Here is a 57,671-nt window from a genome sequence, read left to right as displayed (position 1 = left end):
GCCGGCCTATCGGGCTAGGCTAAAGAATATCTCTCCTTAATTATTATATAGAAGTAAACTTCATTATAATACCGGAATACTGCTTGTTGCTGACGTTTTTATGAGACTCAATGAACAAGGCGAAGATTATCCCTTTTAAGTCTTGTTGGCAGCTCAAAGACTGTGCCGGTAAGAAATTTAGTGTAGGGATGCTGCGGCTCTCGAAAAATCTGTTCCTTACTCCCCATTTCCACTAATTTACCGCCCTGCATTACCGCTACTCGGTCGCTTATCCCCCGGATCACTTCTAAATCGTGAGAAATAAATAACATGCCTATCTTATGCTCCTGCTGGAGCTTTTTGATCAGACTCAAGATCTGGGCCTGCACAGCCACGTCCAACATCGAGGTAGGCTCATCGGCAACAATGAATTTTGGTTTAAGAGCAAGCACCCTGGCTAAGGCAACACGCTGAGCCTGCCCCCCGCTGAGTTCATGGGGGTAACGTTCCAGGTGTTCCTCTGACAGCCCTACCTCATGCAGCAAATGTCTTACTCTTTCCTTTTCTGCTGCCTTACTTTTTACAAGCTTATAGAGGCGCAGAGGCTCGGCCAGAGATTCCGCTAGTTTCATCCGGGGATGCAAGGACTGCTGCGGCTGTTGGAAGACAATCTGCATCTCTCTTCTAAGCTTTAATAGCTCTGCCTGAGACAGGTCCGTTAAATCTTGGCCTTCAAAGCACACTCTTCCGAAGGTCGGTTTAATAAGCATCAGTATCAGCCTGGCTAAGGTGGATTTTCCGCACCCGCTTTCTCCTACAAGTCCCAAGGTTTCTCCCACCTGCAAGGAAAAGCTGACGCAGTCAACTGCCCTGACACAGCGGTTCTTCAAGATTCCCACCCGATAGTCTTTAACTAAGTCCTTAACTTCAATCAGCATGAAAGCACCTCACATAATGATTTGGATCCGCTTCTCTGAGGTCAGGATGAAGGGCGGCACCCTTGGAGCAGGCCACTCTGCACCTGGGTTGAAACCTGCAGCCCGGGGGAATCCTGGAAAGACTGGGACTGAACCCCGGAATCGGTTTAAAGCCTCTCCCCGGCAAAGAATCGAGGAGAGATTGAGTGTAAGGATGTCGGGGAATTTTCAATACCCCGGCAGACGAACCCATTTCCACAATTTCTCCGGCATACATGACAGCAATCCGGTCTGCCAGCAGGGCAGCAACTGATAAATCATGAGTGATCAGCAGCATCGACCTGTTGTTTTCAGCAGCCTGCCTGCCAAGGAGCTTCACAACTTCCATCCTGAGCACTGCATCCAGGCCTTTGGTAGGCTCATCCACTAAAATCAAATTTGGGTTGCATGCTACTCCCATAGACACCAATACTCTCTGCCGCATTCCACCACTCAATTGGTGGGGATAATAATCCATCCTCTTCTCCGGCTCGGGAAGCTGTAGCCGAGAAAACAACTCTACCACCTTTTTATGGGCATCTGGTTTTCTAACCTTAGTGTGCAGCCGCAACACTTCCATGACTTGCCAGCCCACTTTAAGCAGAGGGTTAAGGGAGGAAGCCTGACTTTGGGGAATCATCCCAATTTCCCTTCCTCGTAAAGCTCTCAGCTCTTCATTACTCCCTTCCAGGATCTCAAAACCCTTATAAAGGATACTTCCTTCGCTTAATGAATTTTCCGGCAGCAAGCGCAGGATGGAAAGGGCCAGGACAGATTTTCCACAGCCTGTTTCTCCGACGAGAGCCAAAACCTCGTCAGGATAAATATCCAGAGAGACATTGTCTACGGCTTTGACGACAGTTTCCTGTATTTGAAAACAAGTGCTCAGGGCACGAATAGAAAGCAACGGTGACATCACCTGTTTGTTCAGCATGGGAATTCCTCCCTTCTCGGTAATCTATTCAATGACTTTGTCACGCAGGCGAGGGTCAAAATAATCTCTCAAGCTGTCCCCCAGTAAACTGAAGGCTAAAATGCTGAACATCAGAGCTAAGCCCGGGAACAGGGTAACATAGGGGGCAGTTCGGATAAACTCCCTGCCTTGGTTAATCATTGCTCCCCATTCTGCCTCCGGAGGTTGAGCGCCTAAACCGAGAAAACTCAGACTGGCCATAGACAAGATGATATGGGCAATGTCCAGGGAAGCCATGACCAGCACAGGGGCCAGAACATTTGGCAAGATATATTTGAAAAGTATTCTGGAGGAACTATTTCCCAGGGCCCTCGCCCCTTCCACAAACTCTGCTTGCTTTAGGGTCAATACCTCCGCCCGAACAAGTCTGGCATAGCCGGTCCAGTGTACTAAAGTCAGAGCAACTATGACGCTTTCTAAGCCCGGACCCATAGATACAATCAGAGCCATAGCTAAAATAATGCTGGGAAAGGCCAGCAGGACGTCAACTAAACGCATAATCAAGCTATCTACTCCTCCGCCCTTATAGCCGGCTAGGAGTCCGAGGAGTACTCCCCCTATCCCGCTGATAGAGACAATCACCACTGCCGCGGTTAAAGAAGTTCTGGTTCCCTGAATCACTCTGCTTAAGATACACCTGCCCAAGGGATCTGTACCAAAGGGGTATTGGAATGAGGGAGTCTGGACTTTTTCAGTCAAGCTGACCGAGATAGGGTCGTGAGGCATAATCAGCGGCCCCAGCAGCGCGACCATGATCACTAGAAGAACAGCCGCCCCACTGACAGCCAACATACTTTCTTGCTTTAAAAACCTAAGGACAACCTTTTTCGGAGTTTTTGCTGAGAGAAGTATAACATCCATCTAACTCTCCCTCCCGTAGCGTATCCTCGGATCCATTAAGGCGTAGGATAAGTCTACCAACAAATTAACTAAGGCATAAGTCCCGGCAATCAACAAAATGCATCCTTGAACCACTGGAATATCTTTAGCAAAGATGGAGTCAATCAACAGCTTTCCTATCCCCGGCCAGGAAAAAACAGTTTCTACGATCACCGACCCTCCCAGCATGTGCCCAAATTGCAGTCCCACAACTGTGACCACCGGCAAAAAGGCATTTTTTAAGGCATGCTTGGCGATCACACTCCTTTCATACAACCCTTTGCTTCTAGCGGTCAAAATATAATCCTGTCCCATTACTTCCAGCATACTGGAGCGCATAATCCGCAAGGTCACAGCCCCCATCCCAGCAGCAAGAGTCACACAGGGCAGCACCAGAGAGGATAAACTCCTAAAGCCGGCCACTGGAAACAGGTTAAAGCCCAACGAAAAAACAATAATCAGCAAATAGGCCAGCCAGAAGCTGGGCATAGCCACGGCAAAAAGAGCGAGGAGTCGGTTGAAATGATCAAAAAAGGTGTTTCTTTTAACGGCACAGAGAATTCCCAGGGGTATGGAAATTAACAGGGATAGAGTGACACTCAGAACTGCCAGCAAGGCTGTGGCCGGGAACCTCAAGCCAATGAGTTCCGCTACCGGAAGTCTGTAGACATAGGAATCTCCCAAATCCCCTCGGAGGGCCTGTTTGATCCAGCGATAATACTGTTGATACAAAGGATCACTGAGCTTAAAGCGCGTTGTGATCTCAGTAATCTCAGCATCCGTGGGGATCTCTTCCAGGCCAATGAAAGCGTACTTCAAAATAGTTGCCGGCGTCGACCCGGGGGTCAGATGCAAGATGCCAAAGGTAAGCATTGAGGCAGCAACAATCACCAGGATTGTCGCCGCCAGACGTTTGCAGATAAATCTCCCCATTAAATTCTACTCCTTGATATTAACTTCGTTTGTCAGCATATAATCGTGAGCTGTAGGGTTGAAAACAAAATTGTTAACTCTGCTCTTCATAGCCACAGCAACACCATAATAAGCAATGGGTAGCACAGGCTCTTCATCTTCTAAAATTTGCTGAACTTGTTTGGATAAAGCATACTTTTTCTGTTGATCTTCCTCTACCATACATTGGTCAATCAGCCTATCCACGTCCGGGTTGTTATAGCCAATAACTTTATTATTCTTGGAGTAATATAGGATGTTTAGATGATAGGAAGGGGAAGGAATCATGGCTGTGGCAAAAGCACTCATTTTCATATCCCATTTTCCTTTGGCAGCGATATTCGACATGGCCGAACTATCCATAATCTCAGTTTTCAGATCAATTCCCAGGTTTTTAAACTGGGCCTGCACAGCTTCAGCCATAGGCGGTAGCCCCGGTCTTTGCGGATAAGTCATCAGGGTAATCCTCATGGGCTTGCCATTATGATCGACAATGCCATCCCCATCAGAATCCTGCCACCCGGCTTCAGCAAGCAGTTGTTTCGCCTTGGCAGGATTATAAGGATATCCCTTCAAATTCTCATTGGTCCAGGCCATTCCCGGCATATAAGGTCCCTTAGCTGCTTCGCCGCATCCGAATAAGACATTTTTCACGATACTCTCTCTATCGATACCATAACTCATAGCCTTCCTGACTCTCACATCATTAAATGGTGCTTCATTTAAATTCATTTCAATGATATAAGTTCTGGCTGTTTTATTAAGCTCCACCTTAAGTCCCTCCACTTTTTCCAGCCTTGCCAACTCATTGTAGGGAGGATCACAGGTGAAATCGATCTCCCCCTTCTCCAAAGCCAGGGCTCGAGTATTGGGGTCGGGTAAGGCACGAATTTCCAGGTTGTCCAACTTGGAAACCGTCCCCCAATAGTCTGGGTTCTTGGACATCTTCAGGTCTCCCGTAGAGGGGTCATATTGCTCCAACTTGAAGGCCCCGGTGCCAATGGGTCTTATCATTTTTCCGTCTTTATCGACGGAGCTTTTGGCAATGATGGAGGTGTTTGAATAATGCAGGGAAGCAGGCAAATCACTGTTAGGGGTGGAGGTAGTGATGATAACAATCCCATCATTTTCGGCTTCCACTGTTTTAATCTTGGTAAAACTTACTATCTGGGGATTAATTTGAATGGCTCTCAGGAGTGACCATTTTACTGCTTCTGCATTAAAAGTGGTGCCGTCATGAAATTTGACATCTTTACGCAAGCTAAACTTCCAAGTATTTGGGTCTATTCTTTGCCATTCGGAAGCCAGATTTGGCTGAAGTTCGAAATTAGGCTTTGTTCCTACCAAAGTCTCGGTAATCAGGGCTTTTTCCATGGTTAATGTACCGTTAGTAGCAGGATCAATATTGTCAATCTTCCATATTTCACCCACAACCAAAGACTGATTGCCGGAACTTGCCGGCTTAACTCCACAGCCTGCTGTACTAAACAGCAAAGATATGACCAAGAGACAAAGTACAATCGACAGACTTTTGATTCTCATCGTTCTCTTACCTCCTAATTTTAATTTCATTCACTCTTAGCTCCACCCTAGGTTGCTAAAGCATCCGTCAGGAGTTCGGCCTTCGGCCTAAGTCTCCACTGGAAAGTCACGTCACCGAAAGACCAGGTTAAACTTTAGTGGGAGGAGTTCACTTACTGGCTGTTACAACAAACCTCTGATAATAGCCGTATTTCAGATTATTCACTAAACCACGAGCCCGAGGGTCTTTGAAGCCGGCCGCTTGGGGATTTTTCAAGCCTAGTGCTCTGAGAATTCTTACATCCGCCTCCGGACGTTTTTGTTTGCGCAGGGGAAGATCCTTCTCAAAATCCCGCAGATCGTGGGATTTGCTTGAAGAGTCAGTACCTTCAGTTATCCGAAGGGTAATTGTCGACGCCAGCTTCCAGAGCTTTTTGACCCAACTGAAATGGTTCCAGTCTCCATCAATAATTACTAACTTTCCACCGGGTTTGAGTACCCTCGCCCATTCAGAAACGGCCTTTTCCGGATCCGCCATGGTCCAAAGCACATGGCGGTTAATCACCACATCAAAGACCTTATCTTGAAAAGGCAGTTCATCAGCATCCCCAGACTGAAAGGTTACTTCCAGCCTTTGACGTTTGGCTTTCATTCTGGCCTGGGCAAGCATCTCCTCAGCCACATCCACTCCGGTAACACTGTGCCCGTATTCAGCCAGCAAAAGAGCAATAAACCCCGTTCCGGTGCCTACATCTAAAACTTTAAGTTGGTTGCCCTCCACTGCCTTGGCCAAAATCCTCTGCCATGCTTTCTTTTCTTCTTCGGAATGAATCCCATGACCTGGGCATTGATCAAACTCCCCGGCCGATTCGTTCCACCTCTGGCGAATTTTCTCTTTGACTTCCCTCACCTGAGTACTCATGTTTATCTCCCCCTTGCTATTTGTCTTGTGAAATCCATTCACAAACGTGTCCTAATGCTTAATCAATTTTTTAATATCACCCCTCTGTCAGAATCCCAGTTAGGCTTTCTGTTAAACAAAAAAACCACAGAGTCGACTTTCTCAAGTCAAACCTCCATGGTTTTCTAGACCTTCATGGCCCTGTAAAGATATAGAAGCATACCCAAATGAAAAAACCCACAAAAATTAACTCGTAGTTAACCTCCATGGATTTGGCAGGATCTTCATGATCCGTAATATTATTTATATTCTGTATGGTTTTGTATATAATTTATAATTAATAGAGGTGATTGTCAATATAATTTTTATCCTTAGAATTTGCTTATTATAAAATTCAAAAATTTCTTTTCTTTCTAGAAGGAATAATCCTATTTATGTAGAATGTAACAACTATAGTTATAAATCCTAAATGTGATGACCATGGAGGTCTTGACTAGACGCTAAGTCTGGTTATATCTTCCAGGGTTTTTTTCATTTACAAGGAGGTGTTTAATAGATACTAACTAATTTAAGATGACCTTACTAAGTCTACCTTCCATAATTTTTCTGCCTGCATCTTACGTGCATATATATAGACCAGTAATTCCTAAGAAGTTCTTCTTCATCGGGAATATCGCTATTTATTCAGACTTAAGAATATTTTGATCTGACCGTCACAATGTTATTGAGTCTGACAGAACTGAAACCCTCCTTCTTAATATAAAAGTTGACTCCTTATTTTTGAGGAGTCAACCTTTTTTATCTTTGCAGCTCGAAATTTTTCTCTATAACTTCAGAAGACGATCTGATAAAGACCTCCTTTTCCCCTTCGTCCTTAGCGTTTGGTCGAAATCAGTTAGCTGCTTTAACATATCGTAAATTTCTGCACCTTAAGTTGGAATCACGACCATCTGATTCTGTACCCGCTCCACACTTACCGGAACTCCATAAGCCTGAGAAATATTTGCTGCCGTCATCACTTCCGGGCCTCCGGCGGCAAAGACCTTGGTGTTCTGCAATAACAGAAACTTATCTGAGAAGCGTAAAGCCAGATTTAAATCGTGCATTACAGCAACTACCGCAATATTCTTCTCCTTAGCGGCAGTTTGAATGGTTCTCAGCACTTCGATTTGATTTCTTAAATCCAAGTTGCTGGTAGGCTCATCTAACAACAGAACCTCAGGTTCTTGAGCCAAGGCCCTGGCAATGATGACCTTCTGCAGTTCCCCTCCACTCAGTTCATCTAAGTAGCGGAGAGCATACTCTTCCAGACCGGTTTTGGCCAATACCCCTTGTACCAAAGCCAAATCTGAGGCTGCGGCCTCCCACTTTATATGAGGTTTGCGGCCTAATAAGACTGCATCAAAGACAGTTTGCCGATTGCTCTCGTAGTGCTGGGAGACGTAGGCCATCTTTAGCGCTATAGCCAAGCGACTCAGCTTAGACACCTCTTGGTTGTCCAATAAGATACTGCCTTTTTTGGGCAGTAAAATTCTGTTCAAAGTCTTGAGCAGGGTGGATTTCCCGGCACCATTGTTCCCTAAAATGGAGAGGAACTCTCCTTTCTGCACAGCAAAGCCCACCTTATCCAGGATTATTCGGGATCTGTAGTTAAATTCTACTCCGTTAACGGATAAGATCATCGCAGTTTAGCCCCTCTCACCAGCAGATAAAGGAAAAGGGGTGCGCCGAGAAAAGAAGTTACTGCCCCTACCGGCAAAACCACAGGGGCGATAATCCTTCTGGCCAAAGTATCTGCTGCCAGCAGCAATAAGGCCCCCATAATTCCAGAAGCCGGTATAAGGAAGCGATTGTCTCCGCCAATTAAACGCTTCACCAGATGAGGGGCCACGAGACCTATGAAGGCCATAATTCCTAAAAAGGAAACGACTGTAGCCGTAATCAAAGAGGCAAAGAACATCCCCCACTGTCTCGTTTTCTCTACGTTGACGCCTAGACCCTTGGCAGTCTCTGCCCCACTGTCCAGGGCATTATAATTCCAGCGGTTAAACAAGAAAAAGAGTAAGGAGCCAAAGACAACACAGGTCATAATCCCCAACTCCCCCCAAGATGCTCTACCAATGTCGCCGAAGGTCCAAAAAACAATAGCAGCCACATTAACATCATTGGTAAAATACTGTAATAGCATGGTGCCTGCCGAAAAGAAAAATCCTAAAGCAAACCCAGCTAACACCATAGACTCTGGTGACACACCCTTATATTGGGCCAGAAAAATAATGATCATGGTCGAAAGCATAGCCCCCCCGAAGGCGGATATAGTGACAATATAGGGGTTATTAATCAGAATCGCTCCTCCACCTGTGCTTGAAGAACTACCTGCTCCCCAGCCAATGATGGCCAGCGCAGCCCCAAAGGCTGCGCCTTGGGCAATGCCGATGGTAGTCGGGGACGCTAAGGGATTTCTGAGGATATTTTGCATGACCGCACCGGCAATCGCCAAACCTATCCCTGCCACCATTGCTGCCAACACTCGGGGTAAGCGGATTGACCAAATAATAATCTGAGACTGTCCCTCAGTTTGGCCAAATAAGGTCAGTAAGACCTGCCAAGGTGAAAGCTCAGCTGAACCGGCACTAATGGCGTAAAGGGCCAGCACTGCAGTCATCCCCAACAGACCCAACAAGATTATTTTCTTCTTCCATGTATATCTTAGATAATAGTTTACTCGGCCATCAGGCACGGTCTCATTACCAACCAACTCTAATCACCTCATATCATTTTCCTAGCTCCAACTTCTTGAAACCGCCAAAATCCCTATCCATATCTGCATACAGAGGCTTACCCAGCAGGAACTGATAAATTTCATCACTTTTCTTAATCGGATCGATGTCTTTAAACCGTTCCGGAAAGATTATTTTTCCTGCGTAATAGGCGTCGGCAAAGGCCGTGTCAATATTAGGGTTATAGTTGTTAAAGGGAATCAAATTATATACTCGATCATTTTTCATGGCCTGCAAAGACTGGTAGAAAGCAGGGTTTTTCTGATAGTCTGCTGTAACCAGGGCATACCCCCCGGCATCAAGAAAAAGAAAATCCGGATTCCAGCTGATGAGCTTTTCTTTATCGATCATAACGGTTCCGTTTTTGCCTGTTTCATCAACGACATTTTTGGTCCCAATGTACTTAAATGGCGGATATTGGGCTTGAGTGCTTTCGATCCCATGGGCTCCTTTCATGCTCACGGCACCTACATAAACTTTTGCTTTCTCCCCATCGGCAAGGTTTTTCGTCCGTTCTCCCAAATCCTTTTCATTTTGTTTAAGATAAGTAACAACCTCTTCTGCCCGCTTCTCCCGGCCTATGATCGTGCCGATTATATTAAGAGAACGATATAGATTCTCACCAAAGGTTGCTAAATCCCCATAGCTTAAAGCAACTACGGGAATACCTGTTTTAGCTTGCAATTGATCAGCCTTTTCTTTATCGACAAGGGTACAGACAAAAATCACGTCCGGCTTGACGCTAACCAAGCTTTCCTCATTGGGTGCAGTATCCGGTCCTCCCTGACCAATACTGGGCAGCTTCTTTAAGTCAGGATAAGCCATCATGTAGGATCTTCCCGGGTTTGATTTCTTCTCAGTCTCTTCAATCCCAACTACCATGGCTGCTCCTTCGATATAAGTCACTAACCGCAATGCACCCGGCCCGATGGCCACGACCCTTTGCACCGGAACCGAAAGCTCAACTTCCCTGCCGACTAGATCCGTAATCTTTTGTTTTTGAACCTGAGCAGTCGTGGGAACTGTGCCCTCTTCCTGCTTACTTTCAGTTCCTCCACATCCCGTTAAAAGTAATAAGGACATCATTAGCATCAAAAGTAGGGATGTCAGTTTTCTCATTAAACTCATCCTTTCCTTATAGTTTTATAAAAAATAAGACCACGAAGCTGACTTCCTAGGGAAGCCAGACCTCCATGGTCTTATTTTTTAAAATATTTTGTTATTCTTTCTACATTAAGCCAAAAATTCCTTTTTTATTTTTTGACAAATAATCATATTCTTATGATTCTGTCTAAGAATCAACTCGGGGAAGTGCTTTGCTTTGTCTGGATAATTCTTCGAGCTCGTCATCAATATCTATAAGCTTAATAAGCCACTGAGAGCGCTGTTCCCTTTCTGATATAAGTTTCCCTAAGATTTCCTCTCGAGCATTCTGTAATACTTTCCTCCGCTTTTCTATCTCCAGCAGCTTATCTTTGGAACTCATTAATCACCCTCCTAAATAATACTTTTACTGAAAAAAATATGACCATAAGGGTGACTTCCTTTGAAGTCAGACCTCCATGGTCATATATTCACAATATTATTAGTTCTATAGAAATCAAGAAATTCCTGCCTTCTCAACAAAGTTTACAAGGATTCCTTAACCTGTTTAGAGAATATTGAAATCTATAACCTATGAAGCACAAGTGTCAATTATTTTCGATGCGGGGTCTGGTGACTTGAGTAGTAGAGAGTTACTTCTTTAAAGGGGGGCACTTAGATGACAATTCCCTATCCTCTCGGTATTTTTTCCTGGTTCGGTTATGTACTTCCTTTTCCGGAACGACTTAGCTTGATTAAGGAAGCCGGATTTGAGGCTACCTCTATCTGGTGGGAGGATGAGGACATTCCCTGGCCGATGAAGAAGGAGAGCATGCCTAAGTTGGTCAAAGAAGGGGGGCTTATCTTAGAAAACCTACATGTACCTTATAATGACTCCAGCGAAATGTGGTCAGAGAATAAATCCCTGCGCTCGGGATTTATCCAAAGACATATCCGCTGGCTGCAGGATTGCGCAGACTACGAAATTCCCATGATGGTAATGCATTTGACGGAGGGCTACACCACGCCGGAGCCCAATGATTTTGGTGCCGAAAGCATGTTTGAACTCGTAAGGGTTGCTGAGAACCTGGGGGTAACCATCGCTATCGAAAACACCCGCCGCAATGATAATGTCCCTTATTTGCTTTCTAAAATTCCATCCGGCTCTTTGGGCTTTTGTTTCGATAGCTCTCATTACTTTCTAACGGATAAACTGGACTTCCATCTTCTTAAGAATTTTGGCCGGCGACTTGTCACAACTCATCTGTCGGATAATGACGGTCTGGAGGATCGGCATTGGCTGCCTGAAGAGGGTATCATTGATTGGGCCCAAGTAGCCGGACACTTTCCAACCGCTTATCGGGGATGTTTAACTTTGGAGGCCTATCCGACGGCGGAGGAGCGGGAAGGCCCACCTCAGTTATTTCTTAAAAAAGCTCTGCAAAGCTTAAAAACTCTCCACAGTTTATTAGAGCGGGAAAGCTTGCCTGAATAGAGTTGCAGTTACTAATGATTTGAGGAAGTAATTGCTTGGCTCCTAAGGTCTCAGCTTTTTCCGGAAATGAACCTTTTCGTGCTTTTGTCTGAGTTGTCTGACCCAATTCCCTTTGTCTTCGTACATTTCTCCCCCCAAGGTCTTAATCATGCGTGTCCCATTCACCGTCTGGGCTTCCGGCACACCGTAAAAAGAATTGGTTAACTGAGTAAGTATCGTAACCACTCGATTCTTCCTCACGATAAGCACGACTTGGTAACCTTCTCTGGTAGGGTCTGGAGCCAGATAATATTTAATGGATCTTTTCATTCTATTTAATATACAAGCTACCTCATTAGCTTCCTCAAAGGAGACCTCTCGCGCAGTTTGTAGCCACTCCTCCATAAAGCGATTCACCATGAGGGGGTCTAATCCCAGTCTAGAGACAGCTCCTTCTAAGCTATGCACTGTGGCCGTAATCATGATAATCCTCCTCCCATCGATATGAATGTCCCCTACTAGAGGTCTAGAAATTCGCGCTTAGAGTAACTTGAAAACCATAAAAAAGCAAAATCCCTCTACAGTTACATGTAAAGGGATATGGTTACTCCACTAGCCGGACCTGATTTTCCGGCATAAACGGCACCTCCCCTATCTTCCGTAGGTTCCTGTGTAATCTGTAACGAGCAGGTCTCCTGGCTTAAGTTCATTGCAGCCCTATGTCTTCCCGGTTGCCCAGTGACATTGTATAAGGCCGCTCACTACTACAGTGGCGGGACCGCGTCAGCTTAACTGACTTCCCTGTCAATACTTTCTTTATAAAAGTACACTCGTTACATATTTAGTTTTTAGTTTTTCGAGAGTATTTGACGAATAGACAAATTTAAGTTTCTAATCCAGAAGTCATCATAGTGTTCTGGGAATGTTTTTGGAAATACTGTCCGAAGCATGGATTTAAGTTTTTTCAATATTCCTACATTTCTACGTAGATTTTAAAATTCCTGCTTCCGACAAAAATATTTCAAAATTTTGTCAGCGGATTGAGTAAGTTCATTGTTGATTATTGATTATTGATTAGTCATTATTCATCAAGCCAAACTTGATCTTAATTCGTTCCAGCTTTTTGATCCAAGGCTTCGCCAAGATCACCAGAAAGATCAACGTCGAGAGAGCGTGGGTAAAGTCAAACCAAAAGCTGGAGATATAAGCTGCTATGATAGCCTGATAGGTAATGGGCTTGATAAAGCCTACGATATACCATATATTCATGACCCAGCCAAAGCCAAAGCCGGTGGCAAAACCAAAGACTGCTAAACTCAACCTGTTTTTCAGCCAGCCGACATTTCTCAGCATACCGGCCACTAAGCCGATCATGCCCCAGCAAAACATCTGCCAGGGTGTCCAGGGCCCTTGCCCGAAAAACAAATTGGAGGTAATAGCGGCTACGGCACCGGTTAAAAACCCGGCTTCCGGGCCAAAGGTCAGGGCGGTAATGATCACAACAGCTGAGGTAGGTTTAAAATGAGGAATGGGCGCGAAAGCTACCCGACCCAAAGCCGCAATCCCTGCCATCACAGCAATAACCACCAACTCCCTGGCTTCGGGTCTGCGTCTCTCAAAGCTTAGAAAAAAGGGACCCATAGCCAGGATGATCAGGATCACGCTTAATAAGCCATAATTCTTATCTCCCTGCAACGTCGAAAGAATTAAGGCGCAGGGTATTGTAAAGATTATGGCCCAGCGGAGTATGTGGATGATTCGACTGCGCTTGTTCTTAGGCTCGACCTGGTTTAACATTGTTTCACATCCTGTCTTTTGCCATCACCAGACTCTTCCTTCTCCAAGGGAGAGTCTGGTTCCGTTGCTCTGTTTTACTCTCCCAGCCAAGTTTGGCCTAAGTCTTTGCCTAAATCACAGGTATAGTTCCACTCAATTATATCCCCCGGTTTGAGCTTATATTCTCCGCAGCCATAATTAGGATATACTTTGTTGACACAATACATCCAGCCGCTCAGAGGGCCTCCGTCAAACTCATACAAATTATTAATTCCTTGGATATAGGGAGTTCCTTTCGACCCTTCATACTCCATGTGAATCTTATGTTGGCGTACTACCTGCTTCAAAACATCAAATACTACTTCCCCTTCTTTGAACTCCACCACTGTGGGTGCCAGGATAATCCCATCAACAGGCACAACCTCCTGATATTTTTTATCCTGATGCAGTCCCTTATCGACGGCAGTTTGGCAAGTAATTGAGAAGGTTACTATGTTTTTGGGATTGGGATTAGGATCGGGACTAGGGGGGTAGGATTCGAGTTTAAATCAGAGGCCGAAGGGGCCGCCGGAGGAAGAGCCGCCAATTAAAATCTTGACAAACAAAAAAAGCTCTCTACCACAGCGAAGGGTAAAAAGCTTAACCGGCATCAGGTACTATAAGTATCCCGAAAACAAAGTCCGCCCCCCTAACACCCCGTAGGTAGTTTTACTTTGGATTAAGCAGGTCTCCTGGCTCAAGATCATCGTCTGCTCACGTCTTCCCGGAATTATATCCAGTGACACCTGTGAGAAAACTCCCTCATACAGTGGCGGGCACCGCGTCAGCTTCAACTGACTTCCCTTTTCAATTCCTTCCTTCAGGAAAGAATCACTTATTCCAATATTTATTATTTTTGTCCATCTTACCATGAAACAGAAGATTCTGTATAGACTGAATCCTATTTCTTCCCTTTATCTATTTGTACTCATTCGTTCCTCCACTTCGTTCACCAAAGCTTCAATCTGGTGAGGGAGAGGGCTGCGGGGTATGCCTACCAGCTGAATGTTTCCGCGTTGGATCGGCAGAAGTAACTTTTCCGCTTTGCTGGCAGAAAGAGCCGCAGCTATGTCGGAGGTTATTTCTCCCAACATTCCATAGACCAACATGATTCCTATAGATCCAACAATAATGTCTACCCGATCTGCATTGTAACAAATAGCCGACTCCCCGGAAGCCCCTTCCGTAGCTCCTGCCCGCACCATTGCTCCCGTAGCAAGAGCATTTGTTCCCAAGGCCAGGATATTAAGTTCAGGGAATCGCTTGCGCAGCTGCTCTACGATATGTTTGCCAATACCTCCACCCTGTCCGTCAATAACTGCTATTCGCATCATACTCTCCTCATTTTTTGCTCCAAATTATCGGCAAGGTGTTCGCCTTCAGGCATCTGCCCTTAGGGTCTTGCTGCCCTCTAACACAATTAAAAGACCATGAAGCAGACTCTACTGAGCCAAACCTCCATGGTCTTGCATCCCCTTCATGAGTTTGCATAACGGTATTAATCCTTTCCGCGTCAGCTTCCAGTAATTTCATCTTACCATGAAATAGCAAAAAATGTATAGCCTAAAATATCTTCTCAGAAAAACATTTTTATGTAATACTGCCTTTCTTCTATTGATTGTTTTAATTATTTTGAAAATTTTTCGGCAGGAATTCAAATGATTTTGTAGAATACTAATTTTAATCATAAGTACACCCATTCATGAAGGTGTTGGTGAAGACCATGGAGGTCTGACTTGGATAGGTCAGTTTCCCTTGGTCTTTTTTATTATGTAAAAGGGGGATTAAATTTATGTGCAGAGTACAAACATTGTGGGAAAAAGCGGTAGAATTTCACGGGCATGAATGCCCAGGGCTGGCAATGGGCTACAAAGCTTGTGAAGCCGCCATTAAGAAGCTGGGTATTCGGTTTTCTGAGGATGAAGAAATTGTCTGTGTCACTGAAAACGACGCTTGCGGAGTTGATGCTGTACAGGTAATTACGGGCTGTACTTTTGGTAAGGGAAATCTTTTGTACAAAGGCACAGGCAAAATGGCCTTCAGCTTTTTTAACCGCTCCAATGGCGAAAGCCTGAGAATGATCGTAAAGCCGTTAAATGAAGAAATGGATCGCCAGCAACGTCAAGAATACCTTCTGAACTCACCTGCCGAAGAACTTTTTAACTTCTCCAAGCCGTCCTTTGAGTTGCCCGAAAAGGCCAGACTCTTTACTACCGTAATTTGTGAGAATTGCGGAGAAGGGGCTCCCGAGCACAAGCTGCGCGTCAATGACGGCAAAAAAGTGTGCTTGGACTGCTTCAAGGACTATTCGAGAGGGTGGTAAAGAGATGGATATACAATATTACACCCGTCTGTGGAGCGAAGGAAAGGTTGCCAGGGCCTCTGCGACGGCCTTTTGGGACAATCGAGCCGATGAGTTCAATAAATTAGTTTCCCCAAAAGCTTCTGACCAAAGAATTGGAAAAATTATTAAATTCATGTCTGATCATAATCTTTTTGCTAAAAACAGCAGTGTTCTGGACATCGGTTGCGGTCCGGGAGGATTTGCTGTTGAATTTGCCAAGACATCCCGTGACGTTACCGGCCTGGACATATCCTTTAAAATGCTGGATCATGCCCATAGAAATGCTGCCGCAGCCAACCTGACCAATATCTCCTTTGAAAACTTAAATTGGGACGAGGTAAATCTTGAGGAATACGGTTGGGAAAAGCGATTTGACTTGGTTACAGCCATCAACAGCCCAGGAATTCATGATCAAGTCACCCTGGAGAAGATGATCGCTGCCAGCAAAGGATATTGCTTTTTGTCTAATTTTGTAAGTCGTTCTGACTCTGTTCAGGACGTAATTCGTAAGGAAATCCTGCAACTTAAAGATCCAAAGTTTTATATTAACACAGTCTACTGTATTTTTAATATTCTTTGGCTAATGGGCTATTATCCCCACATTACCTATGTGGATACTGATCGAGAGCATGTCCGCTCAATCGAAGAAGCTAGTATGTATTATGGCACACTTTTTGAACTTAAAAATGACCCCGCTGATGATCAAAACAAGCTAATTATGAATTATCTCGAACATATCTCTTCTGATGGGTTTGTGAGAGAGAGGGTTCAGACAAAAACTGCCTGGATCTATTGGACGGTCTGATTTGTGACTGCCTCCTCCAAACTCAGAGGGACGCTAGAACAGTAACCGAATAGATTTATTTAAACACTGCTAAATCTCCAACCTTAATCCTTTTCTCTTTTTGCTGTCCATCTTCTGTTAACCAAGAAATTATTACTTCATTGGAGTTTAATATTTTCCTTAGAAAGTCTTCGTCTAACCCTCTCGTATAAAGTGTAATCTCATACAAATATTCGGCAGTATTTTCATTTCCATTGTCCCGAATATAAGAGTTTCCAAACCAATACAAATCATCTTTGGTATCTTCAAAGATTTTCTTAAAATCAGGAACAATAATTCTTCGGTTCTTGATGTTCTTTGAATTTTCTTCATCTAACTTAAAGGTGAAGATTTTAAAATCCTCCCTAGCTGGATCCTTAATTCCTGAAGTCCCGATACCCTGAAATTGCTGACCAGTGACACTTATTATTTCAGCTGTTATAGCTACAGTCAGTTCATTATTCTTTTTGCCGCATGCCGACAATGATAAGAAAATCATGGTAGTTAAGAATATTATCAGTGTTTTATTTAATAATCCCTTCAATTAGCTCCCTCCAACATATATCCTTCTTAGGACTTTATCTCTTGGGCTTTACTCTGATTGCGATTAGGCTCTGCATATCATTAATCACAGACTTGTCTTTTACTTCGATCATTAGCCAACGTCCTCCACAGGAAAAAGATGTTTTACGATATAATTCTTGCACATAGGAAGTAAATGTTCCCAACTCCATTTCTACTTGTTCTACCTCTTTTGCCCCCACCACAACTAAGCCGATAAAAAATCCTTCCATCGGATAAAGGGTACATAGTGACTTACCACTCTTTTGATATTTCAGATTCCAACCTGGCTGGGCTGAACATTTACTGTAAGTCATTTTTGGTTTAACCTGATACGCTTTTTCAATATTTGAAAGAAGTTCCGACCAGAGCGGTTCTCCTTCCCCAATATATTGTTTAATGTCTTCATAAGACGGCACCCGATTAATGTTGAATTGCTCATTCCATTTCATGTACAATCTCCCTTTCAAGCTTTAGAGCTGTCCCCAGGGGAATTGCAGCCTATATTTGCTTCCCTTTCTCAAACAGATGCGAAGGAATACCACAATTTCCTTTCCTCAGTGCCAAGGATGGTGCGGCCTTTGCACCATATTAATCTATTCAGATTTTCTCTTATTCTTTCTGTATATAAATTCCCAAGTTACACTACTAATTCCCACCAGTAAGAATAGAAATCTTAAAGTACCTAGACTATAACTATTTATCTCTTTATATATCCAAACCAATAATATTATTGAGAGTAAAGCTATATTAATCCACCACCATATATTCAGACCCTTTGGCATATCTTTCACTAAAAATCCCCTAACCCTTTCTAAAAAACTATCAGCTTTCGTATATTAAGTATTCTTAACTTCTCAATCAACCCAATTAAACAACAAACATTTAAAATCCTGCCTGCCAACGCCATGGAGATCGTCCGGTAACTGAAGGAAGCCATGGATCTGCATCAGCATGGGGAATGGGGCACCTGAAATACAGATTATGCTCATTCGGCACAGGGAATCAGCCCAAGTCTTTCGATGGTCTCTGCGCCATCTTTTCCCTGAAGCCAGGTGATAACCGCCCGGGCGATGTGATCCTTCGACAGGTCGGAGCGAAAGACCGCGTAATAGCCGTCGGCCAGGGGATAATAGCCCTGCGCAATATTCTCTGCTGTGGGCGGTACTCCATTAAATGAGAGGATTTTCAGACGCTCGCCGATGCCAGTTACTTCATTCATCTGCTGCAGGTAAGTATAGAGGGTGTAGCCCAATGCAAAGCTGTTGGTCGGGCTCCCTGACAAACCGCCTTTATGGTAAAACGCCACCTGCTCCAGCATTCCCTCCATAGTAAGCTCTACATAATTATGCTGAATCTTGGGGTGCATTTCCTGATTGTTTAGGATCAGATTGTCCATTTGAGACTGGCTTCCGCTGTCGGAATTACGGCAAATAGGAATAAGTTTTCTATCCGGCCCTCCCAGCTTACTCCAGTTGGTAATCCCATAGTTCAGATATATTTCTCTGATTTGCTCCAATGTTATGGATTCCACCGGATTCTCAGCGGAGGTGATAAATATCAAAGCCTCGGCGGCAACCTTGTGGAATTCCAGTTCCACGCCTGCATTCTCCGCCTCCTCCAGTACATCGGCAGAGGCATAGGGTACGAAGATCACATCCACCTTCCCTTCAATCAAAAGACGATAGGAGGGTACGGTTTTCGATGCCTTTGTGGGATATCCGTCTGTATTGGCCCCCTCCTCGCCATACATAGCCCGGTATACAGCCTGCACGATGGAGAGTGTGGAAGTTGATCCGTCAATTATCGGATAATTCTTAGCAGTAATACCCAGGGCCGCGGCCCTGGTCGTCATTGTGCTGTCAGTATTGCCAGTAGGAGCAGGCTGCGTCGTGTTAGAGGGCAGTGTTGGCTGTTGCACTTCCGTGGTGCTGTCGATGGAACAGGCACAAAGGGTCAGCAGCATTAAGCTGGCCACTATCAGACTAATGATTCTCTGCATATGCATCCTCGACTTTCTTAGGTAGAAAATACCTATTTTTATCCGCACCATTCCTTAAGCTTTTCCCTTTCGGAATAAATTCTGTTACAGAATGCCATAAGCAAAAAGAGTGACCCTACTAAGACACCACTTGGCAACTTATAAACTATATCGAAGGACTAAGACCGCGTCCAAAATATTGACCAATTATTACAGTTAAATATCATTAATGCAAATCCTAACCTTCGAGAGCTAGGTTGATTTTGAATCCTTGTTACCTAGCCTTATGCCATATGTTATAAGAGACAATACATTAATCTCCCCGATTGCTGCAACCCTGAAGTCTGGCATCCCTCAAGTACTAGTTTAGTTTTTCAAAGGTCTCCACTATCTTCAAAACGTCATTTTCCATTTTCATATATTTACTGCTTAACAACTTATCATCTGGAATATACTGTACATCTGTTGGTGATGAAAATCCTAAGACTTCTTTCTCATTTTCATATATCTTCCACAGTCCTATTGTTTCTACGGCTGTTTTTACCTGTGTGTTCCATTCATCTTTAGATTTATCAAAAACCGTTATTTGAAAAAGAGTTCCTGCCCCATTTTTTAACCAGGTTGGCTTATGATGTATTCTTACACCAATACCGTGTACATCTTCAACGTTATATTGATCCTGCCAATAACCGGGGAAAACGAGACTAAAACCATACTTCTCATTCACGTATGTTATATCAGCACCTTGAGGATTTTTGTCACTCCCTATATTGGATGGCTGGTTTACGTTTCCAGTGTTCTCAATGTCCTTCGATACCCTTGTCCCGCATCCAACCATCGTCGTTAAACTGACGACTAATATGACTACAGTAAAAAAATTCTTTTTCACAGATACAACACCCTTCTCAAAAGAGCAGATAGACTATATAGACTAAATTATTCGTTGGACAATTGGAGCAAATAACGCAGAACATGGCCCGCTCCCAAAATACTTACCCCTTTGATCTAGCCGTTTCAGATAACGTTGAAGGCGTGATAAACGATGTCTACCCCTTTTAAGGATTGACCAAAGTGATTTCAATTCTTTCTTTGTTCTTTCCTATATTGTCACGCTTTAGCTTAATTGGTCCAATTTCCCCTGTTGTTTTTATATGTGTGCCTCCACAAGATACCTTACCAAAACCTAAAACTTCCCAATACCTTTCTTCAGCTTCTACATTACTGAAGTCACTGGTAATTGGTAGATTCAGTTCGATTAATCGATTCGCTTCACTATATAAGAATGAAAATGTTTCGGAGATATTTCCATTCCATACAAAGTCAACTTTGGCTTTAGTGTCCGAAATATTTGCCCCGATTTTCTCTGGATAACCAAAGTTCTGATAAACAAGCTCTAGGATAATTTCTGCTGCAAAGTGAAGCTTCATTATGCGATATCGTTTTTCCCAATCGATCACAATGAATTACTTCATCGCCAAGATTAATATCATACTCACCGTCTAGAGTATAAAAGATCTCTTTACCCACCTTTTCTGCACGAATAATGTTATATCCATTGATGGTTCCACAATCTGACGCTTGTCCACCTGAAAAAGCAAACGCAATCGTTCTATCTACTGTAATTACATTGTCTGTAACTGAAGTAACTTTGGCATCTAACGTGGTGCGGTATGGGTCTTCCCAAAAAAATTTCTTTACACTCATATTTCACCTCAAAATTCCTTCCTGGTTCTTAGTGAATTGATTATGTTCATTTGAAGTAGTACCTTTGTTCCGTCAATAAATAGCAATCATTATCATAAATATTGCCATTGAATATCTTCTCCGCCATTTTCAATGTTCCTTCATAATCAAAATTACACTTCTTTATAATATTCTTTGAGCGTATGTTGAAAGGAAAACAATAAGCTGAAATTGCTAACAAATGTAATTCCTCAAAACCAAATTTTATCACAACGTTAACAGCCTCTGTCATAAATCCTTTGCCCCAATAAGCTTCACCAATTGCATATCCGATCATTTTCACCATATCACATTCTCGTTTTGGGTCATCAATTAGACCTATGGAGCCAATAATTCTTCCTGTTTCTTTTTCTTCTATTCCCCACACTGTTTCCTTGTTCAGAAAAATAGCCTTCATTATTTCAAGTGTTTCTTCTTTACTCTCATGCGGCTTCCAACCTGCATTTGGTCCGACATTTGGCGTAGAAGAATAATTAAAAACATCCTCTAAATCGTTGGTTAGTAAGGGGCGTAATATCAGTCTTTTAGTCTTTAAAATTGCCATATCTATACCTCTCATTATCCAAATAACCTTTATTGTGCATAATCCTACAATGTCTTTCTTTTTAGATCCAAGGCCGTCCTGCGCAGCTTCTGATCTTTTTACCCTGTCTCCTGTATATTTGAATTTGATAATCAGCCAGTTATCTCTTTTCCTGATACAAAAACAGACTTAGAATATCCTCTTCCATGATTTTACTATTCTCCGATTTTCTACAAAACCCTTTATTTTTAGTTCTTTGAACCATCTCAAGACTTAATTTTTTCAAGGAAGAAATATTCTCCTGAACATAATATTACCCTGCTTCAAATCAGGTAGCAAAGCCGCGGATCTTAATCCCGCGGCTTTGCTACTTTTCAATGCTTCTCTATAGAGCAGCCCCCCGAGATAAAACACAACCCAAAAAAGCGCTTTGACAGCAACTTTTTGGGAAAATTCAACCTGCAGGTAGGTGAAAACCCCTTCATCAGGGAAAATTGTCACCGGCTTAAAGCCCTGCGCCTCCGGAACAGAGAGGCGGCCGGATGGTTAGGTTAAATGATAAATTTAAACCAGAATACCACGCCTTCTCCTGTGTTTTTGGCCCCATAGCTGAAGTGAAATAATTCCAGGATCGTCCGGGCAATTGCCAGCCCCAGGCCCGTGCCCTTAGTCCTTCCCCGCGACTCATCCCCTTTTTTATAGGGCAGCCAGATTTCTTCAATCTTTTCCTCAGGAATATGGCTGCCGCTATTAAACAGCGAAAAGGTACCGGCACTGATTTCCAGCCCGATTCTTCCCCCTTCCGGGGTATTATCCAGAGCGTTGACCAAAAGATTATCAATCACCCGTTCCATTAAGGAGGGGTCTGCTTTGACTACTGCCTCCCCTTCCAAACTTATCTGAATGAGCTTTTCAGCACAAACCTGGCGGTAACGATCTATGACCTGAGTACACACTGCTTGAAGTGAAACCTCCTCGGATTTTATTGGCAGCAAACCGGCTTCTAATCCGGACAACTCCAGGATTTCCCGGATAATCTCATCCATCCGCTCCACATTGGTTTGGATGCCCGCCGCATAGTGCTCCCTCTTTTCCGTCCGGACATTTTCCGTGAGATTCTGGGCATAGCCGGAAATAATACTGAGAGGGGTTTTCAGATCATGGGCCAACGCGCTGGCGGTATCCCTGCGGAATTGTTCCAGCTCCTCCCGCTGGCGATAGGTTTTATAGGTTTGGCCGGCCAGTATTAAAGCTACGCTGAGAAAGGTGATCAGGCAGGCACCCCAGACAAAGACCAGGGTTTCCCGACATTCATCCCAAAGATTGACCTGGCGGGCAAAGACGGTCCAGAATTCGCTGTAATTGCCTTGGTCATCCGTCAATTTTACCGTATTTTGGTGAGGCTGGGGCCAATAGAAGTGATAGGTCAGCCCCCTCACCCTTTCGCTGAAGTTATAATCCTTATCCGGAAAATGCCGGACAGCTTCCTTTAACTTTTCCTGATCTAGAACCAGCTCACGCAGGCCGGCTGCTTCCGCCGGATCAAGAAGGCGGTTATTGGCAGGCTGAATGCCGCCATATTTGAAATAGGGTAATTTTTTGCTATTTTGCTCGTAGTCCGAAGTATACGTTATTGCCTTTAAGTGTGTTCCGCTGCTTGACTTAAGCTGCCCCTCTTCGTCGAAAGTGTTTGCATACATAGGCACCACTTTAATTTTCTCGGGAATAATCATTTCATTATCCACCCAGAGTCCCTCCAAATCGAGAGAATATCCGGCCAGATCACCAGCCTTTTCCGCCTGAGGCCGGGCGTTCAGATAATTTTCCAGTTCCGACGTCTCTTCTTCACTAAACCACTCCCGGGGGTTTAAATAGCCATACCCGTTATAATTTTTACTGCCTTCACTATATTCTGTATAGCTGCATTCCCAGTAATCGTTGGTGTTGTAAATCAGACTGTAATCCCCTGAATAGAGGGCGGCTTCTGCTCCCGAATAGCTTATGAAAGAAATTTGTTTCGCCAATTCCTTTTTCAGCTTCGCCGTATCCCTCCCTGGCCCACTGCTCTCCGTGGTGTCCCCCAGGATATCTTCAACCCTGTTATTGACCTGCAAAGCAAGGGTACCCAGCTGTAAGACGTTTACTTCCTTCTCCCTGGATATCAGAAACAGGCTGAAAGCTGTCATCAGCACCAGGTAAGTGGCCATTAATGTCCCCACGATGCGGAGATAGATTTTCCTCTTTATCTTATTTCTCTGCACTGCTATCCCTCCAATTTGTACCCTCGTTTAATGACGGTTTTAATTTGCCTTGCAGCCTCCCCCAGGGCTTGGCGCAATTTTTTCACATGGTTGTCCACGACTCTGTCATTCCCTGCAAAGTCATAGCCCCAGATGCGGATGAGCAGGCTTTCCCGGCTCACGATCCCGCCGCGGTTCTCCAGGAGTACTTTTAAAATGGCAAATTCCATGGGAGCCAGAACTGCTTCATGGTCATTGACAAATACCTGACAGCGAAAAAGGTTCATCCTGATGCTGCCGGCTGAAATCATCTCAAAGCTGGCCATCCCTTTAGCCCGTCTGAGCAAAGCCGTAACCTTGGCGTACAGCTCCGCCAGGGAAAAGGGCTTAACGATGTAATCATCACAGCCCAGGTGATATCCCTGTAAGCGGTCCCGCTCCTGATGTCTGGCCGTCAGAAAAATTATGGGCACATTGCTTCTTTGCCGGATCTCCCGGCAGATGGTAAATCCGTCTACCTCCGGCAGCATTACATCCAGCAGCACTAAATCATATTCCTGCTCAAGGCATTTCTGCCGGCCTTCCTCCCCGCTCTGGGCCGAATCCAGCCTGAAGGTCCCGCTGCTTTTCTCTGTAAAATAATCGGTGATGATTTCCCGTATCTCTTGATCATCTTCAACTAACAGCAACTTAATCGTCATGTTCCCACCTCTAAGAATAGGTTACCATACCCATCTATCTTTCTTGTATCCTTGTTAAACTTTTTTTGAGTGAGGACAATCATTCCATTGAGATTGGTGCGCTTCTGCCGAGGGTGGAACGAAGTTTCAGAAAAATTCAGACAAAACGTCTTGACAAACATTGCCAATATTATATTCTTATACTAGACTATATCTACTATAGGAGAATGTCTTATGCTTGATTTTAACAAATGCCCCTGTTCGGGTAATAACCTTGACAAATTAGTTCAGCCAACGATTTTAACGATTCTTGCTCAGGAAGACCTTTACGGCTATAAAATTGTCCAACGAATTGCGGAATCCCCAATGTTTAAAGGACATAAACCAGATGGAACAGGTGTTTATCGCACACTTAAAGCCATGGAGCAGCGGGGTTTAGTAATCTCATCCCGGTCTTTGACGGATACAGGACCAGCAAAAATTTTTTACCATATTACGAAGGAGGGAGAAGAGTGCCTTTCTCACTGGATTAATACCTTGGAAGAATACCGTCAAATCATTGGAATGATGTTAGCGGAAGTACACAATGTATGCGCTAAAATTAAGCGCAGTACAGACAATGTAAATTTAACACAAGATTAACTATTAAAACGTTAATGATGTAGAAAGGTAATTTCTAAAGTGAAAAACGGGAGGGATTAATGTGTCCATTTCCAATCTATTATTATCTGCTCAAGAGGGAAAGCTTTTAGACCAAAAAGATGCTATTACACTATTGAATGTTGATTACTATTCTGAAGACTTTTACAAGCTGCTAGCTACTGCAAATTACTTGTCTCGTACTGAATACGATAATAAAGGTTTGATTTTTGCTCAAATAGGCATAAATGCAGAGCCTTGTTCAGTAAACTGTAAATTTTGTTCAATGGGACAAGACCACTATTCCCTACCAGTTACACAAAGAAAAAACATAGCGGAAATATTATCAGAGCTGGATTTATTGCTTACCAATGGTATTAATGATTTTTTCTTAATGACAACGGCAGATTATCCAATCAACGATTTTATGGATATTGCAAAAATCGCAAGAAAGAACTTGCCTGACAATATTAGATTTGTTGCCAATATAGGAGATTTTGTTCATGAAACGTCAAAAAGGCTTAAAGATATTGGTTTCACAGGAGTTTATCACATCAACCGCTTAAGAGAAGGTATTGATACTACCTTAAAACCTGAGACTAGGATAAATACTCTTAATGCAGTTCGCGATGCTGGTTTGGAATTGTACTATTGTGTCGAGCCTATCGGACCTGAGCACTCCTATGATGAATTAGCAGCAGAAATGATTAGAGCAAGGGATTATGATGTTAAAGTTATGGCAGTTATGCGACGAACCCCAGTCAAAGGAACCCCTTTATATGAAAAAGGGCAAATTTCTGCCATAGAGTTGACCAAAATTGCCGCAGTCGCTCGATTAGTAACTCGCCCGCAGAGAGCTATGAATGCTCATGAGGTTACTCAAATGTCGCTGTTAGCTGGTGTTAATCAGCTTTATGCAGAATATGGGGCCAATCCAAGAGATACTGAATCCCAAACTGAAAAGAATAGAGGTTTCTCGGTTACGCAAGCTCGGAACATGTTGTGGGAAGCCGGTTATAAGTAATTTTCATCCCCTCTATTCTCCATGCTCCTAACCTCAAGCATCACCTACGTATAAAATTTGCCCAAGCAACTGTTCTCATCTTCCGGAATTCCCAGCAGGAGAAGAGCCTAGTTGTAGGTCAAATTCGCCCACGTCGGCGAATTTGACCTGCCTTCCCCCGGGCCGTCAGCGAATAGTTTATCTCCATACTCTTTATAAAGCTGCATCAGCTTGTTGGCCCTGCGCTGGGAATAGCTCACCGGCACCACCAAGCTCATGTGCATTTTTATTTCTCTCTGATCAGAGTCCCAAGTAATAATCTCCCAACTCTGTTAAGCGATTGGGGGATATGGCCACGTGATTCTTGTTCCGTAATATTTGAATACAGAAATTCCAAATATAAAGCTGCCAAAGGGTTATTCCTCGTTTTTCGCTGTAGTAAGCTGCTTCCTCTGTAAGATAGGGCTTCAAGTTACGGAAGTCCAAGTAATAAACTCGATTATCTTCTAGGCGAAAGGCAAGAATCGAATGGTCAGCATTGTTCAATATCGACACTTGAACCGTCGTTAGTTCAATACGCCCACACCCTCTGGGAATTAACTTAGTCTGTGGCGTACAAACAGTCACAGTACTTCCATCGTTTAATATGCCGTTAAACATTATCCGTTTCCTTGGAACTTGGTAAAGGTCAGTTTTCAGATACTCTTCTAATTCTTTTACGACCTTTTCTATTAGTGGAATACTCATATATACCACCCCCTATATCCTATCTATTATGGCACCTACCCTCGCTGACTCACAGCCTCTCTCTATCTTCCCATGCAGCCTCAGTCAAAAATGTAGATGTATTTGAACAACCTTACTCAAAGCATATGTGTTCAAACCCTCATCTGTGACAAACTAAAAAAGAGCCTTTTACGGCTCTTTTCCACGTAGCAGTCTGAATTCTCCATTACTGGTTTGGGTATCCAGCCAGAATGGTTATCCCGCTGGCCTAATGAATTATCCGGCGGGGAATTGCAAAGGTTTAGTGTCGTCCGGGCTTTAAGTCCGGAAACAAAATTCCTGATTGCTGATGAGATGACTGGCATGTTTGCTCATGTGGGGGAGAGAGCAATACCACATTATATTGAGAGGATATTTTCCATTACGAAAAAACCTTGAAAAATATCTATGATCTTCCAAGGACAAAACGCCCACAGCCATTGCATGATTCTCATGACTCAGCTCCTTGGGTTTTGCTCTGCGAAACGGTTATAATGAACACGCAAAATGATCAAACTCCTCTGTCCATTTTTTGTAAAATTGATTATTGGTCGGAAAGTGTTCTGCTCCCGCTAATTCAATGTACCTCTTTTTCTCTGATCCTAACTTACTAAAGGTTTTTTTGGTATATTTTACAGGAGTCATTCGATCAGATCCAGGTTGAACAACTAATACTGGAAGTTTAAAATCGTGATGAGGTATGTCTGGTTTACTCTGAGTTACTAAACTTGCTGCTCCTTTAAGGGAAATATGTGTACCTGCTTGTGGATCCTCCTTAACCAATGAATTCATTTCACTGGAATCAGAAAGTGTATCATACGAAACTAACGTATATGTCTTTAGTCTGAAGTTCCCCATTACCGAACCTAGAATCCTAAAGACGGGAATAAGCAGATATGTAAAGTTCTTTGTATTAGTTTCATTTAACATAAATTCTTTGTCGCTAAAATCCCATAGACACCAGCAAGCAAGTGCATCTATTCCCCCAAAACGGGCCGCTGTTGCATAAGCTAACGGACCTCCCATACTCGCTCCTCCTAAAATAACCTTTCCACTGAACCTCTGTTTTGCATAATTTATTGTGTCGGAAAGGTTTTGAAGATGAACATCCCACTCGAAATCACCCTTAAGTCCCTCACTATATCCAAATCCTTGCAAGTCAGGAGCAATAATGTTGTACCCCTTTTCCCGTAGTGGAATCAAAAAAGGCAATAGCAATCGTGCATACCCCGCAATTCCATGAGCAAAAATTAACGTTGGACTATTGGGGTTATCAGCATCATAAATCTCTATATGTAACTTTCTGTTATTCGATATAATAGTCTCTTCAGTCGCATATTCACTCCATTTGCTAATTAGTTCCGCCCCAAACCAATTCTCCATATAGTTCTTCCAAAAATCTTCACCTGAATATTTCACAAAAAGCTCTCCTCGTAAATTACTTTTAAGAAATACTTGCAAGGGATTACATATATACGACTAATATCTTTAACATCGTTAATCGTTGCTTTTCCTATCTCCATCTTTATTCCCTCCATAACAAATCCTCTGCTAGACATAAGAATACCCCTTTCCATGATTTTACTATTCTCAAGTTTTCTATACCCTTTCACTTCTTCTGCGGGTGTAATTTTCGTCACGGAAATCTGCGGGTCATCGTATGCCACATTGTTGTAGATATGCTTTCCAATAAATAGGGTACCTTCAACCGTAACCCATGAATCCGTTTTCAGCTCGGCAGCCTTAGCATAGTTGCAGATCAATCCGGAAAATCACTCCCACCCGCTCAGCGGGTGGTTTGCTCTAGCCTTATAATTATACTCAGACATTGCTGCGCCACCAATGATACCGACGCAAATGCTGCCCGATGCCTGGGACTCATTGAGATTGGTGCTTTCTCCGGAGGGGTTTGCTTCCGTTCTTTGAGAGCCCGATCCGGCGTTATGTACCAATGCACCGCTGACCGGGGTAAGCACACCCGCCACCGACAGTAAGATCGCTACAAAGTTGATTGCCATGGACAGGACGATGTTGAATTTGATCGCTTCCCATACCGCCCATTGCCACGCCTACATTGGCAATTTTAAGCGCAGGCGCGTCGTTGACACCGGACTGCGGGTTCTTGTGGACCCGCGGTTTTTTGAAAAATTAGGGGCTGATGCTTAGGAACTCTGTTCGTTTGCAACAGCCCCATTATTAGAGTTTTAAAACCTGCTGTGATTAGCTAATCGCATATCGGTGTAGGAATTACTGCCGGGAAGGTTAACAGCACTTGAACCAAAATAGTCATTTTTTCTTGAATCTTTGTGAATTGACCTTCTTCAAAGGGTCCTCCCTGTAATGCCACCCGGTCGAGTGCTTCATCCATTTCATTGATTTGACTGAATAAAAGTGAAACTGTCGGTAATGTGTTCAGGAACTCAGTGCTGATTTGGTTAAACTCAGTTAAATCACCGCAGATCAGCTTATCTTTGGGGGCAAACCCTATAGGAAGCGGTGTGGTGCTTAAAAACTCATATTCTAGCTGTTGCCCAAAATGGGTCGGTGGTACTATAATTGTCGGACCGAGGTTAAGAACACACGACCAGGGCACATCAACGAGAAAATCATTAATGGTACCTTGAACCGTAGATGAATTTTGAGCGATTGCATGGCAATATTGAATGTCTTTGCGCACAAAGCCGGCTAAAAACAATTTGGGAGTATCTCGTGGCACACCGGCTACTGGAGGCGGAGAATTGAAGAAACGGCTTTGAGTTATTTTAAGGCGCTTTTTAATATTTTTTATTTCTAGTGCTTTTACCGGTAAGGTAATAATTGCTTCGGAAGCGATTGATGCAGTTACTATTACCGTATTAGGCGTTGGTTGAACTACTTGCAGAGGGGTGCACGTCGGAAGGCTTGAAGTGATTGGAATAACCGGATTAGGGGTAACCGGCACGGGTTGTTGAGGACATACCGGAGTTGGAGTTTCAAGCGCCCAACCGGGGACAAATGTTGATGTTGGACAGCACTTTGAACATTGATAAACATTACTCAATTTTACATCTTCCTTTCATATTTGCATATATTTTCCATGTGGTTACATAACATCTTATGTACAACTAGCAATTTTGGTGAGGACATACAAATTTTGAACTACATAAATTAGGAAGTAGGTTTGAAGCAAAGGTCATTTAAAATATAAACCACAAAAAAGAGCCTGATGAGGCTCTTTTTTATATATTTCATGTAAGATTGTGACAAAATTATATTCTCTATGGAAGCGACCTGTTGTTGGAGGCAGATACATGGCAATGTCAGAGGCACTCCCCCCAGGAAGACTACAGAAACAGCCTTGGCCATGACCATGGCTTGCCCGATATAGGTTGTGCTGATGGCCAATCCGATGAGAACCTTTAAAGCCACTTCTCCTTTAATAGCTGCCACATAACGCAGTAATCGTCCATACGCTCCCATTTGTAATCCTTTCTTTGTGCGCCTGGGGCGCAATTATTCAAAAAATCTCTTAATGGACCACCCTTAAGTAAAAATAAAAGACCATGAAGTCGACTCTACGAGTCAAACCTCCACGGTCTTGGCAAACACCTTCATGGTCTTGCTAAGCAAGTATCATCTTTTCTTTCTTGAGGTGTATTCTCTCATCATTTGCTAAATTCCTGCTAAGCCAAAACAATTTTATTTCTAACCTTCCATAAGACCTTCAGGGATTTACATGCAAAAAGCACCGCCAATAGCAACCTAGATAATTTACCACCTTTCATGGGTAGCGTAGGTCTCAACCGTCGTCATATTCGTCCTGGGAACAGGCGGCCACTCTTTAAGCCTTTCCACCATATTTCCAGCAAGCTCCCTCGCGTCTTCGCTGCATTTCTCCTGCACCGCCGGATCAAGTCTGGCCAGTTGGCAGAGGGCTTCCAGCAGCTCTTGGAATGCATCGGCGATAGTTTGGCGGCAAGCGGTGCATTTTTCTTCATACTTCGTGGAAAAGGCTTGGGAGGCCACAGTTTTTGGCCTGCTTATTGGTTTGGCGGTTTTTTTGACGGTTTGATATTCTATCTTGATTTCCCCGGGATTATTGGGCAGAGGTGTGACTTGAGCCGGCTCTTTCTCCGGGGTGGTTTGCTTCTGTTCTTTAAGAGCCCGATCCAGTTCTCCTGAGGTCATATTCTTAACATCATGCTCCAGGATAAATTCCTCCCGCTCATCTTCCGGAATTCCCAGCAGGAGAAGGGCCTGGTAATAGGTCAAATTCGCCAGTACTGGCGAATTTGACCTACCTTCGCCCGCGCCGGCGGCGAATAGTTTATCTCCATATTCTTTATAAAGCTGCATCAGCTTGTTGGCTGTGCGCTGAGAATAGCTCACCGATTCCACCAGCCATTTCCCCCATTCTCCATGGGGGAGCAAATCCTTAGCCTCCTTCAGGCGCTTGCCTATCTCCAGGGCATTGGTAAGCATGGTTTTGCCAGTCTCTTGTTTGATCCTATTAATCTCAGCCGCGATGGCCAGAGGAGTACGTTCAGTGCTGAGTTCATCCATTTTGATTCCCGCCTTTTAATAGCTTTTAGGACAGCATACGCAGGCGAGTTTCAAATGGTGAAAGCTTGGCTATGACCCGGCAAATCACCTTCCAAAATTGGAAACTTGGTTACAATTCCGGCTAAGATCATGTCCGAAGCAAGCAACATCAGCTGGTTCGGACATTCTTTATATTTCAGGGGTAACCTCCAGTGATACAAGTTCATAGTATATAGGGACATGCCGGACAGCCGGTTTGTCAAAAAGCTTAGAAAGGAGCAAACAAATGTCAATCATCGTTGAAGCTTTGAATTCTGCACTGATAGCCATTTACCAAAGCGGATCTACTCCCGCCGGAAGCCCGGTGACCAGGCAAAAAAGCTTGAGCTATGTGCGGGCGGATGCCTCCGAAGAAGCCCTTTACGATGTGGCTCAGGCCTTATTCAGTCTGTCACAGCAGCCATTGCAGGACGTGCAATTAAGAAGAAATTTCAGGCTGATAGAGGAGTAAACCTTTATGAAAATCCAAAGAAAAGGAGGTGAACTTATGGCTACAACAAATACCAAAGTGATCAGGTTAAGTTTTGCCACCGAGGGGGGAAAGACGTTTTCAATCACAATTCCTACTCCCCGGGAAGACCTGAATCAAGCTGAGGTCCTGGCCGTCATGAATACGATTGTCTCAAGCAATGTTTTCCTGACGACCAGCGGTGCCCTTACAGGTATACGGGACATCAAGGTCATCGGTACTGTTACCGATGATTTATTTGACCCGCCTCAGGCTTAAACACCAGCCTTGATCCCACTCTGGCGCAACCCCAGTAACTAATAGGTAAAACTTGTCGTGTCGCAAGGGTCATAGGAGCCTGCGCGACACGACAAAAAATGTCAAGAGGTTCCAAAGCAGCACTGGCTATGTTCTGTAGACACTTCACACACTCTGTTCAAACGTACCCGCCTAGCCTTCCCGGTTCCCCAGTGGTTTACGCTTCATGGATTGCACCGGCGCACTGTTTCATACTTATTTTCTCTTCCTCAAACCGTTCAAATACTATCCAGCACAACAAAAGCCTTAATCTCCTCATCCTTATAAGGTACTGGCAAGATTTTTACGTTAATATCAAAATACTCTTCGACTCTTTTTTCGGTAATAATCTCCTTAGTCTTTCCAAACATATACGAATGTTGCCCCAGGAGCAGCGTAGTATCCGACAAACGCAAAGCATGTTCCGGATAATGGGTATTGATGATGCAAGATAGGCCGCGTTCCCTGACCAACCTCATGATCAGCTTGATGATCAAAAATTGATTCCTAAAATCCAGGTGTGATTCCGGTTCATCCAGAACCAGCACCCTTGGTTCACCCGCTAAGGCCCTGGCAATGAACACAAGCTGCAATTGCCCCCCGCTTAATTGCGTACACAACTTGTCCCGAATAGAACGGATGCCTACCTCATCAATTGCTTGGTCAGCAATTTTTTTATCTTTCCCGGAGGGCACGGAAAAAACTCCGATATGCCTGGCCCGACCCATGGTTACAAGTTCTCTGACCGTATAAGGAAAGGAGAGGGGGTGGGCTTGTGGCACGTAACCTATGGGAATCTGCTTTAAGGTTTTCCGTGAAGAATCTATACTTTTACCATTGATCAGCGTCTGGCCTCGCTGCCATTTCAGAATCCCTGTCACGCACTTTAGAATCGTCGTTTTGCCGGTTCCGTTCTGGCCTAAGATGGTCATAATCTCTTTTTCGCGGAGGGTAAAGCAGATATCCTGTAACAGATCATGGCCTTTTGAATAGCCAAAATATCCATGCTTAACTTCAAGTATCATTGCCAATCGCCTTTCGATGTTTTAAATAGTAGCGCAAAGAACGGCGCTCCCACAAGAGCTGTCAAGATGCCGATGGGAATTTCTGCAGCCGTCGCAGTTCGGGCAATCATATCGACCATAATCATAAAAATTGCTCCGACAATACAAGAGGCAGGAAGCAGATTTTTATGGTCTTCTCCTACAATCATCCGGCAGATATGTGGTATTACCAAACCTACCCAGCCGATGATCCCGGTAACAGTCACGCAGGCAGCCGTTATGAAGGTAGCCATAGCAATAACGGTTAACCTCATCCTCACGGGGTTTACCCCCAGAGAATAAGCCTCTTCATCCCCTAAAGAAAGGACATTAATCCGCCATCTGAGGAGCAGCAATCCAATAATTCCTGCCAGAATAGGAACTCCAACCAGCTTCAGATCACTGTAGGAGGCGCTGGCGAAACTCCCCATCAACCAGTAGGTAATAGCTGGCAGCTTGTCGTAGGGGTCTGCAACGTATTTGATCAACGAAATCAAGGCGCTGAATACCGCCGAGATGATCATGCCGGATAACACAAGCGCTAAGGTAGACGATTCTCCGCGCAGCTTAGACAGTGTGTAGGTCATTAGCACACTCAAGATGCCAAAAACCAACGCCAAGACTGTGGCTATCTGATTAATACCGGAAAGTAATATGCCAAAAGCAGCTCCAAAGGCCGCGCCGGAACTAACACCCAGCACATCGGGACTCACCAAGGGATTTTTAAAAACCCCTTGGAAGGATGCCCCCGCGACAGCTAGCCCCGCCCCGACTAAAGCATTCAACAGCGCTCTTGGCAAACGGAGATTCCAAACCACTGAACCGGCTATGCTGTCTGGTACCCCGCCGCGGAGTCCCGCGCTTAATATTTCCCCGACCTCACCCGGTGGAATGAAATATCGGCCTCCGTACAACGATACAAAAAACATCCCCACCAAGATAAGCAGCATGACAAGCCAAATAAACTTCAAGTTCTTTTGTTTACAAATCATCAGAGTATTTCCCTTGCCTTTTATTTATAGAAGAAAGATAAGCCTGACGTGTTTGCCGGCTCAACCACCTATCTCAAAGTTATATTTTCAGAACGGGATTAAGCTTGCTATTCAAAATTTGATCGAGTTCTGGATCGGTTAGTTTGTAGTTGAAGTATGTCTGGTAAAAGTTTTTCAGATCTGTCCTCATGTCATAGTCCGTAAATACCTCAGAGTGAAATACTTTACCCAGCCACTTGATCATCAAAGGGGTTTCCACACAGGGTGCATCCCAGCGATATATACCCATAGGTGCTTTATATACTTTCTTATTTTTTACAGCCTCAATTTTACTCCAATCTTGTCCTGCAAACTTGTTCGCATATAAATCCTCAGGCAATATTTCAGAGAAATTGCTTAGGATAATGACCTCCGGGTTCCAGGCTATCACTTGTTCCATGGTCACCTTCTTCCAGTTGTCTCCTGTCACCTCATCGGCCACGTTCACCCCGCCTGCAGTGTCGATCATGATTTTATTCACAGATTGACCAGTAGCTACTTGAAGTTGTTCATCTCTTAGATATAAGGTCTTAGGCTTGTCTTTGCCAGCCAGGGTACTTTCTTTAGACTTGAGATAGCTGTTGGTTTCCTGCTGGTACTTGATGAGTGCTGCCGCCCGCTCTTGCTGGCCCAGTATTTCACCGACCAGTTTGATACCGTTTTGTACATCCTCAAGGGTGCCATATTTAATAGCCACAGAGGGAATCCCAAGTTCTGAGAGCTTCTTGCCGATTTCCGGCTGATAATCCCAAATGACTACCAAATCCGGCTTCAGCTTGGCAACTTCTTCGTAATTGACGTTAAAATTATTATCGACAAAGGTCGAATTAGCATTGGCTATTTCAGGAGCCATGACCTTCAAAATGTTTTTCTGGTAAGCTTTCATGGCCGAAGGGTGCAGGCCAACAATTTTTTTACCAGACCCATCAACCGCATACACAATCGTCGCCCAAGGAATTGGCACAACGGCAATTTTTTCCACGTCAGCCTTAATCGTTACTTGGTTGCCCACCAAGTCGGTGACAATTCTAGTCTCCGCCTTTTTCTCCCCTGCCGGTTTCCCTCCATCTCCACTGGCTTGGCAACCCGTGAGGCTTAACACAAAAACAATAACCAGCAAAAGTGATAAATAATACCTCGATTTTTTACGGTGCTCCATCATGAAAATTCCCCCTCCATTATATGTCCTTGTAAAAGTTATACCTTGATGTAACCGGCTAAATAGTCATATCCTCTTCTTCCGATAAACTCGTACTGGGCATCGGCATATAGAGGTCCGCTCAACCCTACATGAGGCATAGGCACATACTGAGTACATCCTTTGCTTAACAGTCTCTGATACAAAGGATCTCCGACAATGATATCCGGCTGTAGTTTATCCATCCATCGTGCCAGCCCTTCCTCACTTTCAAACAAATGAACATCGGAAAGCGCCTTTTCTAGGTACACTTGCTTCATTCGTCGATCCATTTTCATCAAGCTAATTGATTCAACATAGTCAATCCCAAAGTCCTTACGCAAACAAGAAGCCAGGCATGAAGCGAAGAGCGGTTCTCCTATCACGACAGCCCTTTGTCCCAGACTTGCCCTACTAGTTAAAGCGTAGCGTTGCTTGCTTGCGTAACTCGGAGAAATATCTACTATCTCCGCCAGAACCTGAAACAGCTGCTGCATGCCCGACAAACCTACAGGCACATTCAGCACATAAGGTATCGAATATTCTTTTTGCATGTATTGGGCTAGCCCTACACCCTCATGGGAAACGACAAGGTTTAAGGCGGCAGAGGACATTTCCTTAAAGGTTTCCAGGTTATTTTTCTCTACTAAACCATTGATTTGGAGACCGAACTCCCCCAGTTGATCAATGAATTCGCTTAAATGGGTTTCCTTACCAAGACTTAAGGGCGTATACCCGAGGATATTCACTTGATTATTTATCTTTGCCCTCCTTTCCAGAAAACGTTTGCCTAAGGTTAACAGTGTATGGTACACGCCGGAGTAGTAGGTCTCAAAGCCTTCCGTAGGAAGCGCCAATGAGGGCAAGCCGGTTCGTCTGCTCAGCCTATCCGCTATTGCCCCGATGTCGACCCCCGTCAAAGCAGAGACTGGCGTACCCATAATTGCGATGAGTTCGGCCTGCCGATTTTGAACCCAGAGCCTTTCCGCCTGAAACAGGAATTCCTCTTCTGCGCCCATGACGGCTTCCATCTCCCCCAACTTGGAACCGAAAAACAAAGTCTGACGCAAATCCCTAATCTCATCACATTCGATGACGGCACTGCTACACCCACCAGGCGAGTACAGCAGGTTAAGTGAAGGCAAGGCAAAAAGAGCAGAGCAGGCCCCAGAATAGTCTCTTGCCAACGAAGGCAGGCGGGTCAAGATATTACTCATTGCATACCCTCCAAGATTTCCAGGATTCCCTCATAGCCGAAACGATAGTCGGCACTCACCAATATTTCTTTAGCTTTCAGACAAAAAAACGCTGCCTTTTCTCCGATAGCAATATCTATTCCTTCCAACCCGCCTGTCTGCGTTGAGACAGTTAGGTTGGAAACCAAATAGACCTCCGCCTGACTTCCCACAGTGGAGAGCGTATTAATATACCTCATATCTGGCTTGGCCACTGATTCAACAAATATTACAGCAACAGAAAGACCGATTGACACCAGGGCCTGAGCCAGCTCGAAAGACCTGGCCCCGATCCCCACCGCAATTCGTTTTCCAACTAACACCCCAGCTACTTTGGCGATAACTCGGTGGTACTCTTTAGCATCCTGGCTATAATCCCAAGTGACCCCCAACCCCTCCATCAAGGTTGTATAGTTATGCTTAATCTCTTTCATGTTGTACCGAGCAGGCAAGTAAAGGAAGGGTATGTCCCATTTTTCCTGCATGCGCAGCGCCAAATCATAACCAAAGCGGTCCAAGGCGATGTTTAACTTTCCGTTTACCAGGTCTTCAAATTCTTCGTAGGAGTCCAGCGCGGCAAACTCTCGTATTGTCTCAGTAACGCAATAGTTTTTAAGAATCTGCCTCAATCCAGAATCCTTGGGAAGTTTTCCGGCATCTCCTAACAGGTTAAGATGGCTTTTCTTCTCTTGCCGGACGCCCCTTAGCAGCAAATCCATAAAAATATTCCCTAGCCGCTCTTTAGGAAGTGTCCTTCTCCGAGAAAGTGGTCCCCGCTCAAAAACCTTCACCGGAATGCCATACTTGCTTTCAATTCGTTTTGTTATGCTTACAAACTCGGTACCTGTCAGAATATCGGCACAAGTAATATAAACGATGATCGCTTTTGAGCGACGAGTGGTCACTAATTCTTCCAGTGCCTCCTCCAATTTTTCCAGATGCTTCCCAGATGCAAAATCGTTTCTGGATACGGGGAGCAGGAATAACTTTTCGCTCAAGCCCTTTTTCACGGCCCTGAAATATAACACTCTGGAACAGGATGAGGGACCTATTGCCACGACATCGATGTCCGGCACACATAAGGCCAAATTGACCAGTTCCCCACACTCATCGTCGGCTATACCACTATCAAAAAAGCTGTCCAGTGGCATTTTATCTGCAATCTCCGCAAGCTTAAACTTTTCTTCTTCGTTATTCGTTCTGATATATCCCGTGCAAGACAACTCTATTCCTCCTATTTCCGTACCCGTCCTTCTATCCTTTTCCCAATTCCAGTTTCAGCATATAGTGACTAAACTTCTCCAATTCGTCATCCTCAAGGGCTTTTACCGGCCTATAACCTTGATGCTCGGTGATAACAACTGCTAAATCCTTAAAGTAGCAAGCTGCCTTTGAATCCGGAAACTTTTCCAGAACCGTTTTACCTTCAAGTTCCGAAAAGGCAATTTCCCGGCTGAATGGTACATCCGCCACTACCCGAGTACCTGTTAACATCGCAAACTGCTCAACCGCCGTTCTACTCGACTCAGGATTTCTGCAATTGTGAATTAACCCCCCCAGGATCACCGGCCTTGTCTCCTGGCTTCTACTGATCGCCTTCATAATATTGTTGGCAGCATATACCGACATAAATTCCGATGATGTTACGATATAAATTGTATCGGCATACCCTTCACGCATCGGAACCGAAAAGCCACCGCAGACTACATCCCCCAGCACATCATAAATAACAGTTTCCCAGGCTTCACCCCATATTTCTAAATACTGCAACTCTTCCATCATGGTGATAATCCCTCTGCCGGCACACCCAATACCCGCTTCCGGGCCTCCGGCTTCAATGCACTCAACACCACCAAAACCGGAAAATACAATATCCCGGCGGGTAATACCCAGCTGCTTGGCCTGCAATTGCTGCAAGACCGTAGGGATTTTACGCCCTAAGAGACACCTTGTGGAATCGGCCTTAGGATCGCACCCAATATGCAAGGTCTTTACCCCCTGTAGTGCCAAGGCTGCAGAAATATTGGCCGCTACTGTCGATTTTCCGATTCCTCCTTTTCCATAAAACGCTATTTTTAAGCATCTTTGTTTTTCGGGCACCTTCAAACTAATTCCCCCACAATTCCATCAACATTTTCTAACACAAGTAATACCTCTCTACCGCTCGTAGAGTATTGGTGTGTAGCATTTAGGCAGGTCTTCTGACTCTGGATCATCAATATTTCAGGCCTTCCCGGGATCACTCAGTGGCGTAAATGAACCATTTCCCCATCACAGTCGCGGCACCGTGTAGGAATTACACCTACCTCCCTTTTAAACCTAAGATTTTCAAACCTCGATACGCGAATTATTTACATTCAGTTTATAAACTAAAGCGCCTTAACTCTAATGGGAATGAACATGATGCATATCTGGTGTGTGCGCGTGTGCATGCTCTATTTTTTCATGGGTATGAACATGGCTGTGTTCGCCTTCACCTTTGCAGTCATGAGAGTGAGTATGGTGATGATCCTCGTGATTATGCCTATGTTCGTGAGTGCCTTCTTCATGAGTATGGAGATGCTTATGGTGTTCCACTCCTCCAAAATAAGCACCCATTATCATAATAATTAAGGCGATCACAAAGGATAGGGTAATGTGCTGACCGAAAAGTATTATCGAGAATAACACCCCAGTAAAAGGAGCGACTGCGTAATAAGCGCTTGTTCTTGCAGCGCCGAGTTCTCTTTGCGCGATAATATAAAAGTAGATACTAAGACCATAGGATACAAATCCTAGCACTAAGGCCATTAATAGGTATAACGCGTTGGTGCTGTACTGCTTTAGAGCAAGTGCAATTATGAGTGACCCTACTCCAGAGCCGAAACCCTTGACAACAACAATTTGAAGAGGGTCTTTCAAAGACAATCTACGAGTACAGTTATTTTCAAAACCCCAGCAAATGCAAGCGAGGATAACAAATATTGAGCCGTTTGAGAAGGAAAAACTCGTTAAATCCTCAACGGATAAAATAATACTTGCCAGGGTTATCAGTGAAATGGCGATCCACATTCTCTTGCCAATAGCCTCTTTGAATATCAATAAAGCAATAAGTGATGTCGCCACAATTTCAAAGTTGCTGAGTAGGGAGACGTTTGCAGATGTTGTCATCGTAAGTCCAATCATCAAGCAAACAGGTGCAGCCACATCAAGGATAATCATACCCAGAATATACGGCATTTCTTTTTTTGTCATCTTAGCTTCAATTTGTTCGCTTTTGCTAAGTGCTTTTACTATATTAATGGTTAACATTCCGAAGCCCGCCCCGAGATAAAGGAGTGCTGCCATTAACGTGGGAGGTATTTCCTCAAGCAATAGCTTAGATAGCGGTGAGCTAATCCCAAAAAGTGCCGCCGCCAATATTGCTATAGATATTGCTGTTTTATTTTTTTTCATATTGGTTCTTTCAATTGCCAAAACAAAAATCTTTGTACAGCATCAATGTCTTCCGAAGTAATCCTTCGAATTAGTAGATCTTCCTTAATCAAGGCAACAATTCTCCTTTTCTAACTCCGAGTCTTGGCCTTATAGGTTTAAAGGTTCAGTTCACATCAAAAAGTGCCAGGAGCTGTTTGGTGTAAGAATGGCGATTCGGAGCAAAAAGCTCCATTCCTTCACAGACATCCACTATCTCTCCTTGCTGCATGACCATCAACCGTTGGCTCATAAAGTGGACAGCGCTGAGATCATGGGAAATGAAGAGATATGAAAGACCTAACTTCTCTTGAAGGTCTTTCAGCAAGTTAAGAACCTTCGCCTGAATAGATACGTCCAGACTGGCAGTCGGCTCGTCCAATACGATCAGGGAAGGTTCCACACTGATCGCCCGAGCAATAGCCACCCGCTGCTTTTGACCGCCGCTAAGTTCTCCAGGATAGCGGTTCAAGCAGTTAGCCGGCAGGTGAACTTTTTCCAACAATTGACTGGCAATTTCCCGCTCATTGGTGCTTTTGTCCAAAAAACTTGGACAACCTTTATTCTGACAGCGAATTGGTTCCAAGAGAGAATCCATAATTGTCAGCCTGCTGTTAAAAGAAGCGGAGGGACTTTGAAAAACTGCCTGCATTTCCCGGCGAGCCTGGCGCAGCTGAAAAGACGTTAATTTATGAAGAGGGCGTTCGTTGAGCCAGATCTCCCCCTTATCCATCCGTTCCAGGGTCAGCAGGCAACGGGCTAAGGTGCTTTTACCACTGCCACTTTCACCGACCAGCCCTAAGCATTCTCCCCTCCGAATAGCGAAAGAAATTCCTTTGACCGCTTGATGACCGCCATGATAGGTTTTCCACACATTTTTCAGCCGCAGCACTTCCGGCTGATCCAAATCAGAAGTCTGAAGCAGCTGCAATTGCATTGCAGGCACCTCCTTCCAGCAAGTCTTCGCTTATAATAGGCAACTGATCTGAGCATACCGCCCAACTTTTTAGTCTTGAACATAAATAAAGAGACAACCCCTTGATTGCCAATCTAAAATCAGCAATCGAGCAGTTGTCTCAGACACCGCGTTCTTCTCCGCTTTCAAGTCGCCTGGGCATTTTTGAAAACAGATCCCGCTTGAATAAGACATAACCTTACCGGTTAGTTTCCCTCTGGAAACCTTTATGTACATTCAATAATAAAAAGCCCTTCAAACTAATGAAGGGCTGAATAGACAAGTCCCTTCACCCATCCGTCGTGAGTAAAGCTTATAAGGCATCAGGTTCCTGACTTAGGTTCTTGTTTACTGCCTCCCGACCAAGTTTCCTCAGTGGATGACATAAACTCCCCCTTACAGTGGCGGGACCGCGCCGGATTTGCACCGACTTCCCTGTGATGATTCTCCCCTAAGAGAGATCTCAAGCCCAATATTGAATTATCAAATTAAATGTATCACATACCCATTACCTGGTCAAGGGTCAGCATAACGCCCTCAATAGAGACTAAGCTGGGGAAGTAAGCTTACCTGAGCTCAGGGGAAAACCTCTACACCGGCCTCTTGGTCAAAAGAATGCCCGAGGCTAGGGCTGTAAAAGGAGCCACGGCCACAAGCCCGAAGCTTCCCACAATCGTGTGCATAATCTCCATGGAGACATACTTTAAATTAAAGATATCGACAACCGGCGTTCCTTGAGCCATGAAAAACATCAGCAAGGAAATATATCCTCCCGTATAGGCGAACAATAAGGTGGTCGTCATGGTTCCCACCACGGTCCGGCCTACGTTTAGCCCTGAAATTATCGCTTCCGCCCGGGTAATATCCGGTTTATTTTCTACCACCTCATGAACGGCGGCGGCGATGTCCATCGCCAAGTCCATTACCGCTCCTGCTGAAGCGATAAAAACGACGGCAATCAAGATCTGGGTCAAATTCAAATGGGCGTATCCCGCATAGAGCAGACTTTCGGAATAAGGCAGCACTGCACCATGGATTTTAAAACTGTGGCCAAAAACGATGGCCAAAATAGTGGTGAGTAACGTTCCTGAAAGAGAACCCAAAACCGCTGCCATAGATTGACGGTTCAGCCCCCCCACCATGAAAATAATGATGGAAGTAGCTGTCACTACAAAATACAAGGAAATAATAATAGGATTCCACCCTTTTAGAAGCAAGGGGATCAGCAGTTTCCATATCATTAAGACCGTCATTAAAAAAGATAACAGGGCCTTTGCTCCCGTCCAACGGGCAAAGAGAATTAAGAAGATGGCAAAAATTCCAATCAGAATGCTCTCCAAATTTATGCGATAATGATCTATCATTGTGACATTTCTAATGTTTTGGTCTGTATAGTCAATGACTGCCAGGGCTTTGTCTCCTTCAACGAAGGATTTATCCATTTCCAATCTGCCCATGAACCGATTGTGGGCAAAGGTTTGCTGCCCTTTAAAAGAACCATCCAGAATTTCTACTTTACAAACTTGCTCCCCTTCGAAGACAAAACTTACCGTCTTCGAAACATTATCGTTATTAACTTCCAGTACTTTAACTACTGCCCGCATACTATCCGGATAGGTATTCTCTTGAAATCCAGTTGGCAGGAGAAGCAAAATAACTACAAAGATCAGGACAATAAGGTTAAAAATAAGTTCTTTCAACGGGATTTTTTTTAGATAAGCAGCTTTCTTTTCTAAAGTCTCAAGAAGTATTCTCTGCAAAGCATTCCCTCCCGAATACCAAGGTATCAGTCCTGAGGGGTTTTGACCCCCTCAGGACTGATACCTTATTTAAACAGCTGATTTATGGAATTGACTTCTTTACAGGCGTTTACTTCGCCCGTGCGCTTTTGGTAATCGCAGACAGTTTGTTATAAATCTTAGTATTATCATAGTACCCGCCAAACATCTCTGAACCGGTACCTACAGCATAAACCGGTACGGGTACACCTGTATGGGAATAGGAGGAGAAGCTTAACCCGGCTTTATTATTGATGATATGAGAGAGCGTCACTGATAAGGGGTTATACGTCCCATAAAGAACATTTTCTTGATCATTTGAAGGCTTTGTCTCTGATGACATAAACTTGGTAAAAGCATTGTTCAGCAAGGAAGATTCGTAAGAAGTCAGAGTGGCTAAATCTAAACCATAGGCCCCTTTAATCTTATCACTTAAATCTTCCAGCTTTGGATTGGCAGGATGGGTTTCTTTGTACTGTTTACTAATTTTGTCAAATTCCTGGTAAGACATGGTTACCGGCTGAAGCTTCTCGAAATGGGTGCTGTAGCCTGTCAGAGAATAACCAATGGTCATACCGCCGCACTCGTGGTCAGCCGTGACAAGAATCAACGTATCCTTAGGATGGGCATTGTAGAAATCAAAAGCAACTTTCACAGAATTATCAAAGGCGATGGTATCATAGATGGAAGCTGTGGCATCGTTGGCATGGTTGGCCCAGTCGATTTTTCCCCCTTCCACCATCATAAAGAAGCCTTTTTTATTATCCAATACTTCAATTCCCTTTTTGACATAATCAGCCAAGCTCAGTTCCTCTGCCTCCCGGTCAATTTCATAATCTAAAGCTGTTTCATAATTGTCCGGATCAATGGCCACGACTTTTCCTGAACGGTTATTTAAAGCTAGGATTTCTTCTTTAGTATTGGCTATGGTATAGCCGGCTTGCTCGACTATTTCATAGATAGATTGATCGGCACCCTTAGGCCCGGTTTTTTGATCAAAATCGCCGCCGCCAAAATAATCGAAGCCACTGGTTGCCAGTTGTTTGCCAATTTCATAGGCATCATTTCTATTGGCCACTTTGGCATAGTAAGCTGCCGGAGTGGCGTGAGTGATGGGAACACTGGTTACAATACCAATCTTATAGCCTTTAGCCTTTAAATTTTCCGTGATGGGGGAGTAAGTCTTGGTTTTACTCTCATCCATATTTATGACGCCGGACAAAGTTTTCTGACCTGAAGCGAGAGAAGTAGCCGTTGAAGCAGAATCGGGAATAAAGGAAGAAGAATCCTGAGTCATAAGGGCACCGTGAACAGGATACTTAGTAAAGCTCAATTGCTCAGGAGAAAGCTTTCCGGGCAAAGATTTTTCCCCCAGATACATTTCCGCGCTGCTGACTTGGGCATAGCTCATGCCATCTCCGATAAACATAAAAACATATTTTGGGGTTTTTCCTTGATAAACCTCCTCCTTGGCTGACTTGGCTATCCCCAGGTTCGGCTGGGCGGCAAAAAGGGATATAAGTAATGTACCAATAACAACTATAGACGCGATACCTTTGGAATGGTTTCTTTTGAACATTCCTATTTACACCTCCGAAAATTTTTCTTAATTGTATAACACTAGTATTAAGCGCCGATTACGTTTTTGTAAGCTTATTGTTATTTTTTTCTATTTTTGCCAAAGACAAAATGCGCTGGTCTGAGAATCTCTATCCTCTCACCAACGCATTAATCCCATCTTCATTCAATTCTCCAAGCAGCAAATCCCTTGTTTGCCGTTCCTAACATTTCGCAAGCCTTTCATTCATTTCGTCTGATCATTTCCCTTAACCGGCTCATGCTTTCCTTCCCGATAAGCAATAACCCTGAGGGACATCTTCTTCAAGAATTCTACGATCCTAGAGAAGGAATTATCCCCTTTGTGTGGAATAGAATGAACATAAATATACAATAAAAAGGGCCATGGAGGTCTTGACTTGACATTAAGTCGAGTCAGATTTACCATGGTCTTTTTTATATTTGAAGGAGGATGATTGCAATGTGTGAATCTAACGTTTATCTCCAAGATGGGGAAAATGAAGTCCTGATCATGGAGTCTGTAGATACCATTGAACCTTGTGAGAACGGCGTGAATCTAATGGACATACTTGGCAGACAGATGTTTGTTCCTGCCAGAATCAAAGCTATGACTTTGCTCAACCACCGAATTATCGTTGAAAAAATATCTTAAAAGTCTCTTTTTCTTGACGAAGGAGATAATTCCTCCAGCTCATCTTCAATATCCATAAGCTGGACTAGCCAGCGAGAGCGCTTTTCTCTATCCGACATATATTTCCCTAAAATCTCTGATTTTTTAGCGTACAACGATTGCTTACGATCTTCTGTCTCCTGTATTCGTGTTCTTTGTCCCATAGCCTAACCTCTTTTCATATAATTTTAGGTTAAAAGAACCATGGAGCTGACTATATCCCAGTGCCAGACCTCCATGGTCCCAATATTTTCATTAGTTCCTTAATATTCTATATTCTATAATCTATAATTCTATATTCTACAAAAACATTAAAATACCTTTCTGATTTTACATAATTTTTAATTTTTATTACAATTTTTAAAATATTGTATTCAAATCTACATTTACGCATTAGAATGATTCGGTTGTTGCCCGCCACTATGCGCTGCCAAAAGTATTTCCAGCCTCTATCTCACATAGTCATATTAAGGTGGGGGTGGGCAAGTGCAGGGCAACCTATATCAATTGTATTTCTTAACCTTAATAATTCACATCATCGATACATTTGCTTACTCTGTACGGCTTAATTTTATCAAAAGTGGACAATTCTCCCTCTCTACCTCACTCTTTAACTTATTTTATTTAATATCTCTCGTTGCTCATACCCTGCAAGTTCCTTTAATCGGAGCTTTGATGGATAGCTCAATAAGTCACAGTATTGATCCTCTTCCAATTATCCGCAGGGTCATTTTGCTAGCAACTGCCGGCACCCTTTTCGGCATAATTCTTACTCCTACTTTTCTGAAAAACTTCTCTCAAGCTGTAGCCAAGCTTGAACACTTAGCCTCTGTGCCATCAATAGTTATCGATGCTTTAAGATGGGGCAGTATGCGAAGATTTATTAACAGTATTACCATGCCTTCCAGAGCAATGGTCAATCATCTGCCTTATCGCAAAATACCGATTAATTTGATAGTCCTCAATATCCTGGTAACAGGGATTTATACTATTGGAGTAATGTCGGCTTATTATGCCACATTACTTGTCGATCCTCAGCACCGCCTGGCTGCTTCAGCCTCAGCAGGAATACTTAACACAGCCGCAAATATTATTTTCATGCTTTTTATTGATCCTAAATCATCAATTATTACCGATCAGGCTTTGAAAGGAAATCGTCCCTATGCGGATGTCAAGGCCCTCGTAGTTATTTTAATGAGTTCGAAACTACTGGGAACTCTTATGGGACAATTGCTCCTAATCCCTGTGGCTAAGGCCATTGCCGGCCTATACATGTAAGAACCGGAGTTGAGACTCGCTTCTAGGCCTGAACTCCTTCAGCCACGCTGAAGGTTGAGTATGCCCTGCCTAATTCAACCACATCCTCACATGTCACCGCCGTTGGGCAGATTCCTCTGGCCATTCGGTTTGCCGCTGTCGTATAAAAATTGTTCCCTGCAAAAAATTCCCTGGGGTATCCTTCAGATACAATATCCCCGTCGAACATCATAGCGCATTTGTCAGCATACTCAGCCGCAAATTCGATGTCATGAGTTACTAAAACTATGGCAACATCGTTATGACAAAGCCTTTGTAAGATTCCCCCTAATTCTTCCTTGGATTCGGGATCAAGGCCTTTGGTCGGTTCATCTAATAACACTATTTTGGGATTTAATAATAAAAGCTTGGCCAGAGCCACCTTCTGTTGCTCTCCACCACTTAGATCATAGGGATGACGCTCGAATAAAGCTGTGATCCTCAACTCCTTGCCAATCTTCTCAATTTCACTCCTGAGGGCAGCCTCATCTAACCTCAGAACAGCCCCCGCCTCTTGAAGATCCTCTATAACCGTATCGCAAACAAATAAGGCCTTGGGATTTTGCGGCAAAAGCGCTAGATTATTTTGATAGAGCTCTTTTGTTTTATAGGTCTCTATTTTCTGATCATTAATGATGATCCTCCCGCGATTGGGCTTTAGTAATCCGGAAATCACCCCCAGCATTGTCGTTTTACCGCTTCCGTTCCCCCCCAACACACTGAGGATTTCTCCAGAATAGGCCCTAAGCGAAAACCCACGCAAAATATCGTCTCCCTCTCTGGAATACTTAAACCAGATTTCTTCCGCTTTAATCACAGGTTTGCGGGATTGAACTTCCTCTGCCAAGAAATGCGAGGTAAGGTTCGATAATACTCGCTCATCCGGAAGCATGAAGCTTGCCAGCCATTTCCTCCCATCTCTCACACTTAAAGGACAATATTCACCCACCATTAACTCCCTATAAATTCGAATCGCAGAAGGCAACCCCTTAAAAATTCCAGATATATCCTCCCTCTTCGCTAAGAGTTTGGCCGTTTGCTCCGGTGTTTCCAAGCAGATGACTTCTCCTTTGTCCATAACTGCAATCCTATCTGCCATCAGGAATACTTCCTCAAGTCTATGCTCTGTCATGATTACGGTCACTTCTAACTCTCTGTTAATTTTGGCAATGGTTGCCAGAAAATCTTGTGCTGCAATGGGATCTAACTGAGCCGTTGGTTCATCCAAGATCAGTATCTTAGGCTGCATGACCATCACTGATGCTAAATTCAGGAGTTGCTTTTGGCCGCCTGACAATTCATCCACGGATTTTCTAAACCATCCATTGATGCCGAAAAAGCTGGCCATTTCTGCAACCTTGCGGCGAATTTCAGGTGTGCTCAGTCCTAGATTTTCCAAGCCAAAGGCCAACTCATGCCATACAGTATCGGTTACTAGTTGAGTCTCAGGGTTTTGCATGACAAAGCCAATTTCAGCAGCCGAGATTTTCTGATCTAATTGCTCAACATCTTTACCCTGATAATACACCTTACCTGTCCGCTTGCCATGGGGAGCAATTTCACGTTTTATCTGCCTTAAAAGTGTACTCTTTCCGCAGCCGGACACACCGCAGACCAGAATAAACTCTCCTTGGTTAATACTTAAGTTCACATAAGAGAGAGCTTTTTCCAGGGTCTTAGGATAGGAAAAGCTCAAGTCTTTTATTTGCAAGAACGCCATTTGTAACTCTCCCTTACCTCAATAATAATCGGCAATAATGCCAATGCGGCAAAGACAAAATATAGTCCAATAGCCTGAATTGATAGATCTAAAGGCTTGATTGAGGGGTAAAACTGCAAGGTGCCATACCCTAAAAAATACCCTACCAAGCATATTGCCCCTAAGACACTTATCACAGCCAAAACCAAGCCATCCCGCTTATCAAACTTAAAAAGTGAAAAGGTGGTTCTGTTTTTTAACCCATATCCTCTGGCCTTCATAGAATCAGCAGTTTCAATGGCGTCCTCCATGGACCAGCTCAACAGTATGGAAATGACTCTCATACCATTCTTAACTCTTTCCTTAAAATTTCCAGCACTCTGATCCAACCCTATGGTATGTTGGGCATTACTGATAGTCTTAAGTTGATATTTTAGTTTAGAAGTCATTCTCATACTCATAGTTATCAGCAGGGCAACTGCCGGAGAAATCTTAGCAAATAGATATAAAAATTTATCCGCTGTAATTACTTTATTGTAACAAGAGAACCAAGCGAAAATTGCAATCAGGGATACTGCTGAACATATGCCATAGAGCACCGCTTCTAAAGTAATAGGATTGTCTATCAAGTAAAATAATACGGTTCTTCCGCGATGATTTAACAAGGGATTAGCGATACTGATTAATAAAAACATTGGTAGGTAAAATAAAAGACTAAACTTGACACCCTTACGCCCATTAAGAATGATGGAGAAAATCAGGGCGGGAATTAAGGTTAACCCTAGGAAAACCGGATGCAAAAAAAGCATCGTAAAGATTAACATGACTGCAAAAAATGTAAAGCTTACTGCTGGATGAAATGTTGTGAATGCTCTGTTCAATCATCTCTCCCCCTTCCTGCAAAAGTCACTTTCTCTTCCTGTTTGTGATCCGCTTTTATAGTGTCCTGAACTGCCATTCCTCAAACCTGATCACCTGAAGAAGCACCCTGGAACCCGAAATCACCCCGAGACCCCCTATGCCGATCACTAAAAAAGCTTCTCAACGTTGTTGAGAAGCAAAAAACACTAATAAATATTGACACTGTGCGGTCAGCATTTTTAACACCTCCCCTATCTTCCGTAGGTTCTGCGTGGTTGCAATGAGCAGGTCTCCTGGCTTAAGTTCATCGCTGCCTTACGTCTTCCCGGTGGCCCAGTGACATCTTTGTAAGACCGCTCACTATCACAGTGGCGGGACCGCGTCAGATTAACTGACTTTCCTTTTCAATACTTTCTCTCAAGAAAGTATACTCATTGCTCATTATTAAGTTTTACTGGATATCAGTAATTTTATAATTTTCTACCTTTTCATTCTACAAGCTTTTTATTCAACAAAAATTGCGGAATCCCTGCTGTTTTCTTCTCTTCCAATTAGTTATTATTTACTAAGACAGGAAAAAAGAGAATTTAAGCAGATTATGCCGCTACTTCCTTCGGGTGAAGCGAAAGTCCCATGGCATTTCTGGAAACAATCAAATCAACACTTTCATTGGGCAGATCAATAGCATGCGCCTTAGCTTTCAAAAAGCGTATGTTCTTTCCTGAGGCCCCAACGTTTTTCCGAGCTTGTTCCAACCTATCTGAATACCCATCTATTGCTGTAACTGAATAATTCAGTCCGGTTAATAATATTGCCAAAAAGCCATAGATTTGTCAATCTTTAATCCAAATATTTGTCCCACTAATTATAATTTTTAAAATATTTAGTCTTTATGGGATTCATTGACAGTAAAATTAACCTGTGCTACCCTTTTATCTAGCTTAATATTTTGTTCAACAAGTACACTTCTCGACCATATACCCCGAGAAAGTGTTTAATAGGGAAGTCAGTTTGATTCTGACGCGGTCCCGCCACTGTAGTAGGAGAAATGCCTTGTGCTGCCTGCAACCTCAGCCGCCTAGGATACTCCTAAAGCCAGGAACCTGCTTGTTTGACCTTTAACCCCCACGAAGGATGGGCAGGTTAGATATTGTAATATATTTATAACCTCCTGCCTTTGGCTGTTAGGAGGTTATTTTATTCTTTTGCGAGCTTTCCACGAAGCTTTCAAAACCTTCCTGCATCTTACGTGCGACAATGATAACTCATACTCGCCAAGGAAAGTTAGATCCTTCTGGAATATATCTACTTCAGCCTCAATGATTTTGTGATCTGACCGTCACAATTTTGTTGGGGCTGATATTATTTTCCATAGCCTGCAGAAAAGGAGTTAAGGCAACCCAAAAACTATGGCCTGTTATAGCATAAGACTATACAGGCCATTTCTATTTCCTTCATTAAAATTGAACACTCGAAAAAATGGAAAGAACTTATTCTCCATGTGCAAAGGTTAGGCAGGGATAAGCAGGAAAATCCTTTAAGCTAACCTTTTTTGCATAGCAAGGGGACTATCGACGCAGATGAAACATACAGTGTAGCTTTGAACAGTTCTGCAACTTTCAGCCAACTTCAAAACCTCGCAGGGCTAAGGCAAAGCTTTTGTTATTGTACATAATCAAATTTCTTAAATCTTGTTTTTTCTTAGTTGCTTTTTGAAAACCAGTGTCCTTACAGTTCTGAACTACATAATTTGAAGTGATTTCAAAATCCAAGATAATGCAGGGTATATCATCAGCATCAAGATTAGGGCAAAATGTGGTTCTAAACTCATGAGCAAGCCCGCTATTTTTAATAATTTCCACACTTTCTCGAATTGGCCATAGCTCCAACCCACCCATCCCTGTAATTTCTTCATATTTATTAAGAGGAGCCTTTAAGTCCATGGCAATAAAATCCAGCAGATTATCGGCGATCAAGGTTCTCAAGATTTCCGGATTAGTTCCGTTGGTATCTAGTTTTACAAGGAGCTTCATGGCCTTTAATTCTTCGATAAAAACCGCAAGGTTACTTTGCAGCGTCGGCTCGCCTCCACTAATAACTACTCCATCAATCAGCCCTTTTCTTCTGGAAAGCCATTGGAAAATTTCTTCAGGCAAAATACCCCTGAAATCCTCCTTAGCTTCTATAAGACCGGCATTGTGGCAATAACTACAGCTTAGATTACAACCCTGGGTAAAAACTACAGATGCTATCTTGCCGGGATAGTCGACAAATGATGTCTTCATAAATCCTGCGATCTTCATCAAACCACCTCCGCAATCACGAATTTTTTCCTCAGGTTATATTCTTCCTTCTTGCCAAGATTGTAGTTTTTAACCGGCCTAAGATATCCTGTCACTCTAGACCAAACTTCAGCTTCAGCCCCACATTCAGGACAATTAAAATGCTCCCCACTGATGTAGCCGTGTGAATCGCAAATACTGAAGGTGGGAGTAATGGAGATATAGGGAATCTTATGCTTGTTGAAGATCTTTTGGATAAGCCGCTTGCAGACCTCTGTATCCTCAACGGCATCTCCTAAATAGAGGTGCTGAACAGTCCCCCCGGTATAAAGAGATTGGAGTTCGTCCTGTAGCTCTAAAACCTCAAAAATGTCTTCCGTATAACCTACGGGAAGTTGGGTGGAGTTTGAATAGTAAGGAACTTCCTCACCCGCCGTAATAATTGAAGCGTACTTTTTAGTATCCAGCATAGCCAGCCGATAAGAGGTCCCCTCGGCAGGGGTAGCTTCTAAATTATAGACATTGCCCGTTTCCTGCTGAAACTTAACCAGCAGTTCCCTCAAGTAATTCATCACACTAACTGAAAACTCTCGGCCTTCATTGGTTTCAATTCCTTTTCCCATGAAGTTAAGTAAGGCCTCATTCATACCAACAATACCGATGGTACTGAAATGATTATGCCAGTATTGCCCGGTTCTCTCCTTGGCATGTCTCAGATAATAGCATGAATATGGGTACAGTCCCTTATCTGATTGCTGTTCAATCACTTTTCGTTTGATTTCCAAAGCCGTGCGCCCGATTTCCGCCATATGTTTCAGGCGTTCCATAAACTCTCCTTTTGTCTCGGATAGATAGGCCAGTCTGGGCAGGTTAATTGTAAATACACCGATGGAACCTGTGAGAGGGTTGCTCCCGAACAAGCCTCCGCCTCTTTTTCTCAGTTCCCCCGTATCCAACCTTAGCCTGCAGCACATGGAAACAGCATCTTCCGGCGACAAATCCGAGTTTACATAATTGGCAAAGTAGGGAATTCCATACTTACAGGTAATTTTCATGAAAGCATCTGCCACCGGACTGTTCCACTCAAAGTCATTGGTAATATTAAGGGTTGGAATCGGGAAGGTGAACACCCTCCCCTTAGAGTCTCCTTCCAACATCACTTCACAGAAGGCCAAGTTGAACATATCCAGTTCCTCCTGGAAATCTCCGTACTTATCCTCCCTATATCTCCCGCCGATTATGACATGTTCATCCTTCAAGGTGGAAGGCACCCAAATATCAAAGGTCAGGTTAGAAAAAGGGCATTGAAATCCTACCCGTGTGGGCACATTGATGTTAAAGACAAATTCCTGTAAACACTGTTTGACTTGGGCAAAGGTTAATTGATCCTCTCGGATAAAGGGGGCACAAAAGGTATCAAAGCTTGACCAAGCCTGAGCTCCGGCGGTTTCCCCTTGGGTTGTGAAGGTAGAATTAACGATTTGTCCCAGGAAAGACCTTAAATGTTTAGCAGGGCCGCTTTCTACCTTGCCCGGAACTCCTCCGAATCCGTCCATAAGAAGCTGACGCAAATCCCAGCCGGCACAATAGGGCCCGAAAAATCCCAGGTCATGAATATGGCAATCTCCACTTTCATGAGCTTCCCGAACCTCTTGTGGATAGATCTCATAAAGCCAATACTTTTTGGTGAATACCTCTCGGATATAATTATTCAGGCCGTTAATACTTTTTTGAGTATTGGCATTCTCCTTGATTTGCCAATCTTTATCTCCCAAGTAGTCAGAAAACATGCCGATTGTGGCCCCGATCAAAGCATCCATTTCACGGCTGTTTTTCCTTTTCTGACGATAAAGAATAAATGCTTTGGCAGTCTTGGCATGTCCATTTTCAATGAGGACTTTTTCAACGATATCTTGGATTGATTCTACATCCGGTTGCTTGTCCCTATAATCCTTGTGCAAAATTGCAACGACCTGTCTGCCGATCTCCTCGGCACGTTCATAATCTGAACCTCCACAAGCTGTGGCAGCCTTAAAAATTGCATGCACAATCTTTTCTTGGTTAAATCCTTCAAGTCTGCCATCTCTTTTAATAATTTGCTTAATCATCTCTTTAACCCTCCCTCAGTATCAATTTAAAAAGCCTCTTGCCGCTGAGCGGCAAGAGGCTGCGTATATTCCCAAATACACATTTACTACTGGAACCCCCCTATCGCTCGTAGAGTTATTGGTTCGTCAACAAAGGCAGGTCTTCTGACTTTGGATCATCAATGCTTCACGCCTTCCCGAAATAAACCCAGTGGCCTCGTGTGAAACATCTTCCCATTACAGTGGCGGGACCGTGCAGGATTTTAACCTGCTTCCCTTTTAAGCTGTACTTACAGTACTAGCACCTTTATTTTCCATTATTCAATTACTATTATGTTATAGTACATCCGCCCAATGTGTCAATAATAATTTGATAGAAGCCCCCCGACCCAAGTGATCTATTTTCATTATCTGTTGGTGCCTTCGGCAGTGGCAGAGAGGTCTACCCCAGCCTTAATTTCAAACCAAAGGTAAGAGCAAAAAATCCTGATGTAATCAGAACGATGGTCGCCCCGGTAGCTGTTCCCCAGAAGTAGGATAGGATTAACCCAGAGAGTCCGGAAACAAGGGCAATCAAGACGGAATAAATATGATACTGTCTCATATTCTTAGCAATATTTCTGGATGAGGCCGCCGGAATGACTAGGAGGGAGCTTATAATCAGAATTCCTACCCACTGGATAGAAATAGTTACGATAACCGCCATCATAACAGCAAATAAGTACTCGTACTGTTTGACCTTAATTCCTCGGCTGCGGGCTAAGGATGGGTTCATACTCGCTAGGAGAAGCTTATTAAATATAAGAACCCACAATAAGATAACCAGTACAAAAACAATTCCAAGCAGCAATAAATCAGCAGGGCTGATACTCAAAAAATCCCCGATCAGATATCCTGAATATTTATTGAACCCCCCATTGCGAGTAAGGATTACTAAGCCCAGGGCAACAGCCGAAGATGAAAAAACTCCGATAATGGTGTCCGTAGAAGCTGTATTTGCTTCTTTAACCACAAGGATAGCAATAGTTATCAGCACTGAAAAGACCATCATTGACCAAATAGGTTTTATATTCAAGAGAGGAAATGCATTGCCCAGGATCACTCCAATGGCAATCCCTGTTAAGGCAGAATGTCCCAAGGAATCTGAGAAAAAGGCCATCTTATTATTAACAATCATGGTTCCCAATAAGCCAAAGATGGGAGTTACCAATAAAACACCCAGCAGGGCATTCTTCATGAATCCATACTGCATCCAATCAAAAGGAAGTAATAAATCTACTAAGCTATACCAGAAGTGCATTAGCCACCCTATCCTTCTCCACCCTTTGGAAACGATTAGACCAATCTAACCCAAAGGTTTGAATTACTTTTTCATTAGTAAAGACTTCCTGGGGAGTCCCACAGCATTCTATTGTCCTATTATTGACGAAGGCCACACGATTCGCATATTCGGCCACCAAATTCAGATCATGGGACACTAGAATAATTGATAAATCATAATTCTTTCTTAGCGTCGAAACAGTTTGGTAGAATAATTCTAAGCCCTTTTGATCAATGCCTGACACTGGTTCATCCAGCAGCAAGAGATGGGGAACAGGATCAAGGGCCAGGGCTAATAAGACTCTTTGCAGCTCGCCGCCTGATAGCTCTCCCAGCCGTTTGTTGATAAGGTGCTCTCCATGAGTTAGAGCTAAGCTTTCTCTGACACGTTCACGGATCTTTTTAGGATAAGTAAACCAGATAGGGAGATTCGTGTAGGCAGCCGCAAACAAATCAAGCACACTGGTTGGGGACGTAGAATCTAAATCCAGCTTTTGGGGAACATAGCCCATAGAGGGCTTTGTGGTTCCGTTGTTGGCATCAAGAAATTGAAGTTCTCCCGTATGAGAAATTTCTCCTAAGATAGCTTTCAAGAGAGTACTTTTCCCTGCACCATTAGGACCTATGACAGCGGTTAAATCTCCACAATGAATGTGGAGATTTACGTTCTTCAGTATTTCTATTCCGCTGCGCTTAACCCCAAAATTATTTATTTTTGTACAGCATAAACTTGATTCGCAAATTTTGCAATCGGAATTCACACAGATTGGATGTTTCATTTCAGCGCCTCTTGTAATGTAATAAGATTTGTTTCCATAAGATTAATATAAGCATCCGCTTCCATCGGCCCGGTTACGATGGGATCAAGAGTATAAACTTTAGCACCGGTCTCATTGGCAATAGCTTCGGCGGCTTTAGGATCATATTGCGGTTCAGCAAATAATGCCTTTATTTCTAAACCCTTAATTTGCTCAATGGTTTCACTCAATTCTTTAGCACTTGGCGCCGAACCAGGCTCTCGTTCGATTACCCCAACAGTCTTCAAGTTGAACTCTTTAGCAAAATAAGGGAAGGCCTCGTGAAAGGTAACAATATTTCGTTGCTTTACTCCATCCAGAGCTTGATGCATTTTAGTTCTTAATGCTTCAAGCTTCAGGACATAGGCTTTGGTATTTTCCTGATATTTTGCAGCATTGCTAGGATCCAGGTCGGCTAGTTGATTCCCGATAGTTTGAACCTGGGTTATGGCATCGGTAATACTTAACCATACATGGGGATTTGCTCCTTCATCCCCTTCACCTTCGATTAAGGAAATCCCATTACTAGCTTCAATAATTTTCAGATCCGGAAGTTGACTTGTTATTTTATCCATAAAGGACTCCATGTCTGCTCCATTGATGACCAAGACTTGGGCACCTTCTAAATTTTTCATATCGTCAGGCGTTATGGCATAATCATGCAAGCATCCTGTGGTAGGTTTTGTTAAACTTACTACATTTACATTAGGGATATCTTTAGCAACATTTAACGTAAATACATACATTGGGTAAAATGACGCCGCTATGGTTAGGGCTCTTTCGTTCTTAGTATCTGTGGTTTGACTGACTGTAGGCTTAGCTTCGTTGTTTGACCCACACCCACTTAACAGTAAAACCAACATACTTAACAAGACCATCCATAGAAACATCGGCTTCTTCACACACATAAAAAATACCCCTTCCACTACTTGCAACTGCCTTGCATTTGCATTTCTTAAATAAATTATACTCTATTATCTATAATTGTAAACCATTATTTTACTTCTTAATCGTTGTGGATAGCAGTAATAAACCAATTTGTCAGCGAATACTTCAATATACATCCCAGCTAAACAATTAATCGAGTAAATATTGCTAAAATATTAAAAAGGATTAAAATGAACATAATAAAGGAATTGAAGAATAAGGAATGATCTTGTTGGACGAAAACTCAAAATATAAGGAATTACTTAATCGGGAGGGTATTAAAAGCACACGCCATAGAAATGCTATCCTTGAACTCCTCGAAGAATCTGAATTTCCTTTGACTGCAGAACAACTATTTATAACCTTACGGGATAAGACAGCCTCCATTGATTTATCAACAGTCTACAGGACCCTTGATACCTTTGCCTCAAAGAACTTAATTGTTAAATCCAATCGAGCAGATGATGGTAAAGCTCTCTATGAACTCAATCACAATGAACATAAGCATCATCTTTTATGCGTAGGCTGCCACAAATTAATTTCTATTGATGACTGTCCCATAGGAGAACTAATGCAAACCTTGAAGAATAAGATAGATTTTGATATAACCGGGCATAAACTAGAGATTTACGGCTATTGTCATGATTGTAAGAAATATAACCATACCCTCTCTTCTGACACATGAGGCCGTATAATAAATTGAATTATTTTTAGATTGAGCCATTGTGCAGTTTTTGGCAGGATATAATTTTCGGGTGTCGAATAGATAGATTAGCTTAAGTTTCAGAGACAAACTAATTAATTTAGAGTAAGCTAAGCCCTAGATTGTTTATTTATATACTTAAAAATAAAGGAGTTAACGATAATGTGTGAAGCTAATGCCTATCTTAAAGAAGGCGAAACTGAAGTGATGTTCATGGAGTCAGTCGATGTCATTGAACCTTACGAAAACGGCTTAAAGCTTATCGACATCTTTGGAATGCAAAAATTTATTCAAGCTAAAATAAAAGATATGACCCTGCTTAACCACCGGATTGTTTTAGAAAAAATCGATAATCCACTATAGGGAGGAGAGTCGAATATGACCGTTACTTTGCAATCCATCGGTACAATTCACACACCATATTTCGCACTAAATGCTCCTCAACAGCCCATACCAAATGCACCCGGTGATTTCTGGATTACATTAAATCCAGACTATACTCGCGCTCTTGAGACCTTACAAACCTTTAACTACATCTATGTTCTCTATCACTTTAATGAAGTGACTCCACCCATCGAAATGCTTACCCGATCCCCTTGGGCCCCAGAAATTGAAATTGGACTTTTTGCCAGCCGTTCTGCGAAAAGGCCCAACCCTTTGGGCTTAAGTGTTGTTAAGCTAAAAGAAATACGCGGCAACGAGCTAATAATTTCCGGAATTGATGCCTATGACGGAACTCCCGCGCTAGATATCAAGCCGTATATCGGCTTCCTAGACAGCAAAGAGGATGCTAATAATGGTTGGCTTGATGCTCTCCCTGACAGAAAACATACTATGGC

The 57,671-nt window shown here is 43.4% G+C and carries 60 protein-coding genes, 2 pseudogenes and 7 riboswitches (1 of these 69 only partly in view); of the genes and pseudogenes, 13 read left to right on the top strand and 49 right to left on the bottom strand.

What is annotated here, in order from left to right:
- Nucleotides 1-107: 107 nt before the first annotated feature.
- The 10 genes from BLS16_RS02440 to BLS16_RS02395 form a co-directional block, all read right to left on the bottom strand.
- The gene (locus BLS16_RS02440) at nt 108-917 is read right to left on the bottom strand and encodes an ATP-binding cassette domain-containing protein (protein WP_092329392.1); all 810 of its coding nucleotides are present in this window, start codon (nt 915-917) and stop codon (nt 108-110) included.
- Complete coding sequence (locus BLS16_RS02435; RefSeq protein WP_092329389.1) at nt 907-1,869, bottom strand: ABC transporter ATP-binding protein; 963 nt, start codon at nt 1,867-1,869, stop codon at nt 907-909. The genes BLS16_RS02440 and BLS16_RS02435 overlap by 11 nt, the downstream gene beginning before the upstream one ends.
- A gap of 24 nt (nt 1,870-1,893) precedes the next feature.
- Nucleotides 1,894-2,769 (bottom strand): nickel transporter permease, encoded by an 876-nt coding sequence (gene nikC / locus BLS16_RS02430; RefSeq protein ID WP_092329386.1) that lies wholly within the window; start codon nt 2,767-2,769, stop codon nt 1,894-1,896.
- Entirely contained in the window at nt 2,770-3,720 is a 951-nt protein-coding gene (locus BLS16_RS02425; RefSeq protein ID WP_092329384.1) for an ABC transporter permease, read from the bottom strand.
- Nucleotides 3,721-3,726: 6 nt separating this feature from the next.
- Nucleotides 3,727-5,280: an ABC transporter substrate-binding protein gene (locus BLS16_RS02420; RefSeq protein WP_176786044.1), complete on the bottom strand. Its 1,554-nt coding sequence runs from the start codon at nt 5,278-5,280 to the stop codon at nt 3,727-3,729.
- Nucleotides 5,281-5,428: 148 nt separating this feature from the next.
- Nucleotides 5,429-6,181 (bottom strand): class I SAM-dependent methyltransferase, encoded by a 753-nt coding sequence (locus BLS16_RS02415; protein WP_092329379.1) that lies wholly within the window; start codon nt 6,179-6,181, stop codon nt 5,429-5,431.
- Between the two features lie 908 nt (nt 6,182-7,089).
- Nucleotides 7,090-7,842 (bottom strand): ABC transporter ATP-binding protein, encoded by a 753-nt coding sequence (locus BLS16_RS02410; protein ID WP_092329376.1) that lies wholly within the window; start codon nt 7,840-7,842, stop codon nt 7,090-7,092.
- Nucleotides 7,839-8,918 (bottom strand): FecCD family ABC transporter permease, encoded by a 1,080-nt coding sequence (locus BLS16_RS02405; RefSeq protein WP_092329374.1) that lies wholly within the window; start codon nt 8,916-8,918, stop codon nt 7,839-7,841. Before BLS16_RS02405 ends, BLS16_RS02410 begins: the two co-directional genes overlap by 4 nt.
- Nucleotides 8,919-8,934: 16 nt before the next feature.
- Nucleotides 8,935-10,059: an iron ABC transporter substrate-binding protein gene (locus BLS16_RS02400; protein WP_092329371.1), complete on the bottom strand. Its 1,125-nt coding sequence runs from the start codon at nt 10,057-10,059 to the stop codon at nt 8,935-8,937.
- Between the two features lie 172 nt (nt 10,060-10,231).
- Nucleotides 10,232-10,426, bottom strand: coding sequence for a hypothetical protein (locus BLS16_RS02395; RefSeq protein WP_092329369.1), 195 nt, complete (start codon nt 10,424-10,426; stop codon nt 10,232-10,234).
- Nucleotides 10,427-10,702: 276 nt separating this feature from the next.
- Here BLS16_RS02395 and BLS16_RS02390 point away from each other — a divergent pair, with 276 nt between their 5' ends.
- Nucleotides 10,703-11,518 carry a sugar phosphate isomerase/epimerase family protein gene (locus BLS16_RS02390; protein WP_092329367.1) on the top strand — a complete coding sequence of 272 codons (816 nt, stop codon included), beginning with the start codon at nt 10,703-10,705 and terminating at the stop codon, nt 11,516-11,518.
- A 42-nt stretch (nt 11,519-11,560) separates the two neighbouring features.
- On the opposite strand, the gene BLS16_RS02385 is transcribed toward BLS16_RS02390, so the two are convergent.
- The 4 genes from BLS16_RS02385 to BLS16_RS02370 all read right to left on the bottom strand — a co-directional run bounded on the left by BLS16_RS02385 (nt 11,561) and on the right by BLS16_RS02370 (nt 14,643).
- Nucleotides 11,561-11,980 carry a hypothetical protein gene (locus BLS16_RS02385; RefSeq protein WP_034596700.1) on the bottom strand — a complete coding sequence of 140 codons (420 nt, stop codon included), beginning with the start codon at nt 11,978-11,980 and terminating at the stop codon, nt 11,561-11,563.
- A gap of 185 nt (nt 11,981-12,165) precedes the next feature.
- Nucleotides 12,166-12,346: riboswitch (cobalamin riboswitch) on the bottom strand.
- A 225-nt stretch (nt 12,347-12,571) separates the two neighbouring features.
- Nucleotides 12,572-13,294, bottom strand: a complete 723-nt coding sequence (locus BLS16_RS02380) for an ECF transporter S component (protein ID WP_092329365.1) — start codon at nt 13,292-13,294, stop codon at nt 12,572-12,574.
- Nucleotides 13,295-13,368: 74 nt separating this feature from the next.
- A complete protein-coding gene (locus tag BLS16_RS02375) occupies nt 13,369-13,692 on the bottom strand; it encodes a DUF4430 domain-containing protein (protein WP_242876163.1) in 324 nt (107 codons plus the stop codon).
- Nucleotides 13,693-13,977: 285 nt separating this feature from the next.
- Nucleotides 13,978-14,166: riboswitch (cobalamin riboswitch) on the bottom strand.
- Nucleotides 14,167-14,226: 60 nt separating this feature from the next.
- Nucleotides 14,227-14,643, bottom strand: a complete 417-nt coding sequence (locus BLS16_RS02370) for a DUF3842 family protein (protein WP_092329362.1) — start codon at nt 14,641-14,643, stop codon at nt 14,227-14,229.
- 461 nt (nt 14,644-15,104) lie between these two features.
- On the opposite strand from BLS16_RS02370, the gene BLS16_RS02365 reads away from it, so the two are divergent.
- Both BLS16_RS02365 and BLS16_RS02360 read left to right on the top strand, forming a co-directional pair.
- A complete protein-coding gene (locus BLS16_RS02365) occupies nt 15,105-15,635 on the top strand; it encodes an FmdE family protein (RefSeq protein WP_092329360.1) in 531 nt (176 codons plus the stop codon).
- A 4-nt stretch (nt 15,636-15,639) separates the two neighbouring features.
- Nucleotides 15,640-16,461, top strand: a complete 822-nt coding sequence (locus tag BLS16_RS02360; RefSeq protein WP_092329357.1) for a class I SAM-dependent methyltransferase — start codon at nt 15,640-15,642, stop codon at nt 16,459-16,461.
- 55 nt (nt 16,462-16,516) lie between these two features.
- Here BLS16_RS02360 and BLS16_RS02355 read toward each other — a convergent pair whose 3' ends face one another.
- From BLS16_RS02355 to BLS16_RS02310, 8 genes are all read right to left on the bottom strand, one after another.
- Entirely contained in the window at nt 16,517-17,023 is a 507-nt protein-coding gene (locus BLS16_RS02355; protein WP_092329355.1) for a hypothetical protein, read from the bottom strand.
- Between the two features lie 34 nt (nt 17,024-17,057).
- A complete protein-coding gene (locus tag BLS16_RS02350) occupies nt 17,058-17,492 on the bottom strand; it encodes a DUF3788 domain-containing protein (RefSeq protein ID WP_092329352.1) in 435 nt (144 codons plus the stop codon).
- Nucleotides 17,493-18,028: 536 nt separating this feature from the next.
- Nucleotides 18,029-19,042: a PstS family phosphate ABC transporter substrate-binding protein gene (locus tag BLS16_RS02340; RefSeq protein WP_092329912.1), complete on the bottom strand. Its 1,014-nt coding sequence runs from the start codon at nt 19,040-19,042 to the stop codon at nt 18,029-18,031.
- Nucleotides 19,043-19,382: 340 nt separating this feature from the next.
- Nucleotides 19,383-19,910 (bottom strand): hypothetical protein, encoded by a 528-nt coding sequence (locus BLS16_RS02335; RefSeq protein ID WP_092329346.1) that lies wholly within the window; start codon nt 19,908-19,910, stop codon nt 19,383-19,385.
- 166 nt (nt 19,911-20,076) lie between these two features.
- Nucleotides 20,077-20,478 (bottom strand): alanyl-tRNA editing protein, encoded by a 402-nt coding sequence (locus tag BLS16_RS23980; protein WP_207649718.1) that lies wholly within the window; start codon nt 20,476-20,478, stop codon nt 20,077-20,079.
- A 293-nt stretch (nt 20,479-20,771) separates the two neighbouring features.
- A complete protein-coding gene (locus BLS16_RS02325) occupies nt 20,772-21,308 on the bottom strand; it encodes a GNAT family N-acetyltransferase (RefSeq protein WP_092329343.1) in 537 nt (178 codons plus the stop codon).
- Nucleotides 21,309-21,838: 530 nt separating this feature from the next.
- Complete coding sequence (locus BLS16_RS02315) at nt 21,839-23,548, bottom strand: sensor histidine kinase (protein ID WP_092329338.1); 1,710 nt, start codon at nt 23,546-23,548, stop codon at nt 21,839-21,841.
- A 2-nt stretch (nt 23,549-23,550) separates the two neighbouring features.
- Nucleotides 23,551-24,228, bottom strand: a complete 678-nt coding sequence (locus BLS16_RS02310; protein ID WP_092329336.1) for a response regulator transcription factor — start codon at nt 24,226-24,228, stop codon at nt 23,551-23,553.
- 213 nt (nt 24,229-24,441) lie between these two features.
- Here BLS16_RS02310 and BLS16_RS02305 point away from each other — a divergent pair, with 213 nt between their 5' ends.
- Nucleotides 24,442-24,849, top strand: a complete 408-nt coding sequence (locus tag BLS16_RS02305) for a PadR family transcriptional regulator (protein ID WP_092329333.1) — start codon at nt 24,442-24,444, stop codon at nt 24,847-24,849.
- A gap of 61 nt (nt 24,850-24,910) precedes the next feature.
- Nucleotides 24,911-25,870, top strand: coding sequence for a biotin synthase BioB (locus tag BLS16_RS02300; protein ID WP_092329331.1), 960 nt, complete (start codon nt 24,911-24,913; stop codon nt 25,868-25,870).
- A gap of 110 nt (nt 25,871-25,980) precedes the next feature.
- Here BLS16_RS02300 and BLS16_RS02295 read toward each other — a convergent pair.
- Together BLS16_RS02295 and BLS16_RS02290 are read right to left on the bottom strand one after the other, a co-directional pair.
- Nucleotides 25,981-26,121: pseudogene (locus BLS16_RS02295) on the bottom strand (DUF3102 domain-containing protein); the annotation flags it as partial.
- Nucleotides 26,122-26,149: 28 nt separating this feature from the next.
- Complete coding sequence (locus BLS16_RS02290; RefSeq protein WP_092329328.1) at nt 26,150-26,596, bottom strand: hypothetical protein; 447 nt, start codon at nt 26,594-26,596, stop codon at nt 26,150-26,152.
- 213 nt (nt 26,597-26,809) lie between these two features.
- Here BLS16_RS02290 and BLS16_RS24930 point away from each other — a divergent pair, with 213 nt between their 5' ends.
- Nucleotides 26,810-27,013, top strand: coding sequence for an ATP-binding cassette domain-containing protein (locus BLS16_RS24930; RefSeq protein ID WP_486598905.1), 204 nt, complete (start codon nt 26,810-26,812; stop codon nt 27,011-27,013).
- Between the two features lie 90 nt (nt 27,014-27,103).
- Here BLS16_RS24930 and BLS16_RS02280 read toward each other — a convergent pair whose 3' ends face one another.
- The 6 genes and pseudogenes from BLS16_RS02280 to BLS16_RS02260 form a co-directional block, all read right to left on the bottom strand.
- Nucleotides 27,104-28,033, bottom strand: coding sequence for an alpha/beta hydrolase (locus BLS16_RS02280; RefSeq protein WP_092329326.1), 930 nt, complete (start codon nt 28,031-28,033; stop codon nt 27,104-27,106).
- Nucleotides 28,030-28,377, bottom strand: a complete 348-nt coding sequence (locus BLS16_RS24150) for a TIGR03943 family putative permease subunit (RefSeq protein ID WP_242876162.1) — start codon at nt 28,375-28,377, stop codon at nt 28,030-28,032. The genes BLS16_RS02280 and BLS16_RS24150 overlap by 4 nt, the downstream gene beginning before the upstream one ends.
- Nucleotides 28,378-28,545: 168 nt before the next feature.
- A pseudogene (locus BLS16_RS23975) lies at nt 28,546-28,723 on the bottom strand (heavy metal translocating P-type ATPase); the annotation flags it as partial.
- Nucleotides 28,724-28,838: 115 nt separating this feature from the next.
- Entirely contained in the window at nt 28,839-29,654 is an 816-nt protein-coding gene (locus BLS16_RS02270) for a CsxC family protein (protein WP_092329323.1), read from the bottom strand.
- A 107-nt stretch (nt 29,655-29,761) separates the two neighbouring features.
- The gene (locus BLS16_RS02265) at nt 29,762-30,073 is read right to left on the bottom strand and encodes a hypothetical protein (RefSeq protein WP_092329321.1); all 312 of its coding nucleotides are present in this window, start codon (nt 30,071-30,073) and stop codon (nt 29,762-29,764) included.
- 291 nt (nt 30,074-30,364) lie between these two features.
- A complete protein-coding gene (locus tag BLS16_RS02260) occupies nt 30,365-31,156 on the bottom strand; it encodes a DUF3102 domain-containing protein (RefSeq protein WP_092329318.1) in 792 nt (263 codons plus the stop codon).
- Nucleotides 31,157-31,421: 265 nt separating this feature from the next.
- On the opposite strand from BLS16_RS02260, the gene BLS16_RS02255 reads away from it, so the two are divergent.
- Together BLS16_RS02255 and BLS16_RS02250 are read left to right on the top strand one after the other, a co-directional pair.
- Complete coding sequence (locus BLS16_RS02255) at nt 31,422-31,646, top strand: DUF1659 domain-containing protein (RefSeq protein WP_092329315.1); 225 nt, start codon at nt 31,422-31,424, stop codon at nt 31,644-31,646.
- Between the two features lie 36 nt (nt 31,647-31,682).
- Entirely contained in the window at nt 31,683-31,922 is a 240-nt protein-coding gene (locus tag BLS16_RS02250; RefSeq protein WP_092329910.1) for a DUF2922 domain-containing protein, read from the top strand.
- Nucleotides 31,923-32,179: 257 nt separating this feature from the next.
- On the opposite strand, the gene BLS16_RS02245 is transcribed toward BLS16_RS02250, so the two are convergent.
- From BLS16_RS02245 to BLS16_RS02200, 10 genes are all read right to left on the bottom strand, one after another.
- Nucleotides 32,180-32,965 carry an ABC transporter ATP-binding protein gene (locus BLS16_RS02245; RefSeq protein WP_092329313.1) on the bottom strand — a complete coding sequence of 262 codons (786 nt, stop codon included), beginning with the start codon at nt 32,963-32,965 and terminating at the stop codon, nt 32,180-32,182.
- Nucleotides 32,962-33,975 (bottom strand): FecCD family ABC transporter permease, encoded by a 1,014-nt coding sequence (locus tag BLS16_RS02240; RefSeq protein WP_092329310.1) that lies wholly within the window; start codon nt 33,973-33,975, stop codon nt 32,962-32,964. The genes BLS16_RS02245 and BLS16_RS02240 overlap by 4 nt, the downstream gene beginning before the upstream one ends.
- 79 nt (nt 33,976-34,054) lie before the next feature.
- A complete protein-coding gene (locus tag BLS16_RS02235; protein WP_207649717.1) occupies nt 34,055-35,176 on the bottom strand; it encodes an ABC transporter substrate-binding protein in 1,122 nt (373 codons plus the stop codon).
- 35 nt (nt 35,177-35,211) lie between these two features.
- Nucleotides 35,212-36,408 carry a nitrogenase component 1 gene (locus BLS16_RS02230; RefSeq protein ID WP_092329307.1) on the bottom strand — a complete coding sequence of 399 codons (1,197 nt, stop codon included), beginning with the start codon at nt 36,406-36,408 and terminating at the stop codon, nt 35,212-35,214.
- Nucleotides 36,405-37,649, bottom strand: coding sequence for a nitrogenase component 1 (locus BLS16_RS02225; protein ID WP_092329305.1), 1,245 nt, complete (start codon nt 37,647-37,649; stop codon nt 36,405-36,407). The genes BLS16_RS02230 and BLS16_RS02225 overlap by 4 nt, the downstream gene beginning before the upstream one ends.
- Before the next feature lie 31 nt (nt 37,650-37,680).
- Nucleotides 37,681-38,526 (bottom strand): nitrogenase iron protein NifH, encoded by an 846-nt coding sequence (locus tag BLS16_RS02220; RefSeq protein ID WP_092329905.1) that lies wholly within the window; start codon nt 38,524-38,526, stop codon nt 37,681-37,683.
- 74 nt (nt 38,527-38,600) lie between these two features.
- Nucleotides 38,601-38,779: riboswitch (cobalamin riboswitch) on the bottom strand.
- Nucleotides 38,780-38,811: 32 nt separating this feature from the next.
- The gene (locus tag BLS16_RS02215) at nt 38,812-39,861 is read right to left on the bottom strand and encodes a DMT family transporter (protein WP_092329302.1); all 1,050 of its coding nucleotides are present in this window, start codon (nt 39,859-39,861) and stop codon (nt 38,812-38,814) included.
- Between the two features lie 145 nt (nt 39,862-40,006).
- Nucleotides 40,007-40,816, bottom strand: coding sequence for an ABC transporter ATP-binding protein (locus tag BLS16_RS02210; protein ID WP_092329300.1), 810 nt, complete (start codon nt 40,814-40,816; stop codon nt 40,007-40,009).
- A gap of 325 nt (nt 40,817-41,141) precedes the next feature.
- A riboswitch (cobalamin riboswitch) is annotated at nt 41,142-41,317 on the bottom strand.
- A 107-nt stretch (nt 41,318-41,424) separates the two neighbouring features.
- Complete coding sequence (locus BLS16_RS02205) at nt 41,425-42,594, bottom strand: YibE/F family protein (protein WP_092329297.1); 1,170 nt, start codon at nt 42,592-42,594, stop codon at nt 41,425-41,427.
- A gap of 109 nt (nt 42,595-42,703) precedes the next feature.
- Nucleotides 42,704-44,191, bottom strand: coding sequence for an alkaline phosphatase (locus BLS16_RS02200; protein WP_092329295.1), 1,488 nt, complete (start codon nt 44,189-44,191; stop codon nt 42,704-42,706).
- Between the two features lie 459 nt (nt 44,192-44,650).
- Here BLS16_RS02200 and BLS16_RS02195 point away from each other — a divergent pair, with 459 nt between their 5' ends.
- Nucleotides 44,651-44,842 (top strand): CooT family nickel-binding protein, encoded by a 192-nt coding sequence (locus tag BLS16_RS02195; protein ID WP_092329292.1) that lies wholly within the window; start codon nt 44,651-44,653, stop codon nt 44,840-44,842.
- On the opposite strand, the gene BLS16_RS02190 is transcribed toward BLS16_RS02195, so the two are convergent.
- On the bottom strand, nt 44,839-45,024 hold the full coding sequence (locus BLS16_RS02190) for a hypothetical protein (RefSeq protein ID WP_092329290.1): 186 nt from the start codon (nt 45,022-45,024) through the stop codon (nt 44,839-44,841). The genes BLS16_RS02195 and BLS16_RS02190 overlap by 4 nt on opposite strands.
- A 322-nt stretch (nt 45,025-45,346) precedes the next feature.
- Between BLS16_RS02190 and BLS16_RS02185 the strand changes: the two genes are divergently transcribed.
- Nucleotides 45,347-46,138, top strand: coding sequence for a lipid II flippase Amj family protein (locus BLS16_RS02185; RefSeq protein WP_092329288.1), 792 nt, complete (start codon nt 45,347-45,349; stop codon nt 46,136-46,138).
- Nucleotides 46,139-46,160: 22 nt separating this feature from the next.
- Here BLS16_RS02185 and BLS16_RS02180 read toward each other — a convergent pair whose 3' ends face one another.
- From BLS16_RS02180 to BLS16_RS02145, 8 genes are all read right to left on the bottom strand, one after another.
- Nucleotides 46,161-47,876, bottom strand: a complete 1,716-nt coding sequence (locus BLS16_RS02180) for an ABC transporter ATP-binding protein (RefSeq protein WP_092329285.1) — start codon at nt 47,874-47,876, stop codon at nt 46,161-46,163.
- Nucleotides 47,858-48,736, bottom strand: coding sequence for an energy-coupling factor transporter transmembrane component T (locus BLS16_RS02175; protein WP_092329282.1), 879 nt, complete (start codon nt 48,734-48,736; stop codon nt 47,858-47,860). The genes BLS16_RS02180 and BLS16_RS02175 overlap by 19 nt, the downstream gene beginning before the upstream one ends.
- Nucleotides 48,737-48,982: 246 nt before the next feature.
- A riboswitch (cobalamin riboswitch) is annotated at nt 48,983-49,166 on the bottom strand.
- Nucleotides 49,167-49,312: 146 nt separating this feature from the next.
- Nucleotides 49,313-49,534, bottom strand: coding sequence for a class I SAM-dependent methyltransferase (locus BLS16_RS02170; protein ID WP_242876161.1), 222 nt, complete (start codon nt 49,532-49,534; stop codon nt 49,313-49,315).
- Between the two features lie 123 nt (nt 49,535-49,657).
- Nucleotides 49,658-49,841: riboswitch (cobalamin riboswitch) on the top strand.
- Nucleotides 49,842-50,335: 494 nt separating this feature from the next.
- Nucleotides 50,336-51,019, bottom strand: coding sequence for an anaerobic ribonucleoside-triphosphate reductase activating protein (locus BLS16_RS02165; RefSeq protein WP_092329280.1), 684 nt, complete (start codon nt 51,017-51,019; stop codon nt 50,336-50,338).
- Nucleotides 51,019-53,106: a ribonucleoside triphosphate reductase gene (locus tag BLS16_RS02160; protein ID WP_092329277.1), complete on the bottom strand. Its 2,088-nt coding sequence runs from the start codon at nt 53,104-53,106 to the stop codon at nt 51,019-51,021. The genes BLS16_RS02165 and BLS16_RS02160 overlap by 1 nt, the downstream gene beginning before the upstream one ends.
- Nucleotides 53,107-53,223: 117 nt before the next feature.
- Nucleotides 53,224-53,409, bottom strand: a riboswitch (cobalamin riboswitch).
- Between the two features lie 118 nt (nt 53,410-53,527).
- On the bottom strand, nt 53,528-54,385 hold the full coding sequence (locus tag BLS16_RS02155) for a metal ABC transporter permease (RefSeq protein WP_092329275.1): 858 nt from the start codon (nt 54,383-54,385) through the stop codon (nt 53,528-53,530).
- Nucleotides 54,369-55,184 (bottom strand): metal ABC transporter ATP-binding protein, encoded by an 816-nt coding sequence (locus BLS16_RS02150; RefSeq protein WP_092329272.1) that lies wholly within the window; start codon nt 55,182-55,184, stop codon nt 54,369-54,371. The genes BLS16_RS02155 and BLS16_RS02150 overlap by 17 nt, the downstream gene beginning before the upstream one ends.
- The gene (locus BLS16_RS02145) at nt 55,181-56,110 is read right to left on the bottom strand and encodes a metal ABC transporter substrate-binding protein (protein WP_176786042.1); all 930 of its coding nucleotides are present in this window, start codon (nt 56,108-56,110) and stop codon (nt 55,181-55,183) included. Before BLS16_RS02145 ends, BLS16_RS02150 begins: the two co-directional genes overlap by 4 nt.
- Nucleotides 56,111-56,352: 242 nt before the next feature.
- On the opposite strand from BLS16_RS02145, the gene BLS16_RS02140 reads away from it, so the two are divergent.
- The 3 genes from BLS16_RS02140 to tsaA all read left to right on the top strand — a co-directional run.
- Nucleotides 56,353-56,814: a Fur family transcriptional regulator gene (locus BLS16_RS02140; protein WP_092329269.1), complete on the top strand. Its 462-nt coding sequence runs from the start codon at nt 56,353-56,355 to the stop codon at nt 56,812-56,814.
- Nucleotides 56,815-56,994: 180 nt separating this feature from the next.
- Nucleotides 56,995-57,195: a CooT family nickel-binding protein gene (locus BLS16_RS02135; protein WP_014901452.1), complete on the top strand. Its 201-nt coding sequence runs from the start codon at nt 56,995-56,997 to the stop codon at nt 57,193-57,195.
- A 15-nt stretch (nt 57,196-57,210) separates the two neighbouring features.
- Nucleotides 57,211-57,671, top strand: the 5' portion of a protein-coding gene (gene tsaA, locus BLS16_RS02130) for a tRNA (N6-threonylcarbamoyladenosine(37)-N6)-methyltransferase TrmO (protein ID WP_092329268.1). Its footprint extends 103 nt past the window's final position; the window shows 461 of its 564 coding nt (coding positions 1-461); it begins with the start codon at nt 57,211-57,213; the stop codon falls past the right edge of the window.

Origin of the sequence: Desulfosporosinus hippei DSM 8344 (assembly GCF_900100785.1) — a bacterium.
GTDB classification, from domain to species: Bacteria; Bacillota; Desulfitobacteriia; order Desulfitobacteriales; family Desulfitobacteriaceae; genus Desulfosporosinus; species Desulfosporosinus hippei.
This window is presented reverse-complemented; position numbering and strand designations above follow the sequence as displayed.

Bases quoted from the DNA above. Each gene is read 5' to 3' on its own strand.
- BLS16_RS02440 (WP_092329392.1), bottom strand. From the start codon at position 917: ATGCTGATTGAAGTTAAGGACTTAGTTAAAGACTATCGGGTGGGAATC.
- BLS16_RS02435 (WP_092329389.1), bottom strand. From the start codon at position 1,869: ATGCTGAACAAACAGGTGATGTCACCGTTGCTTTCTATTCGTGCCCTG.
- nikC (WP_092329386.1), bottom strand. From the start codon at position 2,769: ATGGATGTTATACTTCTCTCAGCAAAAACTCCGAAAAAGGTTGTCCTT.
- BLS16_RS02425 (WP_092329384.1), bottom strand. From the start codon at position 3,720: ATGGGGAGATTTATCTGCAAACGTCTGGCGGCGACAATCCTGGTGATT.
- BLS16_RS02420 (WP_176786044.1), bottom strand. From the start codon at position 5,280: ATGAGAATCAAAAGTCTGTCGATTGTACTTTGTCTCTTGGTCATATCT.
- BLS16_RS02415 (WP_092329379.1), bottom strand. From the start codon at position 6,181: ATGAGTACTCAGGTGAGGGAAGTCAAAGAGAAAATTCGCCAGAGGTGG.
- BLS16_RS02410 (WP_092329376.1), bottom strand. From the start codon at position 7,842: ATGATCTTATCCGTTAACGGAGTAGAATTTAACTACAGATCCCGAATA.
- BLS16_RS02400 (WP_092329371.1), bottom strand. From the start codon at position 10,059: ATGAGAAAACTGACATCCCTACTTTTGATGCTAATGATGTCCTTATTA.
- BLS16_RS02395 (WP_092329369.1), bottom strand. From the start codon at position 10,426: ATGAGTTCCAAAGATAAGCTGCTGGAGATAGAAAAGCGGAGGAAAGTA.
- BLS16_RS02390 (WP_092329367.1), top strand. From the start codon at position 10,703: ATGACAATTCCCTATCCTCTCGGTATTTTTTCCTGGTTCGGTTATGTA.
- BLS16_RS02385 (WP_034596700.1), bottom strand. From the start codon at position 11,980: ATGATTACGGCCACAGTGCATAGCTTAGAAGGAGCTGTCTCTAGACTG.
- BLS16_RS02380 (WP_092329365.1), bottom strand. From the start codon at position 13,294: ATGTTAAACCAGGTCGAGCCTAAGAACAAGCGCAGTCGAATCATCCAC.
- BLS16_RS02370 (WP_092329362.1), bottom strand. From the start codon at position 14,643: ATGCGAATAGCAGTTATTGACGGACAGGGTGGAGGTATTGGCAAACAT.
- BLS16_RS02365 (WP_092329360.1), top strand. From the start codon at position 15,105: ATGTGCAGAGTACAAACATTGTGGGAAAAAGCGGTAGAATTTCACGGG.
- BLS16_RS02360 (WP_092329357.1), top strand. From the start codon at position 15,640: ATGGATATACAATATTACACCCGTCTGTGGAGCGAAGGAAAGGTTGCC.
- BLS16_RS02350 (WP_092329352.1), bottom strand. From the start codon at position 17,492: ATGAAATGGAATGAGCAATTCAACATTAATCGGGTGCCGTCTTATGAA.
- BLS16_RS02340 (WP_092329912.1), bottom strand. From the start codon at position 19,042: ATGCAGAGAATCATTAGTCTGATAGTGGCCAGCTTAATGCTGCTGACC.
- BLS16_RS02325 (WP_092329343.1), bottom strand. From the start codon at position 21,308: ATGGCAATTTTAAAGACTAAAAGACTGATATTACGCCCCTTACTAACC.
- BLS16_RS02310 (WP_092329336.1), bottom strand. From the start codon at position 24,228: ATGACGATTAAGTTGCTGTTAGTTGAAGATGATCAAGAGATACGGGAA.
- BLS16_RS02305 (WP_092329333.1), top strand. From the start codon at position 24,442: ATGCTTGATTTTAACAAATGCCCCTGTTCGGGTAATAACCTTGACAAA.
- BLS16_RS02290 (WP_092329328.1), bottom strand. From the start codon at position 26,596: ATGAGTATTCCACTAATAGAAAAGGTCGTAAAAGAATTAGAAGAGTAT.
- BLS16_RS02265 (WP_092329321.1), bottom strand. From the start codon at position 30,073: ATGGGAGCGTATGGACGATTACTGCGTTATGTGGCAGCTATTAAAGGA.
- BLS16_RS02260 (WP_092329318.1), bottom strand. From the start codon at position 31,156: ATGGATGAACTCAGCACTGAACGTACTCCTCTGGCCATCGCGGCTGAG.
- BLS16_RS02255 (WP_092329315.1), top strand. From the start codon at position 31,422: ATGTCAATCATCGTTGAAGCTTTGAATTCTGCACTGATAGCCATTTAC.
- BLS16_RS02250 (WP_092329910.1), top strand. From the start codon at position 31,683: ATGGCTACAACAAATACCAAAGTGATCAGGTTAAGTTTTGCCACCGAG.
- BLS16_RS02245 (WP_092329313.1), bottom strand. From the start codon at position 32,965: ATGATACTTGAAGTTAAGCATGGATATTTTGGCTATTCAAAAGGCCAT.
- BLS16_RS02240 (WP_092329310.1), bottom strand. From the start codon at position 33,975: ATGATTTGTAAACAAAAGAACTTGAAGTTTATTTGGCTTGTCATGCTG.
- BLS16_RS02235 (WP_207649717.1), bottom strand. From the start codon at position 35,176: ATGATGGAGCACCGTAAAAAATCGAGGTATTATTTATCACTTTTGCTG.
- BLS16_RS02230 (WP_092329307.1), bottom strand. From the start codon at position 36,408: ATGAGTAATATCTTGACCCGCCTGCCTTCGTTGGCAAGAGACTATTCT.
- BLS16_RS02215 (WP_092329302.1), bottom strand. From the start codon at position 39,861: ATGAAAAAAAATAAAACAGCAATATCTATAGCAATATTGGCGGCGGCA.
- BLS16_RS02210 (WP_092329300.1), bottom strand. From the start codon at position 40,816: ATGCAATTGCAGCTGCTTCAGACTTCTGATTTGGATCAGCCGGAAGTG.
- BLS16_RS02200 (WP_092329295.1), bottom strand. From the start codon at position 44,191: ATGTTCAAAAGAAACCATTCCAAAGGTATCGCGTCTATAGTTGTTATT.
- BLS16_RS02195 (WP_092329292.1), top strand. From the start codon at position 44,651: ATGTGTGAATCTAACGTTTATCTCCAAGATGGGGAAAATGAAGTCCTG.
- BLS16_RS02190 (WP_092329290.1), bottom strand. From the start codon at position 45,024: ATGGGACAAAGAACACGAATACAGGAGACAGAAGATCGTAAGCAATCG.
- BLS16_RS02180 (WP_092329285.1), bottom strand. From the start codon at position 47,876: ATGGCGTTCTTGCAAATAAAAGACTTGAGCTTTTCCTATCCTAAGACC.
- BLS16_RS02165 (WP_092329280.1), bottom strand. From the start codon at position 51,019: ATGAAGATCGCAGGATTTATGAAGACATCATTTGTCGACTATCCCGGC.
- BLS16_RS02160 (WP_092329277.1), bottom strand. From the start codon at position 53,106: ATGATTAAGCAAATTATTAAAAGAGATGGCAGACTTGAAGGATTTAAC.
- BLS16_RS02155 (WP_092329275.1), bottom strand. From the start codon at position 54,385: ATGCACTTCTGGTATAGCTTAGTAGATTTATTACTTCCTTTTGATTGG.
- BLS16_RS02150 (WP_092329272.1), bottom strand. From the start codon at position 55,184: ATGAAACATCCAATCTGTGTGAATTCCGATTGCAAAATTTGCGAATCA.
- BLS16_RS02145 (WP_176786042.1), bottom strand. From the start codon at position 56,110: ATGTGTGTGAAGAAGCCGATGTTTCTATGGATGGTCTTGTTAAGTATG.
- BLS16_RS02140 (WP_092329269.1), top strand. From the start codon at position 56,353: ATGATCTTGTTGGACGAAAACTCAAAATATAAGGAATTACTTAATCGG.
- BLS16_RS02135 (WP_014901452.1), top strand. From the start codon at position 56,995: ATGTGTGAAGCTAATGCCTATCTTAAAGAAGGCGAAACTGAAGTGATG.